This window comes from Actinoplanes sp. NPDC049265 (assembly GCF_043197135.1).
Lineage (GTDB): Bacteria > Actinomycetota > Actinomycetes > Mycobacteriales > Micromonosporaceae > Actinoplanes.
In genome coordinates this window covers 1-57,671 of the sequence record NZ_JBICSP010000028.1, presented here as the reverse complement: position 1 = coordinate 57,671, position 57,671 = coordinate 1, and the positions used below count along the sequence as shown (strand labels likewise).

Sequence of the window (57,671 nt, the reverse complement as noted above, 5' to 3'; positions counted from 1 at the left end):
AACATGCCCGGGGACCGGCCGGATGCGGTCGAGGTCGTGCTCCAGCAGCACCAGGCCGGCCCGGTCGGAGACCTCGCGGAAGCCGTTGAACCGGTAGGTCAGGTACATCACGCGGTTGCGCTCGTTCGGGACGAACTCCGCCCGTACCCGGACGCCGTGCGCCTTGGCCGAGCGCAGGATCTGGCCCACCAGCACCCCGCCGATGCCCCGGGTCAGCACCCGGCAGGACATGACCAGCAGTCTGATCAGCCACGCGCCGGCGGTGCGCTCGATCAGGGCCAGGCCGACGGTGCCACTGTCGCCGTAGCGGTCGGTCAGCTCGGCCACCAGGAGGAGGTGATCGGCCGAGTCCTTGAGAACATCGAGGGTTTCGTACGAGTAGTGCCGTCCCGTCGTGTTGAGCTGGCTCGTCCGGACCGTCAGCTCCTCGGCCCGGCGCAGATCCGGTCCGGTGGCCGGGCGGATCGTCACACGCGTGTCCAGCCCGGCCAGGAACTGCTCGCGGCCCCCGGGAAACTCCTCCTCGGCCCGGTTGCGCCGGATGTCGTCCTGATAGGTCCGTCGCCGCATCCTCGACTCGTCGGTGACGAACCGGGGGCGCAGCCGGGGCCGGTCGAGCAGCCCGCCGAGGTCGGCGGCGTCGACGGCCAGCACCTGGGGCAGCGTGTGCCGGACCTCGTCGCGTTCGTACTGCTGGTCGTCGACGAAGGCGAAGGTGGACAGAGCGAGGTTCAACCGCTCGGCGATCACGCGGATCGCCGACGATTTGTCGCCCCAGCCGATCCGCGGGTGCAGGAAGTAGCCGGCCAGCCCGAACTCGGTGACCTTCGACCAGGCCGGTTCGAAGTCGTTCTTGCTGGCGACGGACTGCAGGATGCCCCGGTGGTCGAGTTCCTCGACGATCCGCCGCACGCCGGGGGTGAGAACGACGTCGTCGCCCTCGATCAGGGTGCCGCGCCACAGCGTTCCGTCGAGGTCCCAGACGACGCACTTGATCGTCGTCATCGCAGGTAGGGCTTCTGCAGCGCGTACCCGGCAAGGGACAGCTGGTGGATCTCCTGGGTGCCTTCGACGATCGCGGCCACGGTGGCGTCGCGCAGGTAGCGGCCGACCGGGTGATCGGGGGTGCAGCCGTTGGCGCCGTGCAGGTGGACGGCGTCGGTCGCGACCCGCACGGCCGCGGTGGCGGCGAAGTACTTGGCCATGGACGTCTCCATGACCGCCCGCGGATCATGCTGCTCCCGCAGGACGGCGCTGCGATGGCACAGGGCCCGCGCCGCGGTGTGGGCGACCAGCATGTCGGCGAGGTGACGCCGGATGAGCTGATGGTCGACGAGGGCCCGGCCGCCCTGCCGGCGATGCTGTGCGTACGAGACGCAGGCGTCCAGGCAGCCCTGGAGGATCCCGGTGCTGCCCCAGGCCACCGAGAACCGCCCGTGGTCGAGGGCGGTGTTGGCCACGAAGGTGAGCCCAGAACCGGTCGGGCCGAGCTGGTCGGCCACGGCGACGGTGACGTCGTCGAACCTGAGCTCGGCGGCCATCGAGCCCCGGACACCGAGCAGGTCGCCGATCGGGTCGATCGACAGACCGTCGCTGCGTGCGTCCACCACCACCGCGATCGGCGCGTCGTCGCACCGGGCGAAGACCAGGAACAGGTCGGCGACCTGACCATAGGTGATCCACTTCTTGGTGCCGTTGAGGACGTACACGTCGCGACGCCGCACCGCCTCGGTCGCGATCTCGTCGGTGGCGCTGCCGCAGGCGGGCTCGCTGAGCGCGAACGCGATGAGCCGCTCGCCGGCGCCGAGGCCGGGCAGCCACCGCTCGTGCTGATCCTCGTCCCCGAACGTCAGCACTGCCTGGGCCGCCATGTTGTGCACGGTCATCAGGCTGCGAACCGACGAGCAGGCCCGGCCGATCTCCTCGGTGGCCAACCCGTAGCTGAGTGGGTCCATCCCGCCGCCGCCCCAACGCGGTGGCAGGGCGGCGCCGAGGTAGCCGTCGGTCCTCATCGCGGCGATGACGGCGGGTGGCGTGACCTGGTCGTGGTCGATCCGCTCGGCCAGCGGGGCGATCCGGTCGGCGGCGAACTGCCGGGCGCGGTCACGCCGTTCGATCTGCCGGTCAGTCAGCCGCATGGTTCTGCTTCCGGCGTACGAAGGCGGTCAGGGCGTTGATCGAGCAGAAGTTGTCGATGTCGAGGTCGTCCCGCTCGGCCCGCAGGGCGAACTCGATCTCGACGAACCGCACCAGCTGGATGGCGAACAGCGAGTTCACCACGCCCAGGGCGAACATGTCGTCGTCGTCGCGGATCTCATGCCCCACCGCGAGGGTGATGTAGTCCCTGATCCTGGCGTCCACGTCCATCGGCGGGTCGGTCTCCTCCGTACTCGAAGAAGCCCCGGCCCGACTTGCGGCCACGCCGACCGGCGTCGACCATCTGCCGCAGCAGCGGGCAGGGGCGGAACTTGTCGTCGGCGTACTCCTGGTGGAGCACGTCGAGCGTCAGCAGGACGGTGTCCAGGCCGATCAGGTCGGCGGTGGCGAGCGGGCCGGTCTTGTGGCCCAGGCACCGGACGAAGATCTCGTCGACCGCCTCGGGCCCGGCCACGCCGTCCTGGACGACCAGGATGGCCTCGTTGATGGCCAGCATGAGCACCCGGTTGGCCACGAAACCGGCCGCGTCGTTCACCACGACGGCCCGTTTGCCCATGCCGGCCAGGAACTCCTCGACGGCGCCGACCGTCTCGTCGCTCGTCTGCCGGCCTCGGACGACCTCGACCGTGGCGATCTTGAACACCGGGTTCATGAAGTGCACGCCGATCACGCGGTCGGGGCGCCGGGTCGTCGCGGCCAGGCGGTGGATCGGAATCGCCGACGTGTTGGCGGCCAGGACGCAGGCGGGCCGGCACACCCGGTCGAGTTCCGGGTACACGGCCTCCTTGACCGTGCGGCTCTCGGTGGCGTTCTCGACCACGAGGTCGGCGTCGGCGAGGCGCCCGAGGTCGGTCGTGAACTCGATGCGGGACAGGATGGCGGAGTGGCTGGAGCCACGGATCGCGCGATCGAACAGCGCCGCGAATCTGATCCCGTCCTCGATCCGGGTCCGCGCCTGGTCCAGGATGTCCGGGGCGAGGTCCACGACGACGGCGGTGTGCCCGGTCTGGGCCAGGCTCTGCGCGACGCCGGCGCCGACGGTTCCGGCGCCGACCACTCCGATCCGCCGGTGCCTCATGACTCGCCCAGCCCCAGGTCCCGCCGCACGATCCGCTCGATGACGGCCGTGCCGGCCAGGTCGAGCTCGGCCCGCCGGTCGGGTGTCCCCCGAGCGCCGATCGCCCGTTCCATCAGCGCCGGCAGCGCGGCCAGGTGCGGCGAGAGCTCGATGTCGACGAACTGCCGGAGCCGGGCGGCGTGCCGATACTGTTCGTCGCGGCGGTCCTTCCGATTGGGGATGCACACGATCTTGGCCGTCCCCTGCAGCGATTCCAGCAGTGAGTTGTATCCGCCGGACGAGACCACGACGTCGGCGGCGGCATGCAACCACGGCATGTGCTGGGACTCCCGGTGCAGGCGGGCGTTTCCGTTGCCGCCGGCGGCGTCGTTCCGGCCGTTCCAGGCGAGTTTCGACCGGGGGCCCTGGACGATGTCGAAGGCGATGTCGCGGCGCTTTCCGGCGAGGTCGACGCAGGCCTCAATCAGTGGTTCGCCCAGCTGCCCGCCGCCGGCCGAGGCCACCACCCAGACATCTCCGTCCGCCAATCCGCGTTCCGTTCTGGTCCGCTCGATCACATTTCGCGGCACCTCTTCGACGACATAACCCGTGTGGATGGTCTTCTGCCTGATCGCGGCGGACACGTTGTACTGGCGGGCGAAGTCGAAGACACGCGGATCGGCGGCGACCAGCAGCCGGTGGTAGTGCTTTTCCAGTGCCGCGCCGGCCGGTCCGCCGAGAATGAGCCGGCGAAGGTTCTCGGTCTCGTTGAGGACGCCCCGGGTCACGAAATACTTGAGGCACGGCGCACCCTCGACGATGTCGGCCAGCTCCTCTCCCAGCCCCAGCGGCAGGTGATCGACGAATATCGCATCGGGCGCGAACGCGTCCACGATCCCGGCCAGAATTGCTTTCCGGAAGCGCGCCGCTTCGTCGAACTCGAGGTTCAGGAATGGCTCGCGGCCCCAATAGCGAGACTTGTTCGCCAACAGGCTGTCCCAGCTCGGCAAATGGACGTATTCGCACTCGGCCGGGACGAACCAGCTCGCCGCGGCCCGGTGACCGGTGACGATGAGGCACGCCACCTGCTCCTGCAGTCTGCCGGCGATGCGTCCGAGCCGCCTCAGATGACCGATGCCGGTCCCTCCGTCGAAGACGAAGAAGATCGCCCTCTTCTGCCTCATACGTTGTGTCCGATCACTGGTGACGCGCACTCGATCGTGTGACACAACATAGACGGTGGGCTACCTCGATCACAATCACCGATCTCTATAAACCAAGATCGGCCCGAGTCGGTACGCCACCGGCGCCGGTGATCTGTCTACATTCCGTCCGCGTCCGGACGAGGGAAAGGCGGCTCCCTTTCGGACTTCCTCGTCTACACTACGTCCAGCACTTCGGCGGGCCCTTGGCATGCCGGTCAAGGTCGTTAAAAACGGTGCGGAGGAAGATATGCAGGAAACGCAGCAAAGGCGCAAATTCGTACTCGAGGTGGCGCAGGAGCACATCGGGACGGTTGACGACGTCCGCGCGGCCCTCGGTCGTCTCGTGGCCGACATCGGCGACGACCGTCTGAAGAACGCCCGGGGCATCCAGGTCCTCATTTTGGCCTGACTTCAGACCATTCATGGAACACGAGCATCTCATAGCGGACGAAAGCAGCGCGGACGATCTCCGCGACAACCTGAGGCTTGCTCTCGAAGCCTATCCGCTGTGGATGCAACGGTTGACCGGTCCAGATCTGAAAGAGTCATTTCTGGCGCATTGCTCCACATCGGTGCCGTTCTACCGACGGCATTTCCACGGCGCCGTGCGCGATCTGGACCGGTTCCCCGTCATCGACCGCACCGAGCACGACGAACGGCGCCCGGACTTCCTCAGCACCTCGTTCGACGACCCCCGACTCGAGGCGTTGAAGATCTCGACGAACGGGACCCACGGCGCCAGCCTCCGGGTCGCGTGGGACCTGCCGAGCTTCTTCGACCTCAACCACGCCAGCTATCTCCGGCTGTCCACGGTGCTGCCCACGTTGTTTCCCTCCGTCGTCGCCGGTGAGCCGACCGTCTTCGTGATCTCGGATTCGCCGCGTGACGTACGCGCCTCGATCGTGATGCCGAGCCTGTCCGGCACCGTGCTGCGCAAGCTCGTCTCCGGGCGCGACGGGGCCACCGACGCCGCCCTCGTCACCCACCTGCGCCGGTCGCGCGTCGCGCTCCTGCACGGCAAGCCGTCCGTGCTGGTGAACCTGGCCGGGCTGGACCAGTCCCACGGCGGTGCCGGCCGGATCGCACCGGCGAACATCGTGTGCAGCGGCGAGAACCTCTATCCGGACGACCGGGCCCGGATCGAGGCCTGGTTCGGCTGCCCGGTCCTGAACGCGTACGTCGCCAGCGAGACCGGGATGATCGGCCTGGAGTGCGAGCAACGCGCCGGCCTGCACGTGGTGACCGACCATCTGACCGTCGAGGTGGCGCCGGACGACGAGCCGCCGCGGGCCACCGGGACGGGTCAGGTGCTGGTCACCAACGCACTCAATTGGCGCCACGTCTTCGTCCGCTACCGCGTCGGCGACCGGGCCACCGTGACGTCGGACCGGTGCGACTGCGGTCACGAGGGGCAGACCGTGGTCGCGCTGCCCGGCCGGGAACGAGCGGCCTACCGCAGCGGGGCCGGCGCCGTCGCGGCCGACGACATCGGCACGGTCATCGCCGCGGTCGAGCCGCCGGTCCGGCAGTACCAGGTGACGCAGGCCGACGACCATCGCATCGCCATCCGCTGGGTGCCCGAGCCCGGCGGGGCGCCCGAACTGACCGCGGGCGCCCTGGCCACGGCGCTGCACCGGCGCTTCCCGGCCGCCACCTTCGATCTCTGTCCCGTCGGCGCCGCCGCCATCAACTCCCCCGGAGGGAAGCTGCGCCGGTTCCTGTGACCGGCGGTCAGCCGGTCAGCAGGACGACGTGGGCCCGGGCCGGATCGAGCCGGTCGGCGAACGCCCGCAGCCCGACCAGCCCCGCCGCACCGGCCGGCGACGTACGGATCATGGTCTCCCGGGACAGTTCGTCGCCCGCCCGGACCAGCTGTTCGTCCGTCGCCTCGCAGAAGTAGCCGCCGGAGCGGCCGACCGCGTCCATCGCCTCGCGGGCGTGCAGCGAGCGCCAGTTCACCAGCGGCTCGTTGACCTCCGTGTCGCGCAGCCGTGCGGCGTCCAGCTCGATCAGCCGACCGGCGGCCAGGCTGGCGGTGACCGCGGTGTTGCCGGCGCTGCCGACGACGCCGATGCGGACCGTCTGCCCGCGGCGTACGCACCGCGCGTGAATCCCGGCCGCGCAGGTGCCGTTGCCCACCGGCACCCAGATCGATCCCAGCGCCGCCGGGCACTGCTCGACGAGTTCGTCGACGATCGCGCCATACCCACGGATCGCGATCCGCCCGGCCCGCCCGACCGGGTTGGCGTCGAAGAGCCGGCTCGCCCGGGCGAAGTCCCGGCTCGCCTCGACCGCGGCCTCGTAACTGTCCCCGCCGGCGCGGACCCGCGCGCCGAGTCCGGTGATCTCGTCGGCCCGGGTGTGCCGGTAGCGTCCCGGCACGAACACCGTGCAGGACAACCCGCGCGCGAGGCTGGCCCGGGTGAGTGCCACACCGAGGTTGCCGCAGCTGCCGACCGTGACACCGGCCGCGCCGGACCGGATGGCCGCCAGCACCAGCCCGTCGGCGACCCGGTCCTTGTGTGTGCCGGTCGGGTTGCGCATCTCGCACTTGGCGTACACCCGGAAGAGCCGGAGGCGGCCTTCGAGGTGTCGCAGCCGCAGGAGGGCCGTGCCGGGCGCACCGCTCACGACCGGGCCCCGGCCAGCCCCTGGCCGAGGAAGGCGAGCAGGTCGGGGTGGCCGCCGTCGCCCCAGGACGGCGTGGTGTTGATGTCGATCAGATAGAACCCGCCGTCGTCGTCGCCGACCACGTCGAAGGCGCCGTAGTCGATCCGCGCGGTGCGGGCGACCCGGGCCGCGATCGCGGCGACCTGGCCGACGTCGGCCGGAACGCCGGCCCGGGAGGCGGCCTCGGCGGTCGGCAGAAACCAACTCTCGCGTTCGATTCCCACGGGCATCTTCTTGAAGACGGACGCGTCGAAGACGCGGGACACGACCAGCGACCGGCCGGCGAGATAGACGCGGTGGAAACGGTCGGCGGCGTTGGTGACGTACCGTTCGACCACCCAGTGCGGCGAGTTCCACACCTCGGGCGCGATCTGATCGCGCCGGGTCACCCGATATTCCGCGGCGGCCCGGTCCGGTGGCATCCGGCTCGGAGACTCGTAACCGAGCATGCTTCGCTGCCGGACCGTCAATTCATTTTCGCGTACGCCGTGATAGTTGCAGTTGGTCTTGACCACCAGCAGTTCACCGGGGTCGCCGTGAACCGGCGCCGACACCGGCGGCACGCCGGCCCGGGCGCAGATTTCCTGTACCGTACGCTTGGACATGTCGTGCATCTCCGCGTTCCACACCGTGATGCCGCGCGAACGCAATTCGACGACCAGCTCCCGGCGCCCCAGCGGAATCCGGGCCGAATAGGTCAGATTGACGTGAAAAAAGAAGTCCGCGCAGTTTTCCGGCAGGCGGGACAGCACATCGCGGGCACTTTCACCGATCTCCACGGTGATCCACCGCGCCTCGGAAAGGATCATCGGCAGCAAAAACCCGCTCCACGCGCGATGCCCGTAGATCGCCGAATGAATGCCGTTCCCCATGAGGCAGTATTAGCACATCGAAGGGACTGGTCAACGTCAATTGATTGCTTGTCCGCCCGAGCCCTTCCGTGGTATTAGTTGGCGTCTGCGGCAATCGAAGCCCACTGCCGGGAGATGTCGTGAGCCTCCGTCAAGATCGCAATTTCGACCTTGCCTACCACGCCGGCCTCGATCACATTCGAGAAGCTGTCATCAGTTCCCACTTCATGCATCGGCTGGCCAACAACTCCGACCTCGATCTCTATGGCGATCAGGAATTCGCGGCGCGGTCGATCGAGATCGACGCCGCCGACGTGGACGATCATCTGATTCCGGCGATGTTCGCGACCTCACGCGCCTTCGCGGCCGAGCGGGCCGGCGCCGCGATGGCCCGAGCCCGGGCCAACCACCGGAAGTACGGCCTGGCCGGCCCGCGGCTGATCGGGAGCACCCACGCGATCACCGAGGTGATGTTCGACCGGCAGTTCCGCGGCGACCCCATCGAGAGCTGTTCCCGCGAGGTCGTCTACGCGCGGGTCGCGGGGCTCGTCGAGGCCGGCGCTCCGATCGAGATGACCCTACCGGCGCTGCCGTTCAAGTTCTCGTCCCCGCTCAAGAACCGCGGCCGCCGGCCCGACCTGGCCGAGCTGAACTTCCTGCTCGGGCTGTACGAGATCGCCCTGACGATCGAACTGATCTATCGCGCGGCCCGGCCCGGCCTGCCCGGGCGCCTGGCCCGGTTCACGGTGGCGTCCGACGGGCACCGCTTCAACCGGTTCGTCAACGAGCCGGACGCCGTCATCGAGGCCTACCGTGCCCGGCTGACCGGCTGGATCCGACGGCTCCGGCTGGACGGCTACATCACCCTGGTCGACTACCGGGCTCTCCTGCGCGAGGCCATGCCACCGGCGCTCCAACGGCGGAAGGCGGCGATCGCCGGGCGGGCCCGCGCCACCTACGCGGCGGCGCTGTGGCCGGTGTTCGACCCCTACCGGTTCGCCGCCACGATGGTCGCCGCGGCCGGGGTCGAACCCGATCCGGAGTCGGCGAACCGGGAGGGCCGGTTCGTCTCGCTGCTCAGGTCGCTGGTCTACACGATCAGGTACGAAGCTCTGCGCACGCTCGAACGACTGCCGGCGGCCCGGTACCGTTCGCTCTATCGCGAGCTCACCGGGCACCTCTTCGAGCCGTACGCCGTGCTGTCCCCGGCCGAACTGGACGCGGGCCGGGCCGAGCTGGAGTCCGGGCCCGAGCGCGCGCCGACCGTCGGGACAAGGGAATACCTGAGGCAGGCGATGCTCCGGGAGGCGTGGGAATGCGCGATCAACTACCTCGCCGAGATCAAGAGTGACCGGGAACTGGCCGACGACCCGATCATGACCTGCCTGCCGCATCACTTCCGGTGGACCATCCACGCGAAGTCGGGACAACTGGCCGTGTCCACACCCATCGCCCTCGGAATCCGGGTGCAGGCGTGGGCCGGCACGGCCGTGTTCCGGTGGGCCCGCGGCCGCCGGATCAAGTTGTGCACCCTGCCGGTCCTGGCCCTGGAGGGCACCGGCGCGACGCCGGTGCGGCTCAGCGGGTTCGGCGGCCAGCCGTTCTTCTACATCGACCCGGACATCGCCTTCGCCGACATGGCCGAGTTCCTGTCGCTGGTGCGCACGTCGCTCGTCCGCAGGCGTACGGGCTGAGCATCGTGACGCCGACGGGTGCGCTGGCGGCCGTCCGGGCCCACCAGCACGAGCAGTTCGCGTCCATCCGGGACGGCGGCGGCGTCCGGAGTTCCACGCTCGACGAGTTCGAGGATCTTCTGCGTACGCCCGGAGCCCTGTCCCGCCCGTCGTTGATCGCCCGCTGCCGGATCACCGGCGGCGACAGCGATGTCCGCGTCGTCGTCGACAAGGCGATCTCCCGGGTGCGCCTGACCCGGGCGTTCCTGCCGTTCCTGCGCCGGACCGCGCATCGGATGAACCGCCCGGCCGACTTCTTCGTGCTGCTGAGCGACGGCCTCTATGTCGCGCCCGAGCATCGGCCCCGGCTCCTCGAGCTCCTCCGGACGGTCCCGCTGCTCCGATGCGACAGGCGGGACGACGACGAGGTCAGCTCGCGCGGCATCCTCATCCCCGACTTCAGCATCCTCGACCCGGCGTACGCGACCGAGCTCGCGTCGGCCACCCGCGCCGGCGACGCCGTTCCCTTCGACGACCGCCTCGACGTCGTCAAGTGGCGTGGAACGCTGTCCGGCCCGGGCTATCCCGACATCGGCAACCGCCTCGACTTCCCGAGGTACCGGCTTCTGATGTTGTCGCTGCGGCGACCGGACGTGCTCGATGCCCGCCTGATCACCTACGACAACATGACCGGCTCCGATGCCGCCGTCGCGCTGCAGCGGCATCTGCGGGAACTGTTCGGCGATCCCTGCGATCGGCTGCCGGTCGAAGCCTTCGCGCGTTACCGGCACCTGCTGTCGCTCGACGGCGCGGTGGCCGCCTGGAAGCGGGTGCCGACGATTCTGGCCACCGGATCGGTTCTGCTGCTGCAACATCGGTGGGAGCAGTTCTTCTACGCCGGCCTGCGGCCCTGGGTGCACTACATACCGATCCGGGACGACCTGTCGGACCTGGTCGACCGCCACGAGTGGCTCGTCGCCGACCGCGCGCGAGCCGAGACCATCGCCCGCAACGGCCGGCTCTTCGCCGCCGAGGTCCTCCAGCCCGCCGTCCTGGATACGTTCCTGCTCGAAGCCATCCGCGGTTGTACTACCCGCTGATCAGGCTGGCGCCGTCCGTCCGGAGCTCGGCCAGGCTGGAGCAGCCGAGGAGTTGCAGCGCGGTGCGGAGCTCCTCGGCGAGCAGGCCGACGGCGTCGACGACCCCCTGGAAGCCGCCCACGGCCAGCGCCCACAGCACGGGCCTTCCCAGCAGCACGCCCTCAGCACCGAGCGCGATCGCCTTGACGATGTCGGTGCCCCGCCGGAAACCGCCGTCCACCAGCACCGGGACGCGACCGGCGACGGCCGCGACGATGTCCGGAAGGGCGCCGATGGCCGACTCGGTGGTGTCCAGCTGGCGGCCGCCGTGGTTGGAGACGATGAGCCCGGCGACCTCCAGATCGAGCGCCGGGGGCACATCGAGCGGGTTCAGCACGCCTTTGAGCACGATCGGCAGGTCGGTGCGGTCGCGCAGCCAGGCGATGTCCGGCCAGGTCGCCGCCGGGTCGAGCTCGGCCCCGGCCACGGAGTGGATGGGGTTGTTGTGCACGGTCGTGCCGGTCCGGCCGAAGTTCGCCGCCGTGACGTCGTCCGGCAGCACGAAGCGGTTGCGGATGTTCTTCTCGCGGCGGCCGACGACCGGGCAGCCCACGGTGACCACGATGCCGGTGTATCCGGCCGCCTCGGCCCGGCGGACCAGGTCCGCGGTGAGCGCCCGGTCCTTGAAGACGTAGGTCTGGAACCAGAGCCGCCGGTTGCCGGACCGGTGCGCGACATCCTCCAGGGCGACGCTGGACATCGAGCTGACCACCATCGGTACGCCGGCGGCACCGGCCGCCCGCGCCGTCGCGACCTCGCCGTCGGCGTGGACCAGGCGTTGCAGGCCGGTCGGGCTGAAGCCGACCGGCAGCGGAGAGTCTTGCCCGAGCAGTCGCGCGCGCATGTCGATCCGGCCGACGTCGCGCAGGCACCATGGACGCAGGCGGATGCGATTCAGATCATGACGATTGGCGCGACAAGTGATTTCATCGCCCGCACCGCCATCGACGTAGTCAAATGTGGATCGGGTCAGCGCCGCTCGGGCCAGGGTCCGGTAATCGTCGATGTTCACGACCTGCGGCGCCATCTGATGATCCACCTTCGGCTCCCTGGTGACGGTATGCTGACGTCGGCCGAAGGGAGCGCGAATGATCTTTTCCGAGCCGCGCGTGTTGTCGGGCCCGGGCGTCGTTCTGGAACCACTGACGCCACAACATCGAGATCAGTTGCGCGAGGCCGCGGGCGACGATAATAGCATCTGGACATATTTCACCACGGTGCGCGGAGCGGATTTCGAGGATTGGTTCTCCTATTCCATCGAACGGTACTCCAGCGGTGATCTCTATCCATTCGCGGTGCGCCGCCGGGCCGACGACCGGATCATCGGGTCGACCCGGTTCGCCGAGATGGTTCCCGAGCACGGCCGGCTGTCGATCGGCTCCACCTGGTATGCGGCGGAGGCGCGGGGAACACTGGTCAACTCCGAGGTCAGGCTCCTGACCTTGACGTACGCCTTCGAGAGGCTGTCGGTCAACCGGGTCGAGATGATCACCGACCCGTTCAACCTGAGTTCACGGGCGGCGATGCGCATCCTCGGCGCGGTCGAGGAGGGCGTCATGCGCCGGCACATGATCTACGACGACGGCCGGGTCCGCGACTCCGTGCTCTTCAGCATCATCCGCGAGGAATGGGCCGGGGTACGCGACCGGCTCCGGGAAAAAATCGGGTGCTCCGACTCGGCGATAACCGTTGCTTAGCGACCGGCAGGAGGCATGGTGGACCCCCTCGACGATTTCCGGGACAAGATTTTCCCGGCCCAGTTCGGCGCGATGGAGGCCCTGTTCTCGGGCGATTCCGTTCCGTACCTGGAAATGTGGTCGGACGACGAACCGGTGAGCCTGTTCGGCGCCTGGGGATCATGCACGACGGGTTCCTCCGAACTGCACCGGGTCTACCGCTGGGTGGCGTCCCGGTTCTCCGGCTGCAGCGATCTCCGGATCGAGGTCGACGTCGTCGGAATCTCCGGCGACACGGCCTACACCGTGGGCCGGGAACGCTTCACCGCGTCGGTCGACGGCGGCCCGCCGACGGCGCTGGCCATCCGGGTCACCCACGTCTACCGCCGAGGCGACGACGGTTGGCGGATCGTGCACCGCCATGGTGACTGGGCCCCGGCCGACGAGATCCCGGCGGGTGAGCCTGGGTAAGACACCCCTGCCGGTCCCGCCGATTCACGCAAACAACAGCCGTGGCGCGCGGCTTTTCCTGGGCTTCTTTGCGTCGTCAGCGCAACTTCGGATCATGTGGTTGCGCCGCTGCCGGCCGCGTTCTTAGCGTTCATGCGACCAGCAGGAGAGGAGCACGCGTGACCGAGACGATCGCCGGCCCGGCCGACTACGACCTCAGGGACCGGTATCGGGCCGGCCACGCACCGGTGGTTCTGACCGGCGTCCAGGCCATCGCCCGGCTCCTCGTCGAGCAGCACGAACGGGAACGCGCCGCCGGCCGCCGGACCGCGACGTTCGTCTCCGGCTACCAGGGCAGCCCGCTGGCCGGACTGGACAAGACCATCGCCGGTACGCCCGAACTCGCCGCCGAGCACGACGTACGCCTCGTCCCGGGGCTCAACGAGGAACTAGGCGTCACCGCCGTCTGGGGCTCGCAGCAGGAACTCCCCGGCGAGACGCGCACCCACGACGGCGTCGTCGGCGTCTGGTACGGCAAGGCACCCGGCGTGGACCGCTCCGCCGACGCGCTGCGCCACGGCAACATGTACGGCGCCCACCCCACCGGCGGCGTCGTCGTGCTGGCCGGCGACGACCCCGGCTGCAAGTCGTCGACCCTGCCCAGTGCGACCGAGCGGACCCTGGCCTCGATGGAGATGCCGGTCCTGTACCCGCGCAACGCCGAAGAGGTCATCACCTTCGGGCTGCACGCGATCGCGCTGTCGCGTACCTCGGGATGCTTTGTCGCTCTCAAGATCGTGGCTGACGTCGCCGACGGGGTGTGGACCGTCGACCGGGACTTCGGCCACCTCGACCTGCGGGTGCCGGCCATCGAGTGGGACGGGCGGCCCTGGACGTACCGCCAGCTCCTGATGAAGGACCCCCGCGACGGGCTGGTGGCCGAGACGCAGCTGCTCGGACCGCGCTGGGCCATGGTCCGGGCCTTCCTCCACCTCAACAGCCTGGACGCGGTCGAGGTCGACCCGCCCGCCGCCACCGTCGGGCTGGTCGCCGCCGGCACCGCCTACGACGCCCTGCGCCAGGCGCTGACCGAGCTCGGGCTCAGCGACGCCGACCTGCACGCGGCCGGCCTCCGCATCCTGCGCCTGGGCAGCATCTACCCGGTCGACGAGGAGCGGATCCGCGACTTCGCCCGGGGCCTCGAGCAGGTCGTCGTGGTCGAGGACAAGGTCGCCTTCGTCGAGACACAGATCCGCGAGGCGCTGTACGGGCTGCCGGCCGCGCCCCGCGTGCTGGGCAAGCGCGACGAACAGGGACGCCCGCTGGTGCCGGCCGACGGCGAGCTGGTCACCGCCCGGCTCGTACCGATTCTGCGCCGCGTCCTGGCCGGACACGCCGAGCTGCGGCCGGAGCGGCCGGCCACCCGCGTCCAGCTGCCGGTCCTGCCGCTGGCCCGGACCGCCTACTTCTGCAGCGGCTGCCCGCACAACCGCTCCACCGTGGTGCCCGACGGATCGCTGGCCTCGGGCGGCATCGGCTGCCACACCATGGTGACGATGGCCGCGCGCCCGAGCAGCGAGGTGACCGGCCTGACCCAGATGGGCGGCGAGGGAGCGCTCTGGATCGGGCAGAGCACGTACACCGACGTGAACCACGTCTTCCAGAACGTCGGCGACGGCACCTTCTACCACTCCGGGCAGCTCGCCCTGCAGGCGTGCGTCGCCGCCGGCGTCAACATCACCTACAAGATCCTCTACAACAGCGGCGCCGCGATGACCGGGGCGCAGGAGGCCCAGGGCGCGCTCGGGGTGCCGGCGCTGACCCACAAGCTGCGGGCCGACGGGGTGGCCCGGGTCATCGTCTGCGCCGACGAGGTCGAGAACTACCGCGGTCGGAAGCTGGCGCCGGGCGTGGTGCTGTGGCACCGCGACCGGCTCGACGAGGCCCAGCGCATCCTGCGCGAGGTTCCGGGAGTCACCGCGCTGATCTACGACTCGCGGTGCGCGGCCGACGCGCGGCGGCTGCGCAAGCGTGGCCGGCTGCCCGAACGGCCGCGCCGCGTCGTCATCAACGAGATGGTCTGCGAGGGCTGCGGCGACTGCGGAGTGCAGAGCAACTGCCTGTCGGTGCAGCCGGTCGACACCGAGTACGGGCGCAAGACCCGCATCGACCAGAACTCGTGCAACACCGACTACAGCTGCCTGAACGGCGACTGCCCGTCGTTCATGACGCTCACCGCCGGCCCGGCGCCGCGGCCTACCGGGCGCAAGCGGGGCACCCCGCCGGCCGTACCCGACGTCGCGCCGGCCGACCTCGACGGAACGTCCTGGAACGTCTTCCTGGCCGGCATCGGTGGCACCGGCATCGTGACCGTGAACCAGATCCTGGCCACCGCGGCGATGCGCGCCGGCCTCGTCGCCAAGGGGCTGGACCAGACCGGGCTGAGCCAGAAGGCCGGCCCGGTCACCTCCCACCTGCGGCTGGCCGCGGCCGGCCTGGAGCCGTCGAACCGCGTCACGCCCGGTGCGACCGACTGCGTCCTCGCCTTCGACCTGCTGGTCGCCGCGGACGGACGCTACCTCGGCTACGGGGACCGCACGCGTACCGTGACGGTCGCCTCGACCAGCGCCACGCCGACCGGTGACATGGTCTACGACCCGGCGATCCGCTACCCGGACGAGGCCGACCTGCTCGGCCGCCTCGAGACCGCCTCCCGCCGGGTCATCGCCTTCGACGCCCTCGACGCGGCCGAGGCGCTGCTGGGCGGCACCGCGGCCGCCAACTTCCTGCTGATCGGGGCCGCGTACCAAGCCTCCGCCCTGCCCATCCCGGCCGCCGCCATCGAAGACGCGATCCGCACCAACGGCGTCGCGGTCGACGCGAACATCGCCGCGTTCCGCTGGGGCCGGGCCGCGGTGGCCGCGCCCGACGCCTTCCAGCGGGCGATCGCCGAGGCCAAGCCACCGGCCGACGCCGCACCGGCCCCGTCCGCCGCCGCGTTGCTGGCCGGCAGCCCGCTCACCGGCGACATCCGCGACCGGGCCGAGCGCCGCGCCGCCCAGCTGGTGCGATATCAGGGCCCCGGGACGGCCCGCCGTTACCTGCGGACACTCCACACGGTCTGGGCGGCCGAACGGCGTCTCGGCCGACGGACCGAGTTCAGCGCGGCGGTCGCGGACGGGCTGCACCGCTTCATCGCCTACAAGGACGAGTACGAGGTCGCCCGCCTGCTGACCGACCCGGCGCTGGTCGCCCGGGCCCGGGCCGAGGTGCCCGGCGGCGAGAACCTGACCTACCATCTGCACCCGCCGATCCTGCGGGCGCTCGGCCTCCGCCGGAAGATCCGGCTGACACCGAAGTCGCACGTCGTGCTCAGGGCGCTCGCGATCGGCCGCAAGCTGCGCGGGACCCCGCTCGACCCGTTCGGGTACGCCCAGGTACGACGGGTGGAGCGGGCCCTGCGCGACCACTACGAGGCCATGGTGGTGGACCTCGCCGCGCAGCTGTCGGCCGGCACCTACGACACCGCGGTCACGGCCGCGGCCGCGGCCGACATCGTCCGGGGGTACGAGCACATCAAGCTGGGCAACGTCCGGCGCTACCGCGAGAAGCTGGCCTCCCTGGCCCTGCCCGCCTCCACACCCGCCCTACCGCCGGTCGTCGACACGATCCTCAGCTGATTTCGGCGGCCCGGCCGGCCTGGCCTTCTGGGGATAGAACGTCTCGTGCCGGGCCAGCATCGCGACGAACTCGACGATCTTCCGCTCCCGGGTCTCGGCCCGTTTGACCGCGTTGACCCGATAGATCAGCGCGAAGCGGTTGGACTTGGTGAGCACGTCGAACATGGCCTGGGCGGCCGGTTCGGCGGCGATCGCGGCGACCAGGTCGGCCGGCACCTCGGCTTCGGAGGGAGGAGCGTAGGCCGCCGCCCACCGCCCGTCCGCCTTCGCGGCCTCGACCACGGCGCGGCCCGCCGCCTGCATCCGTTCCGCCGCCTCGAGCCGGGCGACGTTGGCGACGTTGCGCTGCGACCAGGAACTGCGGGCGGTACGCGGCGTGAACCGGATCCACGAGACGTCCTGATCGCCTTTGCGGGCCTGCCCGTCGATCCAGCCGAAGCACAGCGCCTCGTCGACCGCCTGCTGCCAGGTCAGCGTCGTGACCGTGCCGCCCTTGCGCCCCAGAGCCAGCCAGACCCCCACCGATCGGGCATGGTTGCCCAGCAGCCACGCACGCAGCTCCCCGGCGTCGGCGACGATCAACTCTTCCAGTTCGGCTCCCACACCAGCAGGCTAGTGGTCCCGCGCTCCGCCATCGCGGCCGCGGGCGAGCCCAGCCGCAGGACCGTGTCACGATTTCCGGCGCGGTCCGCGCGCGGTCGAATCATTTGAGAACCGGCCGGCAATGATTCGAAATGCCGCGCCGGGCCAGAGAATCGGTGCATCAAAAAGGAAGCACGTGACAATGCGGATGCCAACAGTCCGGAACTTTACCCATGCGTTGTGTGCCGTCGAATGGCTCGGGAAGCTCGCCCAATGCACAATACCGATGCGGCCGCGGACCTCGAACTGGTGATCGTCGGCGACGGCGGCCCGGCGGACCAGCAATGGATGGACGCGTTCATCATGTCCGCACAGTCCGGGGCGGGCGACTGGCCCCACGGCCATCCCGACATCCCTCGTACGACAGTGACCCGTGACCAGGTCTGGCTGGCGATCGCCGAGAACGTCCAGATCGACGGCGGGCCGTGGTCCGTGGCCGAACTGGGGTACCCGCCGATCACCGGCCCGAGCAGTCCCATGCTGGCCGCGCGGCCCCGCCCGCCGCACGACGACCCGAACCGCGGGTCGGTGAGCCACAACCTGCTGCACAGCATCCTCGGAAACTTCCACTGAGCGTCATGCGACGACCGGCCACGGGCGAGACGGCACCGGCCAGGCTGGCCTGGTCCGCCGCCGGCGTCGCACTCGTCCTGGTGGCCGGCACCGCCGTGACGGCGCTGGCCGGGATCCGCGACGGCCCGCCGGTTGAGGCGCGTGACTGGTTGCTCGCCCTCGTCTGTGCGCCGCTGGGCGCCCGGGTCGCCACCCACGCCGCCCGCAACGCCTGCGGGTGGCTGGTGCTGGCGGTGGGCGTACTGGGCGCGGCGACTGTGGCCACGTCGGTCGACGGCGGGCCGCTGCTGGGCTGGCTGCGCGAGTGGCTCTGGTGGCCCGGCAACGGGCTGCTGATCCTGGTCGCCCTGCTCTTCCCGGACGGGCACCCGGCCGGCCGGGTGGTGCGCTGGGCCGTCGCCGGCACCGCGGCCGCCACCGGGGCCGGCACGATCGCGGTCGCGGCGCTGGCCGTACGGGCCCCGCACGGCTATCTCGCCACCGGCGAGCCGGTCCGCCCGTCCTGGGACACCACGACGATCCTGGTGGCGACCGGCGTGCTGCTGGTCGCCGCCCTGCTCGCGGTGGCCGCCCTGGTGGCACGGGCCGTCCGGGCCACACCCGCCGCCCGGGGCGTCCTGATCGGCGGAGCCGTGAACACGGTTCTGCTGCTGACCGCGTACGTCCTGGACACGATCGAGGGCGTACCCCTGGTCTGGCTGGCCGGCGCCTTGGCGATCCCGCTGGCCACGGCGATCGGCGTGGTCCGCTACGGCCTCTACGACATCGATCTGCTCGTGCACCGCACGCTGGTGTTCGGGTTGTCGACGCTGGGCCTGATCACCTTGTACGCCACCACTGTCGCGGTCGTCGCCGGGCACGTGCCGGTCAGCGTCGGGCCGGTCGCCGCCGCGGTCACGGTCGTGGCACTGGTGCCGATGCGGCAGTGGATCGACTCGGCGCTGCGCCGGGTGCTCTACGGCCTCGGCGCCGACCCGTACGCGCTGACCACCCTGCTCGGCAGCCGGGTCGGCCACGCCCGTACCGCCGAGGAGGTCCTGACCGCGGCCGCGGGCGTCATCGGCGCCGGCCTGAAGTCGCCGTACGTCGCCGTGCACCTGGGCGACCGGCAGCCCGCCGAAGCCGTACACGGCCGGCAACGCGACTGGCCGGTGACCTCGTTGTCCCTGCTTCACCAGGGCCGCCCGGTGGGTCGCCTGCTGGTCCAGCAGCGGGCCCCGGACGAGCCGTGGTCGCGGCGCGAACGGGCGCTCATGCGGCACCTGGTCGCCCAGCTCGCCCCGTCCGCCGCATCGGTCAACCTCACGCGCGACCTGCAGTCGGCCCGGGAACGGCTGGTGCGGGCCCGGGAGGAGGAGCTGCGCCGGCTTCAGCGCGACCTGCACGACGGGGTCGGCCCGCTGCTGTCCGGGAGCCGGATGCTGGCCTGGGGCGCGCACACCGGCGACGAACGGACCTCCCAGGTGCTGAGCCAGATCGACGGCCACCTGGCCGACGCGGCCGCCGAGGTGCGACGAATCGTCGACGGGCTGCGGCCGCCCGCGCTCGACCACGGTCTGGCGCCGGCGCTGACCCGGGTCGTGGACCGGCACCGGACGAGCGGGCTTCCGGTCCGCCTGTCGGTCGAGGGCGAGCTGGCCGACCTGCCGGCGGCGGTGGAGGTGGCGGCGTACCGCGTACTCGACGAGGCACTGACCAATGTGGCCAGACACGCCGCCGCCGGCACCACGGACGTACGCGTGCACCGCGCCGGCGACGACCTGTGCCTCAGCGTGAGCGACGACGGCGCCGGCGGGGTCCGCGACCGCCCCGGCGGAATCGGCCTGGACTCGATGCGCCAGCGTTGCGAGGAACTCGGCGGCAGCTTCACCGTCACCGAGCTCGATCCGGGCACCCGGCTGGCCGCGACGATCCCGGTGGTGTGATCACCGCGCCGCCGGATGCCCGATGGTCAGCCCCTTCTCCCGGGCCAGCAGCACGGCCTGGACGCGGTCGGCCGCGCCGAGCACGGCCAGGATGCGGGTGAACCGGTTGCGCACCGTCTTTTCGGCCAGGCCGAGCTTGCGGGCGATCTGCGCGTTGGTCTGCCCGTCGGCGACCAGGGCGAGCAGGCGTACGTCGCGCGGAAGCAACCGGTTCAGCGGCGCGGGCAACGCTTCCGGCGGGTCGGCGGTCACCTGTGGACCCAGCACCACGCCGTGGTCGGCGACGGCCCGCAGGGCGTTGACCACCGCCGGCGGCGCGGTGTCCTTGAGTACGTAGCCCGAGGCGCCGGCGGCCAGGCAGTCCCGCACCAGGTGGTCGTCGCGGGTCATGGTCAGGACCAGGATCGCGCAGTCCGGTGCGGCCTGGCGGATCCGCCGGATCAGGTCGAGGCCGGTGCCGTCGGGCAGCCCGAGATCGACGACGGCCAGGTCGGGGCGCTCCAGAACGGCGGCGTGCTCACCCTCGCGTACGGTCGCGGCCTCGGCCACCCGGCCCACCCAGGACTCCCGCTCGAGCATCGAGGCCAGTCCCTGGCGGACCAAGGGATGATCGTCGACCAGCAGCACCGTCAGGCCCGGCCGGGCTGATTCCATCGCCTCAGGGTAGGCCGGGCGAGATGCCCGCGGAAGCCGGGACGGCGTCCCGGCCGCCGGGACGGCGGGGCGCGCAGGCTGATGGCCATGACTCAGCCGACGATCCCGGCCGGCCCGCATCGGTCCGCGATCGTCCAGGAGGTCCTCACCGCGGTGACCACCGGCCGGGGCGCGGTGGTGGCCGGCAGCCCCGGCGCCGGCCGCACCACGATGGTCGATCTGGTCGCCCGCCGGCTGCCCGGCAGCCGGTACGCCGTCATCCGGACCACCGCGACCGAGACCGGGCGCCCGATCCCGTTCGGTGTCTTCGGCCGGCTGGTCGGCACCGGCAGTGCCGGTGATCCCGCGCTGGTGGCCGACCGGCTGCGCGGCGAACTGGGGCGCCTCAGCCGAAAGCGGACCCCGATCCTGGTGGTGGAGGACGCGCACTGGGTGGACCGCTGGTCGGCGAACGCGTTGCTGGACCTGGCCCACGACGGTCCGGTCCGGCTGATGGTGACCGTCCGGCCGGGAGCGGCGACGCCCGATGCCGTGGTGGCCCTGTGGAAGGACCGGCATCTGCGCCGGCTCGACCTGCCGCCGCTGCGCCCGGACGAGACGGCGGAGCTGATCCGCGAGGAGCTCGGCCACGAGGTCGCGGCGGGCACGGCCGCGCTGGTGCACGGCTGGACGCGGGGCAATCCGCGGCTGGCCGCCGAGCTGGTCCGGCACGGCGTGGCCACCGGCCGGCTGGTCCTCGATCAGGGCCTGTGGTGGTGGCGCGGGCCGCTCGGTGTCCCGCCCAGGCTGGCCGAACTGCTGCTGCCCGGCCTCGACCGGTTCACCACCGGGCAGCGGGACGCGCTGGCCGCGGTCGGTGTCGCCGAACCGCTGCCGTTCGAGATGCTCGAACGGGTGGCCCCGGGCGCCGTCGAGGATCTGGAGGAACGGGGGCTGCTGCGTACCTGGGACACCGATCGGGGGATCTCGGTCGGCCTCGGTCATCCGCTGCTGCGGGCCGCCCTCGACGCCCGGCTGTCCGCGGCGCGACGCCGGCGGGTGGCGGCGGGCCACTCGCCGGGTGCGGCCGCCGACCCGGTCACGCTGGCGCGATGGCATCTGGCCGCCGGCGCCCCGGACACCCCCGGCGTGCTGCTCGACGGGGCTCGGCGGCTGCGCCCGCACCACCCCCGCGAGGCGGCGCGGCTGGCCGGCCGCGCGGTGGACCTCGACCCGGCCGGCCCGGCACCCGGCGTGCTGGCCGCCGCCCGGGCCGAACTGGGCGAATATCGGGAGGCGCAGGCGGTTCTGCACCGGGCCACGGTCACCGCCGACGACGCCACGCGCCGGGCCGTGCTCTCCGCGTCCCTGGTGATGCTGCAGTGCGTGGCCGACCGGGAGCCGTCCGCCGCGCACGTCGACCTGCTCGCTCTGCGGGCCGTCGCGCCGCCGGCCGCACACCGGGCCGTCGACAGCGCCGGCGCGGTGTCGCTGCTGGCCGGTGGGCGCCCGGCCGACGCGCTGGAGGTTGTCGAGGGACTGCCGCGGCCCACGCTGACCGGGCGGGTCGTCCGCGCGGCGGCGCTGGCGCTGACCGGCCGGACCGCGGAGGCGGGTGGCCTCGCCGATGCGGTGGCGGCCGACGCGACCGGCGCCGGGAGGCCGGAGGTGGCGGGACTCGCCGCGGCGGTGGGCGCGCTGACCGACCTGTGGCGGACCGGCGTCGCGACCCCGGTGGCCACCGATCCCGGGCTGGGCCGCTGGCCGGCTCGGCCGGGAACAATGCCTGGCGACGGGGTGCCGGCGGTCGATTGGCCGCTGCTCGCCGGGTATGGGCTACTGCTTCGCGAGGAGGACCGGGACGCCGCGGTCCACCTGCGGGAGGCGTTGGTGCAGCAGAGCTGTGGGGTACGCCCGTTCCGGTCGGAAGCCGCGGCCTGGCTGGCCACCGCCCGGGCCGGCGCCGGACACCCGGACCAGGCCCAGGCCGTCCTGGACACCGCCGCACCGGACCGGCTGGCCGTGTTTCCCGGCCTGCGACCGGGCGCCCAGGCGGCGATCGCGACCGCGCGCGGCGAGGCCGGGGCGGCCGTCCGGCTCCTGCGCCGGGCGGCCGACGAGGCCGGCGCGGCGGGCGCCTGGAGCGTGCGGCTGTGGTATCTGGCCCGGGCCGCGCGGCTGCTGCCCGCCGACCGGCCGGACGACCTGGCCGGTGAGCTCGAACGGTGCGCCGGACAGGTCGACGCGCCGGTGTTGCTGGCCCTGGCGTACGGGGAACTGGCCCGGTTGCGCGGTGACGGGCCCGGCCTGCTCGACCACGCCGGCCGGTTGGCCGGCGCCGGCCTCGACCGCCCGGCGTTGCGGCTGGCCGAAGCCCGCCCGGTGGCCCGTTCCGCGACCGCGGCGGCCCTCGCCGCCCGGCTGCGGCTCGCGCTCGGCCGGCCCGCGCCGGTGACGGGGGCAGCGGTGCTGACCACCCGCGAGACCGAGATGGCGGCGCTGGCCGCCGGCGGCGGGAGCAATCGCGAGATCGCCGACCGGCTCGTCGTCTCGGTCCGCACCGTGGAGAGCCACCTGGGCCGGGTGTACCGCAAGCTCGGCGTCGCCTCGCGGCAGGAACTGCGGGCATCCTGGTACGCCGGAGGCGCCCCGAGCTGACCGGCCGTCACGCCGACACTCCCCCGTCCTGGTACGCGGCCGCGTGCAGCGCGTACATCGTCGCGTAGCGCCCACCGCGCCCGAGCAGTTCCTCATGGGTGCCGGACTCGGCCAGCCGGCCCTCGTGCAGCACCACGATGAGGTCGGCGTCGCGCACCGTGGTCAGCCGGTGCGACACCACCACGGTGATCGGCGCGGTGGCCGCCGGGCGCTCGGCCAGGTAGCGGCGCAACAGGTCGGCCTCGCTGTCCGGGTCGAGACTGGCGGCCGGTTCGTCCAGCAGGACCAGGGCCGGGGTGACGCGCATCCGGCCGCGGGCGAGGGCGAGCTTCTGCCACTGCCCCGACGACAGGTCGGTCCCGCCGTCGAAGGTGCGTCCCAGCCGGCTGTCCAGGCCCTCCGGCAGCGCCGCCACGAACCCGGCCGCGCCGGCGGAGTCCACGGCCGCGCCGACCGCCGCCCGGTCGTCCAGACCGGCCAGGTCACCGACGCCGACCGACTCCCGGACCAGCAGCTCGAACCGGCAGAAGTCCTGGAAGACGGCGGTGGTCCGGGCGTACCAGCGCTGTGGGTCGATCCGGGCCAGGTCGGTGCCACCGTAGGTGATCCGGCCCTCGGTCGGCGGGTGCAGCCCGGCCAGCAGCGCGACCAGGGTGGACTTGCCGGCGCCGTTGTCGCCGACCACCGCGACCCGCGCACCGGCCGGCAGCCGCAGGTCGATCGGGCCGAGCGCGGGTTCGGTCGCGCCCGGGTAGCGGAAGCCGACGCCGTGCAGGACCAGGTCCCCGGGGCCGGGCAGTTCGGCGAAGGGCCCGGCCGGGGTGTCCGGACCGGACCGCTCGGCCAGCCGCCGGTACAGCGCGACAGTGTGCAGCGACCGCCGCAGCCAGGCGATCAGCCAGCTCAGCCCGGTCGTGGCGCCGACCAGCCGGGTGCCGAGCAGCAGCACCAGCACCGCCTCCCCGGCCGTGGCCCGACCGGCCAGCACCGACTGGGTGACCAGGCCCAGCCCGGCCACCAGGGCGGCGCAGAACAGCAGCCACCCGGCCGTCACCGCGACCGCGCCGCGGGCCCGGGCCGCCTCCCGGCCGTACGCCGCCGCCGTGAAGGCCCGCCGGTGCCGGACGGCGATCTCCGCGCCCAGCCGGTACAGCCGGACCTCCGGCGCCGCGGCCGCGTCGGTGGCCAGTTTGAGCAGCGCGGTGCGGCGGCGGTCGTCCTCGGCGCCGGCCTGCTCCGCGGCGGTCACCAGGTTCGCCTGCCGGCGGATGGCCAGGGCCAGCGGCACCACGCACAGCGGCAGCAGGCCGAGGATCGGGCTGACCGTCGCGATCAGCGCCACCGCGGCGGCGAAGCGGGCGAACAGGCCGGCGTTCTCGACCAGCGCGGCGAACGCGCCGCCGAACTCGGTGCGGCGCTGGCGTACCAGCTCGGCGGTGTCCAGGAACTCCGGGTCCTGGTAGTGGCCGACGTGGGACGGGCCGGAGCAGAGGGCCATCAGCCGGCGGTCGAACTCCAGCCCGACCCGCTGCTGCAGCACCTGGCGCAGATCGGTGGCGACCGCGCTGGCCTGGTGGATGAAGACCGTGACGAGGACCAGGATCAGCCCACCGGCCAGGGCGTCGGTGAACCGGTGGGCCGCCGCGCCGTCGACCATCCGGCGCAGGCCGATCGCCTGGGCCGCGGCGACCACGTTGAACAGCGGGGCGAGGACGAGCACGAGCAGCGCGCGACGCGGATCGACCTTGACCGCGACGCCGACGACCAGACGAGCCGCTTTCAGCCAGCTACCCACGACCTGTGCCTCCCGTGGCGGTGAAGGGTTCGGACTGCACCCGGAACATCCGCGCGTACCGGCCGTCGGCGGCCAGCAGCTCGTCGTGGCTGCCGTACTCGGTGACCCGGCCGTCCCGCACGACCGCGATCCGCTCGGCCAGGCGGACGGTGGCGAACCGGTGCGACACCAGGATCGTGGTGATCCCGGCGGTCATCTCCAGGAAGCGCGCGTACAGCTCGTACTCGGCCTCGATGTCCAGGTGGGCGGTGGGTTCGTCGAGGACGAGGACACCGGCGCCCTGCCGCACGGCGTACAGCGCGCGGCTCAGGGCCAGCCGCTGCCACTGTCCCCCGCTCAGTTCCGCCCCACCGAGGTACTCGCCGGAGAGCACCGTGTCCCACCCGTCCGGCAACGTCTGCTCGACGCCGAGGAAGGCGCCGAGCCGGGCCGCCTCGGTCAGCCGGTCGGCGGTGACCGGTGTCTCGACCGCGCCCAGGGCGATGTTGTCCCGGGCCGAGAACGGATATCGGACGAAGTCCTGGAACACCACCGCGAGGCGGCGGCGCCAGGTGGCCAGGTCGGCCTCGGCCAGGTCCACGCCGTCGACCCGGACGTGCCCGGCGTCCGGGCGGTACAGGCCGGCCAGCAGCTTGGTGATGGTGCTCTTGCCGGCGCCGTTGTCACCGACGATGGCGAGCGAGGAACCGGCCGGGATGACCAGGTCCAGTCCGTCGAGGACCGGCCGGTCGGCACCGGGGTAGCCGAAGCGCACCTGCTCGAAGCGGATCTCCCGGCGGGGCGGCCCGATCGCCGCCCGGGGGCGCGACGCCGCACCGGATGATGTGCCCAGGGCGCCCACCGCGACCGCCGCCGGCACCGCCGCGCTGGCCAGCCGCAGGCGCCGCTGCAGGTCGCCGGTGAATCCGAGCGCGAACAGACCGAGCACGGCCTGCAGGGCCACGGTCAGCCGGCCGGCCGGCGAGCCGCCGGAAGCCAGCGGCACGATCACCACCAGATGCGCGACTAGCAACAGCCCGGTCGCGGCCAGGTGCCGCCGCCCGTCGGTGGTCCGGCGCCGCAACTCGACGATGCCGTCCCACCACTCCCGGGCGAACCGCTCGACCAGCCACTGGTGCAGGCCGAAGACCCGTACCTCCTTGGCCGCCGGCGCGGTCACGCCGAGGTCGCGCAGGTAGGTCGCGTGCCGCAGCAACGCCGTCCGGGCGCTGTTGGCGGCGACCGCGCGCGCGATCTCCTGTTCCTGCCAGCGGCCGGTGACGATCCAGGCGGCTCCGAGGACGACCGGCATCCACCACTGCCCGGCCCAGCCGAGCAGAACCGCGGCGGCCACGCCGGTCAGCCGCATCGGCACCAGGGCGGCCAGCGCGGACACGGCCTGGCCGGGTGCGTGACCGCCGACCCCGACCGCGCGGGCCTGCTCGATCCGGTCGGCGACGCCGGGGTCGTCCAGGTGGTCGATCCGTGCCGGGCGCAGCGCCCCTTCCACGGTGCGCTGGGCCAGGGCGCCGTCGACCGAGGTGGCGAGGCGCGCGGTGACCGCGGCCCGGACCGGTTCCAGGGCGATGTCCAGCACCAGGGCGGCGGCCAGCAGAGTGAGCCCGGTCCAGGCGGCGCCGGCCCGGGCACCGCCGGATCCGGTGAGGGCGGTGACCAGCCGGCCGATCGCCAGGGGCAGCAGCACACCGCCGGCCACCTGGGCGGCGACGAGCGCGGCGAGCGCGGCGGTGCCCGTACGGTCGATCCTCGGAAGTTCCCGCACGAGGGCGAGCACGCTGTCGTTGCGACGGGTCGGCACGTTCCACGCTCCTTCGGCAAAAGGGTGCGGTGGTCACCCGTGTGGGGTGACCACCGCCATCTGGAACCTGTCCCCGATTACTCGGGGTCGACCGGCGGGTAAGCGAACATGTGATTCACCTCCTCGGTGCGACGGCGGCGACCTGACGATTGCGCCGCTGCCGGAAACGCTAGGAGCCGGCCCGGTCCCGCGAATCCGTGCCGCGCTACGCAAACCGCGGGCCGGACCACGCAGACGCGCCGGCGTCATCGGGCGCCGCGCCGGCCCGGTTTCTGCGTGGCCGGGCCGCCGGTTGCGGGTGCCGCCACCGATGTGCGGTGCCGGCCGTCTTCCTAGCGTCGCTGCCATGACCGACGACACGAGCCCGACCGTCCTGATCTGGGACGTGACCTTCGCCTGTCCGCTGCGCTGCTCGCACTGCTACACCGAGTCCGGCCGGCGTCCGCCGCGCAACCTCAGCCACGAGGAGATGCTCAGGGTCGCGGACGCGCTCATCTCCTTCCGGCCGCTGCAGATCACGCTGTGCGGCGGCGAACCGCTGACCGTGCCGCGCATCGTCGAGGTGGTGCGACATTTCGCCGCGGCCGGGATCAAGGTCCTGCTGTACACCAGCGGATGGTCGGTGCCGGCCCGGATCGTGCACGAGCTGGCCCCGGTGATCGGCAAGATCGTGGTCAGCGTGGACGGTTCCACCGCCGAGGTGCACGATCGGATCCGCGGCCGGGCCGGCTCCTTCGACCGGGCGATGAGCGCGCTCGCCCTGCTCGAGGAGGTGAGCGCGCGACGCTCGGCCGAGGGCGAGTCACCGCTGCGGTTCGGTGTCGACTTCGTGGCCGTACGCGGCAACTACCACCAGATCGGGGAGATGTGCGACGTCATCGCGCCGCGCTTCCCGCACCTGACCTCTCTGGCCATCGGCGCGGTGGTGCCGACCGGCCTGGCCAGCCGGGTCTCCTACGGCGAACACGACCTGCTCACCGACGAGCAGGTCGAGGAGCTGGTCGATCCGGCCACGGTGAGCCGGCTGCGGGCCGCGGCACCGTCGTCGGTCAAGGTCACCACCACCGACAACTTCGGCGTGCAGATGCACCCGGACTACATCGCCGCGCACCCGGACTTCCGGCCGCTGGAGATCGAACCGGACGGCTCGGTCCGCGGCATGCCGATCTACGAGGGCACGGTCGGCAACCTGCTCACCGAGGACCCGTACGTGCTGTGGGAGCGGTCCCGCAGCCGGTGGCGGGACCCATGGGTGGTGGAGGTGCTGCGCGGCATCCGGACCCGGAAGGACTGGGCCGATGCGGTGCGGCGCATCGATCAGCGGTTCGGCACCGACGAGGTACGCGCGCGGATCGACCGCCGGCCCGAGTTCGACCCGGCCCAGCCGCTGCGAGGCCTTCCGCTCCGGCCGGTCGCCGGGTGACCCGTGGTCACGGCCGGGCGGCGCCGGCGGCCGAGGCGAGACGGCCGCGACCGTTGTGCTTGGCGTGATAGAGGTTGCGGTCGGCGTCGGTGAGCAGGGTCGGCAGTTCCTGTACGCCGCCGCGGTGCACCCCGACGCTGATCGACACGGCCAGCCCGGGGCCCAGCTCGTCCCACACCTGCCCGCGGACCGCGTCGATGATCTCCTGAGCCCGTCTCTCCGGCTGCTCCGGGCCGACGCCCGCGAGGACCACCACGAACTCGTCGCCGCCGAGCCGGGCGGCCAGGTCCACCGGCCGGACGTGCGCGGCCAGGATCTGCGCGACCCGGGCCAGGACGAGGTCGCCGACGTCGTGGCCGAACCGGTCGTTGACCAGTTTGAAGTGGTCGACGTCGACCATCATGACCGCGTACTCCTGCGGGGTCGTACCGGGTGCCAGCAGCTCGCTGAGGTAGGCACGGTAGCCCCGCCGGTTGGCCAGGCCGGTCAGCTCGTCGACCTGCACCTGCCGGCGCAGCTGCTCGTGGTCGCGGCGCTGCCGCTCGACGTCGATCGCGTCGCGCAGGCCGGTCACCTGGTCGAGCCGGGCGTTCCAGCGCAGCCGGGCCAGTTCCTCGGCGTACGCGGCCACCGCGGGCGGCGTCCCGGGCTGCCGGGCCGCGATGCTCATGCACAGCAGACGCGTGCCCTGCGGCGTGGCCCAGCCCAGCCGGTCGGACAGGCCCACTGCGAGCCGGGCCGCGCCGGCGCCGTCGGCGGACCGGGCGGCGTCGATGGCCGCGCCGAGGGCCACTATCGCGTCGGGTGTGACACCGGTGCTGTACAAGTCCGGCGGCAGGGCGAACTCGGTCAGCCCGGCCGGGGAGCGTCCGGCCACCGCGGCCAGCAGGTGCAGGTGGGCGCGATGCTCGATCTCCCAGCTGGGCGGCCAGTGCTGGTCGATGGCGGCGAGGCCGCCGGGCAGCGCCGCCGCGGCGGTCAGCGCGGCCGCGTCCCAGCCGCCGATCATGGCCTGGGCGCTCGACCAGTCCAGCACCACCTCGGCCCGGTTGTAGCTGAGCACCCGGCGCTGCAGGGCGATCGTCCCGGCCAGGCGCGGGTCGTCGGCGCCGTCCAGCACCTGCTCGGCCTGGTCGTAGTACTCGACGGCCAGCTCCCAGAAGCTGAGCTCCTGCGCGGCCACACCGACCTCGATGAGCGCGGCCGCGCGGTGGACCGCCGGGCCGCTGTCGTCGTCGAGCAGCGCGACCGCGCGAACCAACGGGATGGCCGTCGACTCGGTGACGTCCAGGGCGCGTCCGATGGTGCTGCGCCGGGCGGCCACGGTGGCCAGCGCGAGGGCGAGCATGGTGGTCTCGGCGGTGCTCTCGGCCAGGTCGATCATGGCTTGCAAATAGGCCGAGTTGTCGGCCCCGGACTCGCGCGCGGCCATCGTCCGGGCCCACTTGAGGAGCAACCGGACGTCGGTCCAGCCGTGCTCGGCCGCTTCCTCCTCGGCCACACCGATCTCACGGTCCACGTTCTGCCCCTGGGCCAGACCGACCAGGTCGTACGCCCGTCCGATCGCCGCCGCACGCGCGTCGTCCAGGTGGCCGCCACCGGGCACGGGCCGCCTCCCTTCTGGGTCCGCGTCGCCGCGTGTCGCCACGCTGGCTGCTTCCCCATCGGCCGGCCCGGCCCGTTCTTGAGACTTACGGCTTGCGGCCGACCGCGCAGTAGACGTCGAGGTCGGAGGTGTCCGATCCGGGCTGCGGCCGCCACTGCGAGGTCGGCACCACACCGGGCTCGAGCAGCTCGAGGCCCTCGAAATATCCGGCGATCTGCTCGGGCGTACGCAGGTTGTAGGGGTGGCCGCTGCCCTTGGCGACCCGCTGGCTCTCCACGCTCTCGGCGCTGGTGCTGGTCCCGTCGCTGACCGCGAGGTAGCTGCCGGACGGCACCGCCGCGAGCAGCCGCGCGACGATCGAGCGGGCCTGGTCGTAGTCGGCGACGTTGCCCAGGATGCCGATCATGGTCAGCGCTACCGGCCGGCTGAGGTCGAGGGTCCGGGCGGCCTCGTCCAGGATCCGTTCCGGGTCTTCGACGTTGGAGTCGATGTACGCCGTCACCCCGGCGGGCGAGCTGGTCAGCAGCGCGCGGGCGTGGGCCAGGACGAGCGGGTCGTTGTCGACGTAGACGATCCGTGATTCGGGCGCCACGCGCTGCGCGACCTCGTGCGTGTTGTTCGCCGTGGGCAGGCCGGTGCCGATGTCCAGGAACTGCCGGATGCCGGCCTCGCCGGCGAACAGCGTGACCGCCTCGATCAGGAACCGCCGCTGTGCCTGCGCGACCGCCGCGATCGCCGGGTTGGCCGACCGCAGCGCCTCACCCAGCTCCCGGTCGACGGCGAAGTTGTCCTTGCCGTCGAGGAGGTAGTTCCACACCCGGGCGCTGCTGGGCCGGGTGACGTCGATTTTGGGATCGGTCATGGGAACCCCTCCGATACGGCGGCCGTTGGACAGTGATCCTAGGCAATGCCGCCCGGCCGCCGTACACGACGGGAATTCAGTACAGTATCGGCCACTTTGCACGGGGCCAGGCGAGTACCGCGTAGATCTGGACCAGCGCCGCCTGCTCGATCACCTGGGTGCGGCCGTCGGTGCTGAAGTGCACCAGACCGGTGCGCGGGTCACGCTTGGCCGACCAGACCCAGTCGGCGTACCGGGCCATCGCCTGCCGGTAGCGGTCACCGCCGGTCACCGACTGCAGGAGCAGCAGGTTCTTGAAGAAGATGGAGTTGAAGAAGATCGGCTGGCCGTTGAGCCGGCCCTGGGTGACGTAGTAGTCGTAGGCGGCGTCGGCGATGCGCTCGGCCCGGCGCAGGTAGGTGCGGTCGCGGGTCACCTGGTAGAGCAGGACGTTGACGCCGATCGGCACGCCCTGGTTGTACGACCAGATGGTCTTCTCCAGCGTGCCGTCGAGGTCCAGATGGTCCCAGTACAGACCGCTGGGGCTCTGCAGGTACGTGTTGGTCCAGTCGTAGAAGCGCAGCGCGGATTGGAGGTATCGCCGCTGGCCGGTGATCTGGTAGAGCCGGATCCCGAGCTCGGCCCCCGGCATGTTGGACACCGTGTTCCGGTCGTGGCTCCAGGTCGCCTGGGTCCAGAACACGCCGCCGGGCGCGCTGTGGCTGGTGTCGGTGTCCCAGCCGGACTCGACCAGCGCGAAGATCTCCTTGGCCCGGCGCAGCGCCGCGGCGTCCCGGGTCTGCAGGTAGCGCTGGATCTTGGCTAGGCCGACCCACTCGTTGTCGTCGTAGAACATGTCGCCGCCGGCGCCGTAGGGCGCGACCGGGTACGAGTCGTAGCCGGCCCGGCCGGTGGTGCCGCCGGCGGCGTTCCAGTAGTGCTCCTGGGCCGCGGCCCGGGCCGCGTACTCGCCTTCGCCGCGCGGATGCGCCACGGTGAGGTCGAGCGCGGCGATGTGGACCTGCGAGTACGGCCACTCGTAGGAGTACGGGTTGTCCTCGGCGGCCGCCGGATACTGTTCCCGGTAGAGCCCCGACCCGTCAGCCGTGCCGAAGTATCGGTCCAGGGTCGCGTACGCGGTCAGCGCGCGAGTCTCGTGGCGCTCCGACGCTGCCGCCGCCGGCGAGACCAGCATCGTCAGTGTCACGCTGAGAGCGGTACCGGCGAGCACGAGTCGATTCCAACGTAGCCGCACGTGGATTCCTCACTGTCGGTGGTAGGTGCTTCTCGTGTCCTGACCGCTGGCCGCCCGGTAGGCCCGCAGTCCTCGTTGCTCGACGTCGTTCCAGAGATAGGACTCCTGGCCGGCCGGAACCCGCCCCCGGTAGTCGTTGTCGTTCAGCACCAGGCGGGCGTTCCGGGCGGCGCCACCGGCCGGCGCGACCCGCTGGAGCAGCACGGGCTCGTCCCGGTCGGTCGAGACGACCGTGTTGCGCCGGATCGTCGTGTCGTGCACGTAGTACTGGAGCAGGATGCCGAGGTTGTCGCCGCGCACCAGGTTGTTCGTGACGCTGATGTCGTACGCCTCGCCCCGGTCCTGGTCGTAACCGCCGACGGCCAACCCGGTGTAGCGGCTGCGGGTCACCGTGTTGCCCGTGACAGTGATGCCGTTGGTCCGGCCCTGACGCCATTCCGACGCGACCTCGATGCCGATGTCCGAGTCGTCCACCCGGTTGCCGGTGATGGTGATCGCGGCACCACCGTCCACGTAGATCCCGTCGGCACAGTCGCACCACGAACCGTCGTCCCAGTACGCCGGGTTGCCCTCGCTGATGATGCGCGACACCCGGTTGTGCGCGATGAGCCCGTTGCGGGCCCGGTTGACGTCGGTGAACCGCGCGGCCCCGCCGATGGTCCCCTCGAAGCCGATCGCGTCGATGCCGATGTTGTTGTTGTCGTGGATGTCGTTGCCGACCACCGACCAGCCGTCGACGTTGCCGTTGAGCACCAGGGTCTCGCTGGCGCCGAGCACCAGATGGTCCAGCTCGTTGCCGCTGACGGTGACGCCGGTCAGCGGCCGCTCGGCGTCGGTGCCGAAGACGGCGACGCCGTGGGCGTTCATCTCGAAGCTGCCCAGGGTGCCGTTGTCGTTGCCGAGGTGATGGACGTGGTTGCCGGTGAGCCGGATCGACCGGCCCGAGCCGGTCACCAGGATGCCGATCGGCACCGCGGCCAGCCGGCGAGTGCGGTAGCCGGTCACTGTGAGGCCGTCGACGGTGACGTCCGAACTGTCGCGGATCTCGATCATGCCGCTCTGCCCGTCGGGCGGGGCCAGGCCCGCACCGTCGAGCACCGGAACCGCTCCGGCCGCGGCCCGCACCGCGATGTGCGCGCGCTGCTCGATCACGATCCGCTGGCCGGCGTACCGGCCCCCGAGCAGCCGCACGGTTCCGCCGAGCGGGCCGAGACGATCAACGGCGATCTGCGGGGTACGCAGCGGACGACGCGCCGTCCCGTCGGCGGAGTCGGACCCGCGCGGCGACACGTACAGCGTCGTCCGGCCGTGCGCCCCGGCCCCCGCGCCCGGATGTCCGATGACGACGGCGGCGACCGTGGCCACCGTCAGCATGCGGCGGACAATGCGGGCGAGGCGTCCGGTGGTCGGCATCCTGCGACTATCGTCCTCCATCCTGACCAGCGCAAACGCACAATTCGCGATGCGCGTTTCAGGTGCAGTTGAACGGTGTCACACCGGCCGCCATCCGGATGCCGCCGTAGAGATGGGCCAGCAGCAGCGGGTCCGCGTAGTACTCGCTCTTGTGGCCCATCGCGGTGTAGAAGACGCGGCCACCGTCGTACGGCTGGCACCAGGAGATCGGGTGGTGCGGTCCCATCCCCGGTGAGCCGCCGGGCACGCTGTAGCCGCGCGGGTCGTAGGTCGACTCGTCCACTTCGGCGAGAACCCGCACCGTGTGCCGTGGGTTGGTCCGGAAGTTGTACCACTCGTCCTCCCGCTCCCACCGGCGCGGCAGGGGCCGGGCGGCCGGCGTGTCCCGGGCCAGCACGTTCACGGTGGCCACCTGGAACTGGGCGTTGACCGAGCCCGGATGATCACGGAAGTAGGCACCGACCAGGCGGCCGTACCAGGGCCAGTCGTACTCGGTGTCCGAGGCGGCGTGGATGCCCGCGTACCCGCCGCCGGCCCGGATGTAACGGGTGAACGCGGCCTGCTGCGGTGCGTTCAGCACGTCACCGGTGGTGCTCAGCCAGATGACGACGTCGTACCGGGCGAGGCCGGCGTCGGTGAACACCGAAGCGTCCTCGGTCGCGTCCACGGCGAAGTTGTGCTCGGCCCCGAGCTGCCGGATCGCGGCCACGCCGGCCGGGATCGAGTCGTGCCGGAACGCCGCCGTCTTGGAGAAGACCAGCGCCGTGAACCGCGGGTGCGCCGCCGCCGTCGCCGCGGCCGGGCCCGTCGAGCCGCCCAGCCCCACCGCCACCACGACCGCCACCAGGAACTTGAGCAAACGCTGCATGATCCCTCCCCCGGTGTCCGCGCGTAACCGGACCGTCATCGAAGCCTATGACTTTGATCCGGCCCTGGGAAGCGGTAACCAGGGACGCCCCGGCCTGGGTGCGGCCGGGGCGCCGGTGGGTCAGTTGACGACGTAGAGCAGCCGGTTGGGGGTGCCGGAGCCCGGGTTGGTCACCACGCCGGTGGTGGCGTTCGAGGTCAGCGACGACGCGACCTGGGCCGGGGTGTAGGCCGGGTTGGCCTGCAACACCAGCGCCGCCGCGCCGACGACGTGCGGGGTGGCCATCGACGTGCCGCTGATCGTCTTGGTCGCGGTGGTGCTGGAATACCACGACGACGTGATGTCCACGCCCGGGGCCAGGATGTCGACGCAGGTGCCGTAGTTGGAGAAGCTGGCCGCCGCGTCGTTGTTCTGCGTCGCGCCGACGGTGATCGCCGTGGGCACCCGGGCCGGCGAGTAGTTGCAGGCGTTCTGCCGCAGGCCGAGCGCGTTGCCGTTGCCGGCCGCGACGCCGTAGGTGACGCCCGAGGCGATCGAGCTGGCCACCGCGTTGTCGAGGGTGGTGCTGGCGCCGCCGCCGAGGCTCATGTTGGCCACCGCGGGCTTGATCGCGTTGCTGGTCACCCAGTTGATGCCCGCGACGACGCCGGTCGTGGTGCCGCTGCCCCCGCAGTCCAGCACGCGTACGCCGACCAGCTGCACCGCCTTGGCCACGCCGTACGTGGACCCACCGACCGTACCCGCGACGTGGGTGCCGTGGCCGTTGCAGTCGGTGGCGTTGCTGTCGTTGTCGACGAAGTCGTAGCCGCTGGCGGCCCGGCCGCCGAACTGCGTGTGCGTGGTCAGGATGCCGGTGTCGATGATGTACGCGTGCACGCTCGACGCTGTGTTCGGGTAGGTGTAGGTGGTGCTCAGCGGCAGGTTGCGCTGGTCGATCCGGTCGATGCCCCAGGTGGCGCCGGTCTGGGTCGCGGTGGCCGTGAGGACTTGGTCCTGTTCGACGTAGGCCACGGCCGGGTCGGCGGCGAGGCGTTTGGCCGCGGACTCGCTCATCCGGGCGGCGAACCCGGTGACCGCGGCGCCGTACACCTGACTGACCGCGCCGCCGTAGGAGTGGGTGAGCGTGCTCGCGGCCGAACCGAGCGCCGCGCGTGAGGTTCCCTTCAGGACAACCAGATAGCTTCCGGGTACGGCGTTGGCGATGCCGGCGAGCCGGATCTCACCGGTCGGCGCGGCGGTGGCCGGTGCGGCCCCGGCGGCCGCGACGACCGCGGTGGCGAAGGCGGCGGACAGGGTGGCGCAGACCACCCGGCGGACCGGAAAACGTGGGGGCATCTCGTTCTCCTTCTCAGGATCACGCGCCATGACATCGACTCACGGCGATCGGTCACTGCTCGCATGGTAAGCCGGTTCGCCGCCCCGGCGGAATGGCCAGGGCGAATCTGACGGATCACCCAAGTGCGAGGCGTGGCCCTGGGTGACCCGTCAGATTCGCTTTAGGACCCGGCGATGTCGACCGTGACCTCGGACTGCGGCCGTCCGACACAGGTCAGCACGTAGCCGTCGGCGCGCTGCCGCTCGGTGAGGCAGTTCGGCTCGCTCATCGCGACCACGCCCGACCGCAGCTTGACCACGCACTCGCCGCAGGTGCCGACCGTGCAGGAGTACGGCATCGGCGCACCGGCGGCCAGCCCGGCCGAGAGCATCGTGGCCGAGGGCTCGACGGTGACCGCCGCGACCGGGCTCCCGTCGTTCTCGACGGTCATCCGCTGGGGTCCGCCGGCCGCGATCGCCGGTGCGGCGGCGGCGCTGCGGTAGCTCTCCTGGTGGATCCGGCCGGGGTCGACACCGCGCCGGGCCAGGACCTCCCGGACCGTACGCATCACCTCGTCCGGCCCGCACAGGAAGTACCGGGCCGCCTCGACCGGCTCGACCTGGTCCAGCCACGCCGTCACCGCGGGCTCGTCGAGGCGGCCACGGTCACCGGTCCAGTGCGGACCGGGCCGGGTCAGCCGGTGGGCAACGGTGAGACGCTGCGGATGCGCGGCCCGCAGGCGGCTGAGCTCGGCCGCGAACAGGGTGCCGGCCTCGTCGCGGTTGCCGTACAGCAGCGACAGCCGGGGCCCGGCCGGGCCGGCCAGCAGCGTACGCACGATGCTCATGATCGGTGTGATGCCGCTGCCGGCCGCGACCAGCACGAGTTCCGGTTCGTCCCCGCCGGCCCGGAAGGTGCCGGACGGCCCGTGGACGGCCAGCCGGTGTCCGCGCCGCAGCCGCCGGTTGGCGTACCCGGAGAAGCCGTTCCGGCCGACCCGTTTGACGGTGATCTCCAGCTGCGGCGAGCCGGGCGCCGACGAGGCCGAGTAGGGTCGCCGCACCTCCTCGCCCCGGACCCGGGTGACCAGTGTGAAGAACTGCCCGGGCCGGAAGTCGACCGGCCGGGCGGGGCCGTCCGCGTCGGCCAGCACGACGGTGACGGCGTCCCGGGTCTCGCGCCGCACCTCGACGACCCGCATCTCCCGCCCGCCGGCCGGGCCCGCGGCCGGTGCCGGCGCCGGCCCGTAACCCTCCTTGCGCAGCATTGAGCGGTAGCCCGCGTCGACCAGCCGGCGGAACGGCCGCGACAGGAGGGTCAGCAGGCCGATCGGCAGGCCCTTGCGGTTCGCGCCGAGATGCCGGGTGGCGATGGCCATCATGTCCGGCACGGCCACCGCGCCGGCCGGTCGGGCCGGGTTCCACAGGTCGGCCCGGGCCAGTGCGGCGTTCCGAGCCACGACGGCGTCGGCCACGGTGACGAGCAGCGCGGCCTGTGGCACCACGGCACCGATGGCCATGGTGGCCAGCAGCTCCGGATCGTCGCTGATCACGGCGGTGCCGCTCAGGTGCAGCACCTCGGTGCGGCCGGGGCGCAACGCGGCCAGCGCGATCCGGTCGTCCTGGAGCAGGTTGTGCAGGGTGTCGGCGCGCTGGTTGCCCCGGCGGTCCGGGATGGCGATCGTCGTGGCGCCCAGCACCTTGAGGAAGCCGGGCCGGTCCCCGCGCGGGCTGGTGTCACCGCCGCCGGCCGCGTCCCCGGTCGACAGGACCAGGAACGCTGCGGCGTCGAGGAATTCGCGGACGTCGGCGCCGAGCGGGCCGTCGGTGGCGGCCGGTGACGCGGGGCGGCCCAGTGTCGCCGGCGCCGGTTGCCACAGCTGCGACCGCAGGACGCACCGGGCACAGTGGACGTACGCCTCCTCGACCTCGATCGTGAGCGTGCCGCCGTCGTGCCCGGCCACCGTGCCGTTGAGCCGCAGCGTCTCGCCGACACCGGGCAGCAGGAACACGAACGACACGCCACCGGTCACCGGCTCCTCGTGGGCGAACGAGAACCGGCCGGCCGAGAGCACCCGGGCGAATCCGGGCGTCCCGCCGACGAAGGTGGTCCGGCGGGCCCCGGCGGCGTCCTGATAGCCGAACCCGGCGATCGGCGAGTAGGCCAGCACGCTCCGGCAGCCGTCGTCGAGCCGGTCGACCTGTTTGAGCATGACCGCGGCGGGTGGCCGCCCGATCGTCGCCCCGATCTCGTCCGGACTCGACAGCAGCCGCAAGTTGTCCCAGCTCATGACCTAATTGTGAGCTGGAATTCAGTTCTTTGGCTACTCGCTTTCACCGCGCCCGGGCACACCACCTCAGCGGCCGTGTCCCGCCGCCGCTGCTCACGTTCGCAGCGGCGGCGGACCGCCGTCAGGAGGCGCGCTTGACCTCCGTGGCCGGGTTGCCGTCGAGCGCGGCGGCCAGCTGCGGAACCAGCTTGTCGAGCAGGAACGGCAGGCTCAACGGGGTGATGAAGGAGGTCGCGGCCCCCTCCAGTTCCTCGTTCTCGAGGTAGACGTCGCGGCCCTGGGTCTTGACGTCGAGCTTGGCGTACAGCGGGTCGGCCTGGACCTTGGCCTTGTCCGCGGCGTACGCGTCGACCAGCCAGATCAGGACGTCGGTGTCGAGCAGATCGGTGCGCTCCTTGCTCAGGTTGGCGCCGAACTCCTTGCCGGTCACCTCGGCCAGGCCGGCCGGCAGGGTGAGGCCCAGGTCGGTGAGCAGCCGGCCGCGCGAGTCCTGCGGGCCGTAGACGTAGTAGCCCTCGTACGTGGTGGCCATCAGGCCGCTCTTGCCGGCGAACTCGGGATGGGCCTGCTTGACCGCGGCCAGCTTCGCCTCGGTGTCGGCGACCAGCTTCTCGGCCTGCGCCTTGCGGCCGACCGCGGCGCCGACCGTACGGGTCACGTCCTGCCAGCTCACGCCGTAGTCGACCGAGCCCTGGGGCTGGGCCACGGTCGGCGCGATCTTGGACAGGGTGGCGTAGTCCTCGGCGGTCAGGCCGGAGTAGACGGCCAGGATGAGGTCGGGCCGCAGCGCCGCGACCTTCTCGAACTGGATGCCGTCGGTGTCGGTCAGCACCTGGGGCTTCGGCGCCGAGCCCAGGGCCGCCTCGGCCCACGGCCAGATCGCGCCGGGCTTCTCGCCGAACCATTCGGTCGTGCCGACCGGGACGACCCCCAGCGCGAGCAGCGAGTCCTGCTCGACCAGGCCGACGGTGACGACCCGCTTGGGCTCCGCGGTGATCGTGGCGGTGCCGAACTTGTTCGGCACCGAGACCGGGAAGCCGGTGGCTCCGGACGGTGCGCTCGGCGCCGCGGTGTCGGTCGCGTTGCTGTTCGGGCCGCACGCCGCGACCAGGAACAGGAGGAGCCCGGCGACCGCCATCGCGGTGCGCCGGATCGGGAGTAGCCGCACGGCTGATCCTTTCGCTTGGAGGCCCCGGGGCCGCGACCTCGCCCGCAGTGTAGGTTAGGCTCACCTAATTACACGAGCGGGAGGGGTCACACGTGAGCCGCCGCGTCCTCACCGAGGCACTGGCCGGGCAGCGCGGCGCGATCGCACTGAGCACCCTGCTGGTCGCCGGTCACCAGGCCGGCGAGGTGGCCGTCCCCTTCCTCATCGGCGTCGTCATCGATCGCGCGGTCGACGGCGGCGTCGGCGATCTCGCGCTCTGGCTGGGCGTGCTGGCCGCCGTCTACATCGGACTGAGCTACAGCTACCGCTTCGGCGAACGGTTCGGCCAACGCGCCTCCGAACAGGCCGCGCACGCCCTGCGCCTGCGGCTGACCGGCCGGGTCCTGCACGAGCGGGGCGGCGCCGAACGCGACCGGCTGCCGGGCGCCCTCGTCGCGGTCGCGACCAGCGACGCCGCCCGGGTCGGCGCGGTCGCCATCGCGGTGTCCTCCGGCATCGCCGCGGTCGCCGGCCTGATCTTCGCGGCCGTGCTGCTGCTGTCCATCTCGGTGCCGCTCGGGCTGCTGGTGCTGCTCGGCACACCCCCGCTGATGGGGCTGACCCGGCTGATCGGCAAGCCGCTGGAGGAACGCAGCGAAACCGAGCAGGAACACGCGGCCCAGGCCTCCGGCGTGGCCGCCGACCTGCTGGCCGGCCTGCGCGTGATCAAGGGCCTGCGCGCCGAACCGGCGGCCATCGCCCGCTACCGGGAGCGCAGCCGCGCCGCCTACACCGCCACCGTGCACGCGGCGCGCACCGAGGCCGCCTACCAAGGGCTCGTACTCCTGCTCAGCGGCCTGTTCCTGGCCGTCGTCGCGGTGGCCGGCGGACTCCTCGCGATCAACGGCGACATCACCGTCGGCCAGCTCATCTCCACCCTCGGCCTGGCCCAGTTCCTGGTCGGGCCGATCTCCACGTTCGGCTGGGTCGGCGCCGACCTCGCCCAGGGCCGCGCGTCGGCCCGCCGGGTGGCCGCCGTGCTGGACGCCCCCGACGCGGTGACCGGCGGCGACGCCGACCCGCAGACGCCCGTCCGCGGCGCCGTGCGGGTGCGGCTGCGCGGGATCGACGTCGAGGTCGCGCCGGGCGAACTGGTCGGCGTCGTCGCCACCGACCCGGCCCTGGCCGGCGAGCTGGTCCGGCTGCTGGGCCGATCGCACGACCCGGCCGACGGCGAGCTGGCCCTGGACGGCGTCGCAATGCGTGAGCTGTCACCGGCCGGCGTGCGCGCGGCCGTGCTAGCCACCGAACATAACACCGACCTGTTCGACGGGACGATCCGCGCGGCGGTCTCGCTGGGCGGGCGGGCCCGTCCGGAGACGGTCGACGCGGCGGTCACCGCGGCCGCCGCCGACGAGGTGGCCGGCACCCTGCCGGACGGCCTCGACACGGTGCTGGACGACGGCGCCCGCTCGCTCTCCGGTGGTCAGCGGCAACGGATCGCCCTGGCCCGCGCGCTCGCCGCCGACCCGCCGGTGCTGGTGGTACACGACCCGACCACGGCGGTGGACACGGTCACCGAGGCGCGCATCGCCGGCGCCCTGCGCGGCATCCGGGCCGGTCGCACCACGATCCTGCTGACCACCAGCCCCGCCCTGCTGGCGGCGACCGACCGGGTCGTCGTGGTGCACGAGGACGCCGTCCGGGCCGACGGCACGCACGCCGGCCTGGTCGCCGAGGACGAGCTCTACCGGGAGACGGTGCTGGCATGAACCTGCTTCCGATCGCGACCGGGCGGCGCACCCGGGCCCAGCTCCGCGTGCTGGTGCGGCCGCAGCGGTCCCGGCTGGCCGCGGCGCTGGCCCTGCTCGTCGCCGGCACCGTCGCCGGCCTGGTCACTCCCCCGCTGCTGGGCCGGATCGTCGACCTCGCGTCCGGCGGCGGCAGCACCGGTCAGGTCGTACTCACCGGCGCCGGCCTGGTCGCCGGCGCGCTCGGTGAGGCGCTGCTGGCCGGTTGGGGTGTCGCCCTGCTGGCCCAGTCCGGCGAGGGCATGCTGGCCCGGCTGCGGGAACGCTTCGTCGAGTCGGCCCTGCGGCTGCCCCTGGAACAGGTCGAGCGGGCCGGCGCGGGCGACCTGACCTCACGGGTCACCAACGACGTGTCGGTCATCGCCGAGGCGGCCCGCAGCGCGCTGCCGGAGTTCACCCGGGCCCTGCTCACCATCGGCCTCACGCTGGCCGGCCTGGCCGTGCTGGACTGGCGTTTCCTGATCGCGGCGGTGATCGCGGTGCCGGTCCAGATCCACACCATGCGGTGGTACGCGCGGCGCGCCGTCCCGCTCTACGCCGCCCAGCGCGTAGCCGTCGCCGCGCAGCAGCACCACCTGCTGGCCACCATCGACGGCGCGCCCACCATCCGGGCGTTCCGGGCCGCCGACGACCACGCCGACCGGGTGTCGACCAGGTCGCAGCAGGCCGTCGACCTGCTGCTGCGCGGCATCGCCCTGCAGACCCGCTTCTACGCCCGCCTGCACGTGGCCGAGTTCGCCGGCCTCGCGGCCGTCCTGGCCACGGGCTTCTTCCTGGTCCGCGGCGAGACCGTCAGCATTGGCACGGCGACCGCGGCGGCCCTCTATTTCCACGGCCTCTTCGGCCCCATCAACATCGCGCTGGCCCTGGTCGACGACGCCCAGGCCGCCTTCTCGGGCCTGAACCGCCTGGTCGGCGTGGCCGACCTCAACCCACCGTCCGGGACCCCCGCCGGCGCTCCGCGATCTCCTTCCGGAGCCGCGATCGTCCTGCGCGGGCTGGACTTCTCGTATCGGGCCGACCGCCCGGTGCTGCAGGGGATCGACCTGACCATCGCCCCGGGCGAGCGGGTCGCCGTCGTCGGCGCGAGCGGCGCCGGCAAGACCACACTGGCCAAGCTGATCGCCGGCGTCCACCAGCCCACCGGCGGCAGCGTCACCGTGCCGGCCGGCGAGGTAGCCCTGATCACCCAGGAGGTCCACGTCTTCGCCGGCCCGCTCGTCGACGACCTGCGTCTGGCCCGCCCCGAGGCCACCGACGACGAGGTGCGGGCCGCCCTGGCCGCGGTCGACGCCCTCGGCTGGGTCGAACGGCTCCCCGAGGGCCTGGACACCGAGGTCGGCGAGGGCGGGCACGGGCTCACCGCGGCGCAGGCGCAACAGCTGGCCTTCGCCCGGCTGCTGCTGGCCGACCCGCCGGTGGCCATCCTGGACGAGGCGACCGCCGAGGCCGGCAGCGCGGGCGCGCGACTGCTCGAACGGGTCGCCGACGCCGCGCTGGCCGGCCGGACCGCGGTCATCGTGGCCCACCGCCTCACCCAGGCGGTCGCCGCCGACCGGATCGTGGTGCTCGAACACGGCCGCGTCGTCGAGGCCGGCTCCCACGCCGAGCTGACCGGGCGCGCCGGCCCGTACGCCACCCTGTGGCAGGCGTGGTCGGACCAGCGCGTCCGATAGGTCGTGTCCCGTGGGCCGGCCAGGTGCGAGGCGCGGCCGGCCCACGACCCGACTCAGCGGTCGGCGTCGATCAGGCTCTGGGGCCGCATGTCGGTCCAGTTGGCGTTCACGTAGTCGAGGCAGTCCGGCCGGACGGCCGGGCCGTGCACGCTGCGCCAGCCGGCCGGGATCTCGGCGAAGACCGGCCACAGGCTGTGCTGGTTCTCGTCGTTGACCAGGACCAGGAACGAGCCGTCGGCGTTGTCGAACGGGTTGGTGCTCATCGGTTCTCCTCCAGCGTTGTGCGGTTGCGTACGTGTTCCACCAGGGTCCGCAGGGCGTCGAACCAGGACCGGGCCAGGTCGTGCACGGCCGCCTCGGCGAAGACCGCGGCCGGCCAGGCCCAGGTGGCGGTCATCTGCGGGCCGGCCGCCCGGTCCTCGGTCTGTGCGTTGACGACCAGCTCGTAGGTCTCCGGCATGGCGTCGTCGGCGCCGTTCTCGGCCGCCTCCGCCTCGGGCGCGAACTCCCAGTCGGCGGCCTCGGGGAAACCGAACCGGCCCATGTAGTTGAACTGGATCGGCGGGTGCGGCAGGGCGGACAGGACCGGCGCGGTGTCGGGGTTCAGGTAGCGCAGCAGGCCGTACCCCATGCCGTTGTCGGGCAGGGCGGCGAGATGCTCGCGTACCCGGAACACGGCCTCGGCCACCGCCGCTCCCCCGGCCCGGACGTCGATCCCGGCGGTGTCCAGGACGACCGGGAAGATGTTGGTGAACCAGCCGACCGTGCCGGACAGGTCGGCGCCGGGCACCAGGTGCTCCTCGCGCCCGTGCCCCTCCAGGGCCACCAGCACCGCGTCGCCGCTGCCGCCGAGCGCAGTACGCCACCGGGTGACGGCCACGCCGAGGGCGCCGAGCAGCACGTCGTTGATGGTCGCGCCGAGTGCCGCCGGCACCCGGGTCAGCAACGCCTCGGTGACGTCGACCGGCAGGGCCAGGGTGACGTCGAGCAGGGTGGCCGCGACGTCGACGGCGGGATCGAGCGGGCGGCGTACCGGAAGGGGTGTGCCCTTGGCCACGATCTCCGTCCACATCGGAAGCTCGGCCGCGCGTGCGGGGTCGAGGGCCCGCGCGGTCAATCCGGTCGCCCAGCGGCGGAACGAGGTCGCCGTCGCAGCGGTGTCCGGCGATCGGCCCGCGGCCGCGTCGCGCCAGGCGGCGCCGATCTCGGGCAGCAGGACCCGCCACGAGACGCCGTCCACGACCAGGTGGTGCACGAGCAGCAGTAGCCGTCCGGGCGTGTCGGGGCCGGCGTCCAGCCACACCGCCCGGATCATCGTGCCGTCACCCGGGTCGAGGGCGGCCTGCGCGATCGCCGCCTGTTCGGCGACGGCCGCCCACAGGTCACGTCCGGTCACGTCGACCCGCACGGTCCAGTCGGCCGCCCGCGACGAGCCCACCGGCGCCACGTTCAGCGACCAGTCGCCGGAGCGGTCGAGCCGGGCCCGGAGCAGGTCGTGCCGGTCGGCGACGGCCTGCAGCGCGGCCAGCAGCGGCTCCCAGCCCAGGCCGGCCGGCACCTGCACCACGGCGGACTGGTTGAAACCGTCGGTCGGCCCGTCGATCTCGCTGAGCCAGCGCATGACCGGGGTGAGCGGAACCGGGCCGACGCCGTCGTCGGCCCGGTCCTCGGCCGGTATGGCGGCGGTGGCGACCAGGGCCAGGCGGGCCACCGTACGCTCGGCGAAGATCTGCCGCGGGGTGAGCCGCAGCCCGGCCGCCCGGGCCCGGCCGACCAGTTGCATGGCCACGATGCTGTCCCCGCCGAGCAGGAAGAAGTCGGCTTCCACGTCGACAGTGGGCAGTCCCAGGGCCGCGGCGACGACCTCGGCCAGGGTCCGTTCCCGTTCGGTGCGCGGCTCCCGGCCGGCCGGGCCGGCGCCGAGGTCGGGGACGGGCAGGGCGGCCCGGTCGATCTTGCCGTTGGCCAGCGTCGGCAGCCGGTCCAGCCGCACCAGGACCGACGGCACCATGTAGTCGGGCAGTTCCCGGGCCACCGCCGCGCGCACGGCGGCCAGGTCGGCCTCGGGCGCGGCGACGACGTAGCCGGCCAGCGGACGGTGGGCGACCACGACGGCCTCGGCGACACCGGGCTGCGCGGCCAGGACCGTCTCGATCTCGCCCAGTTCGACCCGGAAGCCGCGGATCTTCACCTGCTCGTCGACCCGGCCGAGGTATTCCACCCGCCCGTCCGGGGTCCAGCGGACCAGGTCGCCGGTGCGGTACATGCGGCTGCCGGCCGGGCCGTACGGGTCGGGCACGAAACGCTCGGCGGTCGGCCCCGGGCGGCCGAGATAGCCGCGAGCCAGCCCGGCTCCGGCGACGTAGAGCTCACCGGCGATGCCGGCCGGGGTGTGCCGCAGGGCGTGGTCGAGCACGTACGCGCGGGCCCCGGCCACGGCCCGCCCGATCACCGGCGTCGGCGCGTCGGCGATCCGGGCGGCGAGCGCGTCCACGGTGGCCTCGGTCGGCCCGTACAGGTTGAACGCCTCGGTGCCGGGCAGGTGGCCGAGCCGTTCCCACAGGGCCGGCGGGATCGCCTCGCCGCCGACACCGACCACGGCGAGCGGGCAGTGCCCGTCGCGGATCAGGCCGGCCTCGGCCACCTGCGCGAAGTGCGAGGGCGTGAGCTCGATGAAGTCGATGCCCTCGGCGCGGATCTGGGCGGCCAGTTGCTCGGGGTCGCGCTGCACCTCCTCGGTGACGATGTGCAGGGCGTGCCCGTCGAGCAGCCACAGCTGCGGTTGCCAGGAGGCGTCGAAGGCGAACGACCAGGCGTGACCGGCGCGCAGGTGGCGGCGGCCGGTGCGGGCCTGCGCGGGCCGGTGCAACTGGTCGCGGTGGCTGCGGAACAGGTTGACCAGGTTGCGGTGGGTGACCACGACTCCCTTGGGCCGGCCGGTGGAGCCGGAGGTGTAGATGACGTAGGCCGGGTGTTGTGGCCGGGCCGGGCGTACCCGCTCGGCGTCGGTCAGGTCGTGGCCGGGTAGGTCGTCCAGAGCCGGGTCGTCGACCAGCAGCCCGTCGACCCCGGTGCCGGCCGCGGTCACGACCAGACTCGGGTTCGCGTCGGCGACCATCGCCTGGCGGCGGGCCTCGGGGTAGGCCGGATCCAGCGGCAGGTACGCCGCGCCGCTCTTGAGCACGGCCAGGATCGCGGTGATCGCGTCGGCGGTGCGCGGCAGGACCAGCGCCACCACGTCCTCGGGGCCGGTGCCGCGGGCCACCAGCAGCCGGGCGAGCCGGTTGGCCCGGGCGTTGAGCTCGGCGAAGGTCCACCGCACAGCGCCGCACACGACCGCGGGCTCGGCCGGTGACGCCGCCGCCTGCCGCTCGAAGACCTGCGCGATCGTCGGGTCGTCGCCGGCCTCCGGTGGCGGCGGGTTCCAGCCGTCCCGGTCGTCGGCCGGCACCAGGTCGAGCCGTCCGACCGGCCGGTCGGGGTCGCCCGCGAACGCGGTCAGGGCCGCGGTCAGCGCGGCGACGAGCTGCCCGGCGACCGGTGCCGGAAACAGGTCGGTGCGGTGTTCGAGCCCGATCCGCAGGCGCTCGCCCGGGTCGACGACCCAGGTCAGCGGATAGTGGGTGGCGTCGCGTCCGCCCGCGTCGGCCGCGCTGAGCAGCGTCTCCGGCCCGCCCTCGGAGCGGTCCGGGTAGTTCTCGACGATCAGCAGCGTGTCGAACAGCTCGCCCGCGCCGGCCAGCCGCTGGATGTCGGCCAGGCCGAGGTACTGGTGGTCGAGCAGCCGGGACTGTTCGTCCTGGACCCGGTCGAGCAGGTCCCCGGCCGGTTCGGCCAGGTCGATCCGGACCCGCACCGGCACGGTGTTGATGAACAGCCCGATCATCGACTCGACCCCGGGCAGCTGGGCCGGGCGCCCGGAGACGGTGGCGCCGAACACCACGTCGTCCCGGCCGGTGAGCCGGCCCAGCACCACGCCCCAGGCCGCCTGCACCAGCGTGTTCAGGGTGAGGCCGCGGGAGCGGGCCAGCGCGGCGAGCGCGGCGGTCACCCCGGCGGGCAGCTCGTGCTCGATCAGTTCGGGCACGGCGGGCTCGCGCCGCGGGTCGGCCGGGGCGAGCCGGGTGGCGTCGGTGATCCCGGCCAGCGCGGTCCGCCACGCGTCCTCGGCGGCACCGCGGTCCTGGGTGGACAGCCAGGCGAGGAAGTCGCGGTACGGCGCCGGCGCGGCCGTGGCCGCCGGATCGGCGTAGAGGACGGCCAGCTGGTCCATCAGCGGGCCACGGGACCAGCCGTCGAGCAGCATGTGCTGGTGGGTGAGGATCAGCCGGTACGCGCCGGCGGTCCGCACCAGCGTCATGCGCAGCAGCGGCGCCACCGCCGGGTCGAACCGGCGCCCCTCCTCGGCCAGGCACCGCTGCCACGCATCCTCGAAGCCCTCGCCGCTCAGCCCGGACAGGTCGGACTCGGTCCAGGGCAGCACGGCGCCACGGGCGACCACCGCGACCGGCCGGCCCGATCCGAGCTGGTGGAACGAGGCCCGCAGGTTGGCGTGCCGCTGCAGCAGCGCCTGCCCGGCCGCCCGCAGCCGGGCCGGGTCGAGCGTGGCCGGCAGGTCGAAGACCATCTGCACGGTGTAGAGGTCGAGCCCACCGTCGTCGAACGCCGCGTGGAACAGCAGCCCGGCCTGCAGTGGCGACAGTGGCAGCACCTCGGCCACGTCGAGGCCGAGCCCGGCGATCTCGGCGGTCTCGGAGCCGGTCAGCTCGACCAGCGCGCCGTGGCCGGCCGGGGCGGTGAACGCGGCCCCGGCGGCAACGGCCAGGGCGGCCGGCGTGCGCAGCTGGAAGATCTGCCGCAGGGTCAGTGCCAGCCCGGCCGCGCGGGCCCGGCCGGCCAGCTGGATCGACACGATGCTGTCCCCACCGAGCCGGAAGAAGTCGTCCTCGGCGCCGACCGTGGCGACCCCGAGCACCTCACCGAACAGGTCGCAGAGCAGCTGCTCGCGCGGGTTGCGGGCGTCCGTCCCGGTGCCGGCGGCGGCGAAGTCGGGTGCGGGCAGCGCGGCCCGGTCGAGCTTGCCGTTGACCGACACCGGCAGCTCGTCGAGCGCGACGAAGGCGGACGGCACCATGTGGCCGGGCAGCACCCGGCGCAGCGCCGCCTCGTCCACAGCGCCGCCGGTCACGTAGGCCACCAGGTGCGCCACCCCGGGCCGGTCCTCGCGCCGGAGCACGACGGCCGCGGTGACGCCGGGCTGCGCCGCGATGGCCGCCTCGATCTCGCCCAGTTCGACCCGCAGGCCCCGGATCTTGACCTGGCCGTCACCGCGGCCGAGGAATTCCAGCACCCCGGACTCGATCCAGCGCACCTGGTCACCGGTGCGGTACATCCGTTCGCCGGGCGCACCGTACGGGTCGGCGACGAACCGGTCGGCGGTCAGGTCCGGCCGCCCCCGGTAGCCGCGGGCCAGCTGGACACCGGAGAGGTAGAGCTCGCCGGGCACACCGACCGGCACCGGCCGCAGGGTGGCGTCGAGCACGCTGACCCGGGTGTTCCACACCGGACCGCCGATCGGGACGCTCGCCCCACCGGTCCCCCGGGCGGCGGGCCAGCTGGTGACGTCGACCGACGCCTCGGTCGGCCCGTACAGGTTGTGCAGCTCGGCCCGCGGCAGCAGCGCGTGGAAGCGGCCGGCCAGGGCGGCCGGCAGCGCCTCGCCGCTGCAGAGGACGCGGCGCAGCGAGGTGCATCCGGCGGCCTGCGGCGCGTCCAGGAACGCGGCCAGCATCGACGGTACGAAGTGGACGGTGGTCACGGCCTCGCGCTGGATCAGCTCGGCCAGATAGCCCGGATCGCGGTGGCCGTCGGGCCGGGCGACGACCAGGGTGGCGCCGGTGATCAGGGGCCAGTGGAACTCCCAGACCGACACGTCGAACCCGGCCGGGGTCTTCTGCAGCACCCGGTCGGCCGGGGTCAGTCCATACTCGTGCTGCATCCAGCGCAGCCGGTTGACGATGCCGGCGTGCTCGACGGCCACGCCCTTGGGTGCGCCGGTCGAGCCCGAGGTGTAGATGAGGTACGCCGGATGGCGGAGGCCGGGCGCCCGGAGCGGCGCGGCGGCGTCCACGACCCGGCCGTCGAGCACGACCAGGGGTACGCCGGTGAGCGACCCGATCCGGTCCGCGCTCGCCGCGACGACCGCCACCGGCCGCGCGTCGGCCAGCATGGTGGCCAGCCGGGCGTCCGGGTGGTCGAGGTCGAGCGGCAGGTACGCGGCACCGGCCCGCGCCGCCGCGTGGACGGCCACCACCAGGTCGGCCGACCGGGGCAGGGCCAGCGCCACCACGGTCTCCGGCCCGGCCCCGGCCGCGGCCAGCACCCGGGCCAGCCGGCCGACCCGCTCGTCCAGGTCCCGGTAGGTCAGCGTGACCCCGTCCGGACCGGACACGGCGACCGCCTCGGGTGTGGCCGCGACCTGGGCCGACAGCAGTTCGGGAAGCGTGGCGGCGGGCAGTTCCCGGAGCTCGCCCTGGCCACCCGCGGGCAGGGCGGGCAGCAGCCCGATCCGGCCCACCGGCCGGTCCAGCCCCGAGGCCAGCCCGGCGACGATCGTGATGAGCGCGTCGGCCAGCCCGCGGGCGGCGTCGGCGGTGAACACGTCGGGCCGGAACTCGACGGCGAGTCTCAGGGTCGGTCCGGGTTCGGCGATCAGGGTCAGCGGATAGTGCGTGGCGTCGTGCCCGTCGGTCCCGGTGACCGGCAGACCGCCGTCGTCGTCGCCGGTCCCGTCCGGGTAGTTCTCGAACACCAGCAGGGTGTCGAACAGTTCGCCGCCGCCGGCGATCCGCTGGATCTCGGTCAGGCTGAGGTACTGGTGCTCCATCAGCGCCGACTGCTCATCCTGGATCCGGTCGAGCAGCGCCGACACCGGTTCGGCCGGGTCGAGCCGGACCCGGACCGGCACCGTGTTGATGAACAGGCCGATCATGTCCTCGACGCCCGGCAGCTGCGACGGCCGCCCGGCCACGGTGGCCCCGAAGACCAGGTCGTCGCGGCCGGTGAGTCGGGCCAGCAGCAACGCCCAGGCGGCCTGCACGACGGTGTTGAGGGTGAGGCCGCGGGCCCGGGCCAGCGCGGCCAGGCCGGCGGTGCGCTCCGGGTCCAGTTCGGCCTCGGCGACCTCGGGGGCCAGCGCGTCGCGGTGGCCGCCGTCCGGGGCGACCAGGGCCGGTTCTTCCCGCCCGCGCAGAGCCGCGGCCCAGGCCTGCTCGGCCGGCCGCCGGTCCTGACCGGCCAGCCAGGCCAGGTAGTCGCGGAACGGGCGGACGGCCGAGGGTGCGGACGCGCCGTCGCGGTAGAGGGCGGACAGCTCGGCCAGCAGCGGGCCGCGGGACCAGCCGTCGAGCAGCAGGTGATGGTGGGTGAGCACGAGGCGGTGGGCGTCCGGTCCGGTACGGGCCAGCGCGAACCGCAGCAGCGGCCCGGCGGCCGGGTCGAACCGGCGGCCCTGCTCGGCCAGCAGCCGGTCCCAGGCGTCGTCGTCGCCGCTGACGTCCACGGTGGTCCACGGGATCGGCGCGGCGCCCGGCACGATGCTCACGGCGGTGCCCGAGGCGAGGTGGTGGAACGAGGCGCGCAGGTTGCCGTGCCGGTCGACCAGTGCCTGGGCCGCCGCCCGGAGCCGGTCGGCGTCGAGCGGCCCGGCCAGCTCGAAGACCATCCGGACGGTGTAGACGTCCGGGCCGCCGTCGTCGAGCAGGGTGTGGAAGAGCAGGCCGCTCTGCAGCGGGGAGAGCGGCAGCACCTCGCGGACGTCGGCGCCGAGGGCGGCCAGCTCACGCCGGTCGGCGTCGGTGAGCGCGATCAGGGCCAGGTCGGCGGGCACGGTGTCGGCGCCGGTGACCGTGCCGGCCACCGCCACCAGCCGGGCCGGGGTGCGGTGCTGGAAGACCTGGCGCGGGGTGAGCAGCAGGCCGGCGGCGCGGGCCCGGCCGACCAGTTGCATCGACATGATGCTGTCCCCGCCGAGCGCGAAGAAGTCGTCGTCGATGCCGAGTTCAGGCCGGCCGAGGACGTCGGCGAAGACGTCACAGAGCACCTTCTCGCGTGGCGTGCGCGGCGGCCGCCCGGCCGCGGCGGCGGCGAAGTCGGGGGCGGGCAGAGCGGCGCGGTCGAGTTTGCCGTTGACCGAGACGGGCAGCTCGGGCAGGGCCACGAACGCGCCGGGGAGCATGTAGTCGGGCAGGATCGCGGCCACGCCGGCCCGCACCGTGGTGAGGTCGGTGACGCCGACGACGTACGCGACGATCCGTTTGACACCGTTGTCCGTACGCAGCACCACCGCCGCCTGCCGCACCCCCGCGTGCCGCGCGATGACCGCCTCGATCTCGCCCAGCTCGACCCGGAAGCCGCGGATCTTCACCTGGTGGTCGGCGCGCCCGACGAACTCCAGGGCGCCCCGGCCGGTCCAGCGCACCAGATCGCCGGTGCGGTACATCCGGGCGCCGGGCGCCGCGAACGGATCGGGCAGGAAGCGTTCGGCGGTCAGCCCGGGCCGGTTCAGGTAGCCCCGGGCCAGGCCGAGGCCGCCGAGGTAGAGCTCACCGACGGTGCCCGGCGGCACCGGGTTGAGGCCGCTGTCGAGCACGTACGCCCGCTGGCCGGGATCCGGGAAGCCGATCGGCACGGTGCCCCCGGTGACCGGGGCGCATTCCCACAGGGTCGCGTTGACGCTGGTCTCGGTCGGCCCGTACGCGTTGTACATGCGCCGCCCGGCGGCGAACCGCTCGGCCAGCCGGGCCGGTACCTCCTCGGTGCCGACCAGCATGCCGACGCCGAGCGGCAGCCGGCTCCCGGCGGGCAGCGCGCCCAGCACCGACGGCGGCAGGGCGAGCTGGGTGACCTCGTGCTTGACGATGTAGTCGACCAGCGGCGGGCCCGGGATCCGCAGCTCGGCCGGTACGACGACCAGGGCACCACCGCACAGCAGGGCCTGGCACAGCTCGAAGTAGGCCAGGTCGAAGCTCGGCGACGCGTACAGCAGGACCCGGCTGTCCTCGGTGACGTGCAGCCGCCGCTCGGCCGTGGCGACCAGTTTGGCCACGCCCTCGTGGGTGACCACCACGCCCTTGGGCCGGCCGGTCGAGCCCGACGTGTAGATGACGTAGGCGGCGTCGAGCACGTCCGGCCGGCGCGGCGTGGATCCGGTCGCCGGCGGCGGCGAGGCGACGTCGAGGACGGGCGTGTCACCGGGGATCTGACCGGCCAGTTCGGCCCGGGTGACGACGCAGGCCGGTGCCGCGTCGTCGAGCATGTAGCGCAGCCGGTCGGCCGGGTAGTCGAGGTCGAGGGCGAGGTAGGCGGCGCCCGAGCGCAGCACGCCGACGAGCGCGGTGACCAGGTCGACCGAGCGCGGCAGGGCGACCGCCACGACGTCGCCGGGCCCGACGCCGCGCTCGGCCAGGGCGGCCGCCAGCCGGCCCGAGCGGGCTTCCAGCTCGGCGTACCCGATCTGCTCGTCCTCGCAGATCACGGCGGTGTTGCCGGGGTACGCGGCGGCCATCTCGGCGAACCGCCGCGGGAACGTGGTCGGCGTGATGCCTTCGACGCTGCCGCTCCACTCGCCGGTCACGGTGGCCCGCTCGGCCGGGTCGAGCAGATCGATCCGGCCGACCGGAATGTCGGGGGTGGCAGCGAAGGCGTCGAGGACGCGGGCGAGCCGGGCGAGCAGGGCGCGGGCCCGGGCGGCGTCGACCACGTCGGCGCGGTGCCGGATCTCCAGGTTGATGCGATCGCCCGGCTCGGCGATCAGGACCAGCGGGTAGTGGGTGGCGTCCTGGTCGTCGACCGTGGTCACGCGCAGGCCCGGCGCCGGGTCGCCGTCCTCGCCCGGGTAGCTCTCGAAGACGGTCAGCGTGTCGAACAGTTCGCCGAGCCCGGCCAGCCGCTGGATGTCGGCCAGGCCGAGGTACTGGTGTTCGATCAGGCCGGCCTGTTCGTCCTGGAGGCGGGTGAGCAGGGCTCGGACCGGTTCGGCGGCGTCGAGGCGGACCCGGACCGGAACGGTGTTGATGAACAGCCCGATCATCGACTCGACCCCGGGCAGCTGCGGCGGCCGGCCGGACACGGTGGCCCCGAACACCACGTCGTCCCGGCCGGTGGTCCGGGCCAGCAGCAGGCCCCAGGCGGCCTGCACGACGGTGTTGAGGGTCAGGCCGCCGGCGCGGGCGAAGCCGGTCAGGCGCGCGCTCAGGGCGGGGTCGAGCGCGACTTCCACCGAGCCGGGTACGACCGGCTCGCTCGCCGTCCCGGCCGGTGCGATCCGGGTCGGCTCGTCCAGCCCGGCCAGCGCCGCCCGCCACGCCTCGGTGGCGGCCGCCTTGTCCCATCGGGCCAGCCAGCTCAGGTACGCCTTGTACGGCGTCACCGGCGGCAGCGAGCCCGGCCCGGCGTACAACCGGAACAGCTCCTTGACCAGCAACGGCGCCGACCAGCCGTCGAGCAGGATGTGATGGTGGGTGATGGTCAGCCGGTGCCGTCCGGCGCCGAGCCGGGCCAGTGCGGCCCGCAGCAGCGGCGGCCGGGCCATGTCGAAGCGGCGCCCGCGGTCGTCGGCGGCCAGCCGCTCCAGCTCGGTCTCCCGGTCGGCCGGGGCGAGCCCACTCAGGTCGTGCTCGGCCCAGGGCAGCCGGACCCGGGTGGGAATCGCGGCGACGGTCGTCCCCTTGGCCGTACGCCGGAACCCGGCCCGCAGGTTGGCGTGCCGGTCGAGCAGCGCCTGCCCGGCCTCGCGCAGGCGGCCGGGGTCGAGCGGCCCGGTCAGGTCGAGCGTCATCGACACGGTGTAGACGTCCGGGGCGTCGCCGTCGTAGGTGGCGTGAAAGAGCAGGCCCTGCTGCAGCGGCGACAGCGGCAGGACGTCTTCGAGAGCGGGTTTCTGGGTGGTCACGGCGTCTCCCACTCGGCGAAGTCGGCTTCCAGGCTGTCGATGTCGTCCTGGCTGAGGTCGACCAGGTCCAGATCGGACGGTGTGTGGCCGCCGGACCGGTGGTCGGCGGCGAGCGCGAGCAGCGCGGCCCGCCAGCGGGCGGCCAGGTCGTGCACCTGTTCGGCGCCGATCAGGTCGCGCGGCCAGGTGAAGGTGGCGTGCAGGCGCGGCCCGTCGGGGTGGTCCTCGGCGGTCGCGTTGATCTCGAGGGCGTGGTCGGCCGGCATGTCGTCGTCGGCGCCGCCGCCCCAGCCCTCGCCGGTGGGCTCCCACGGCCCGGCCGCGGCGTCCCCGGCGGCGAACCGGCCGAGATAGTTGAAACCGATCGACGGCTCGCCGGGTACGCCCAGCGCGGCGCCGGTGTCCGGGTTGAGGTGGCGCAGCAGCCCGTACCCGATGCCGTTGTCCGGCACCGCCCGCAGCCGCTCCTTGACGGTCTTCAGCGCCTCTCCGGCGTCCTCCGGGCCGAGGTCCAGCCGCACCGGGTATTCGGTGGTGAACCAGCCGACCGTGCGGGACAGGTCGGCCCCGGCGACCAGCTGCTCCTCCCGGCCGTGCCCCTCGAGCATGATGAGCCCGCCGCCGGACCAGTCGCGCAGGGCGAGCGCGAGCGCGGTCAGCAGGACGTCGTTGACGGTGGCGTGGAACGCGACCGGGAGCGTGGTGAGCAGCGGCCGGGTCTCCTCCGGGGGCAGCACGAGGGCGAATTCGGCGCAGGCGCCGACGGTGTCGCGGGCCGGGTCGAGCGGGCGGCCGGTGAAGGCGGGCCGCGGGCCGTTCAGGACCTCGGTCCAGTACGGCAGCTGCGCGACGATCCGCTCGTCGCGGGCCAGCCGGTCGAGCTCGCGGGCCCAGCGGCGGAACGAGGTGCCGGCGGGCCGCAGCGGGCCCGGGCCGGCCCACGCGGCGGCGAGGTCGGGCAGCAGGACGCGCCACGAGACCCCGTCGACGGCCAGGTGGTGTACGACCAGCAGGACGTGCCCGGGGTGCAGGAGTACGGCCTGGAGCAGGACGCCGGCGGCCGGGTCGAGCCGGTCCCGGGCGGCGGCGGCGATCGTGGGCAGGGCGGCCTCGTCGTAGCGTTCGGCGTGGACGAGGCCGGCGGGCGTACCCGGCGCAGGAATGTCGATGCCGTCGGCGGTGATCCGGGCGCGCAGCATGTCGTGCCGGTCGACCACGGTCTGGAGCACGCGGGTGAGGCCGGCCGGGGTGAGGCCGTCGGGGGCGCGCAGCAGCATCGACTGGCTGTAGCCGCGGATCGGCCCGTCCACCTCGTGCAGCCAGCGCATGACCGGGGTGAGCGGCGCCGTACCCCAGGCCTCGCGCGGGTCCTCGGTCACCACGGGCTCGACGGTGACCTCGCGGGCGAGCGCCTCCGGGGTCTTGTGCCGGAACACGTCCCGTGGGCTGATCCCGAGGCCGGCGGCGCGGGCCCGGCTGACCAGCTGGATCGAGACGATGCTGTCCCCGCCGAGGGCGAAGAAGTCGTCGTCGGCGCCGACCGAGGGCAGGCCCAGCACCGCGGCGAACAGGTCACACAGCTGCTGTTCGCGCTGGTTGGCGGCGGCGCGGCCGGAGCTGAGAGCCGAGAAGTCGGGATCGGGCAGGGCGGTGACGTCGAGCTTGCCGGCCACGGTCCGGGGCAACGCCTCGACCGGGACGATGACCGGGATCATGTAGTCGGGCAGGACACCCTTGACGTCGTTGGGTTCGCCCACGACGTACGCCACCAGACGCCCGTCTCGCACCACAACCGCAGCCTGACCACCCAGCGCGGCCTCGATCTCCCCCAACTCGACCCGGAACCCACGCACCTTCACCTGACCATCAGCCCGCCCGGCGAACACCAACGCACCCCGCTCGTCCCAACGCGCCAGATCCCCAGTGCGATACATCCGCTCACCGGCCGGCCCGAACGGATCAGCCACGAACCGCTCCGCCGTCAGCCCGGCCCGACGCAAATAGCCGTCCGCCAACCCCGGACCGGCCACATACAACTCGCCCAGCACACCGGGCGGCACCGGCTGCAAACCCGAATCCAACAGATAAGTCCGCACGTTCGCGAGCTCATAAGCCTCACGATCCGGCCCGTGCCAGCCATAGGCATCCACCGACGCCTCAGTCGGCCCATACAGGTCATGACACACCAGACCCGGGACCGCACAGACCCGCGCCCACAACTCAGCATCGATCGCCTCACCACCGACCAACAACACACTCAACCCACCATCGAGCAAACCGGCCGGAACCAACTCACGCAGATAGGTCGGCGTCACGTCGAGCACATCGATGTGCTGCTCGCGCAGGCGCGACACGAGGACAGCCGCGTCACGATATTCGTCGTCGGTCAGAACGTGCAGGGCGTGCCCGCCGAACAACCAAATCAGCGGCTCCCACGAACCGTCGAAGGTGAACGACGCGACGTGGGCGACGTTACGCCGTGGTCCCTTCATCAGGTGCTCGCGGTGCGAGGCGAAGAGGTTGACGATGCCGCGGTGCGGCACCACGACACCCTTGGGACGGCCGGTCGAGCCCGAGGTGTAGATGACGTAGGCCGGGTCCGCGGGGCCAATCGCCCGCGGTGGCAGAGGCTCGGCGGCGGGCCGGTTGGCGTCGACGACCACCCGCGGCCCGGCCCAGGGCACGTCCACATCGTCGGTGTGCACCAGCAGCGCCGGGCGGGCGTCGTCGAGCACGGTCGCGATCCGCGCCGCCGGCTGGTAGGAGTCCAACGGAAGGTACGCCGCCCCGGTCTTCAGCACGCCGAGCAGCGCGGGCACAGTCAGCGGCCGGGCCGTCGCCAGCGCCACCAGGTCACCCCGGCCGATCCCGCGCGCCGCCAGCACCCCAGCGAACCGGGACGACCAGTCATCGAGCTCCACGAACGACCACGTCCGACCACCGGAAACCAACGCCGTCCCGGCCACCCGCGGCAACAGATCCACAATAGACCACTCCGGCACAGACACGACCGGGGCGGACAACAGGCGGGCACGCTCACCAGCGGAGAGGACGTCGACCCGGCCGATCGGGGCCGACGGGTCGGCCGCCACCGCGGCCAGGACGCGCTGGAGACGCCGGACGAGGGTGCGGGCGGTGCCGGGGTCGTACAGGTCGGTGGCGAACTCCAGGACACCCTCGATGCCGCCGGCCGCGGTGTCGCCGAAGTCGAACGACAGGTCGAACATGGCCGCCCGGTGACCGACCGGCTCGGGCCGCCCGTCCAGGTCGCCGAGCCGCCAGGTGTCACCGGTGCCGGGCAGGTAGGAGACCATCGTCTGGAACAGCGGATGCCGGCCCAGCGACCGTTCCGGGTTGAGCGCCTCGACCAGGTGCTCGAACGGCACATCCTGCCGGTCGAAGGCGGCCAGGTCGGTCTCCCGTACCCGCCGCAGCAGGTCCCGGAACGACGGGTCGCCGGACGTGTCGGTCCGCAGCACCAGGGTGTTGACGAAGAAGCCGATCAGGTTGTCCACGGCGGTGTCCGGCCGGCCCGCGACCGGTGAGCCGATCGGGATGTCGGTGCCCGCGCCGAGCCGGGTCAGCAGCACCGCCACCGCGGCCTGCACGACCATGAACAGGCTGGTGCCACTGGTCCGGGCCAGCCGGCGCAGCCCGGCCGCGACGGCGTCCGGAACGGCGAACTCGACGATGTCGCCGCGGTGGCCGGCCTCGGCCGGTCGGGGCCGGTCGGTGGGTAGTTCCAGTTCCTCCGGCAGCCCGTCCAGCGCCGCCCGCCATCCGTCGAGGTCGACCGGTTGGGCGCGCTGCCACAGGGCGAAGTCGGCGTACTGCACCGGCAGCGGCGGAAAGTCCGGGACCCGTCCCGCCACGCGCGCCTCGTAGGCCCGGGTCAGGTCGGCGCGCAGCGGCTCGTCCGACCATTCGTCGCCGGCGATGTGGTGCAGCAGCAGGAGCAGCACGTGCTCGTCCGGCGCGACCCGGAAGACGTCGGCCCGCAGCGGCGCCTCCCGGTCGAGCTCGAACGCGTGGCCGGCGGCGGTGTCGTCGAACGCGCCCTCGTGGAAGGCGACCGGCACCGCGCCCGGGGCGAGCACGTGCTGATAGGGCGTGCCGCCGACCTCGGGGAAGACGGTGCGCAGAGTTTCGTGGCGGGCGGCCACGTCGCGGACGGCGGCTTCGAGGGCGTCGCGGTTCAGCGGGCCGTGGAACCGCCAGGCGATCGGGATGTTGTAGGTCGGGTTCGGTCCTTCGAGGCGATACAGGAACCAGAGGCGTTGCTGGGCGTACGAAAGGGGAATCCGTTCGGGACGCACCTGCGGCACCAGCGGCGCGCGGGTGGCCCCGGTCAGCTTCGGCAGCAGGGTGGCCACGGTCGGGGTGTCGAAGACGGCGCGAACCGGCAGGTCCACACCCAGCACCGCCCGGACCCGGCCGGCCAGCCGCATCACCAGCAGCGAATGCCCGCCCAACACGAAGAAATCATCGTCGAT

The 57,671-nt window shown here is 72.9% G+C and carries 37 protein-coding genes (1 of these 37 running past the window's edge); 12 read left to right on the top strand and 25 right to left on the bottom strand.

Going from position 1 to position 57,671, the window contains the following annotated elements; genetic code table 11:
• From ACGFIO_RS40270 to ACGFIO_RS40245, 6 genes are all read right to left on the bottom strand, one after another.
• Positions 1 to 1,005: the 5' portion of an HAD-IIIC family phosphatase gene (locus ACGFIO_RS40270; RefSeq protein ID WP_392835531.1), read on the bottom strand. The gene continues 27 nt to the left of window position 1, outside the view; 1,005 of the gene's 1,032 nt are visible here — the first part of the coding sequence; the start codon lies at positions 1,003 to 1,005; its stop codon lies beyond the left edge, outside the window.
• On the bottom strand, positions 1,002 to 2,138 hold the full coding sequence (locus tag ACGFIO_RS40265; protein ID WP_392835528.1) for an acyl-CoA dehydrogenase family protein: 1,137 nt from the start codon (positions 2,136 to 2,138) through the stop codon (positions 1,002 to 1,004). Before ACGFIO_RS40265 ends, ACGFIO_RS40270 begins: the two co-directional genes overlap by 4 nt.
• Positions 2,125 to 2,325 (bottom strand): hypothetical protein, encoded by a 201-nt coding sequence (locus ACGFIO_RS40260; protein ID WP_392835525.1) that lies wholly within the window; start codon positions 2,323 to 2,325, stop codon positions 2,125 to 2,127. The genes ACGFIO_RS40265 and ACGFIO_RS40260 overlap by 14 nt, the downstream gene beginning before the upstream one ends.
• Positions 2,315 to 3,235, bottom strand: coding sequence for a 3-hydroxyacyl-CoA dehydrogenase family protein (locus tag ACGFIO_RS40255; protein WP_392835522.1), 921 nt, complete (start codon positions 3,233 to 3,235; stop codon positions 2,315 to 2,317). The genes ACGFIO_RS40260 and ACGFIO_RS40255 overlap by 11 nt, the downstream gene beginning before the upstream one ends.
• Positions 3,232 to 4,398, bottom strand: a complete 1,167-nt coding sequence (locus ACGFIO_RS40250; protein ID WP_392835520.1) for a glycosyltransferase — start codon at positions 4,396 to 4,398, stop codon at positions 3,232 to 3,234. Before ACGFIO_RS40250 ends, ACGFIO_RS40255 begins: the two co-directional genes overlap by 4 nt.
• Positions 4,399 to 4,597: 199 nt before the next feature.
• The gene (locus tag ACGFIO_RS40245; RefSeq protein ID WP_392835517.1) at positions 4,598 to 4,843 is read right to left on the bottom strand and encodes a hypothetical protein; all 246 of its coding nucleotides are present in this window, start codon (positions 4,841 to 4,843) and stop codon (positions 4,598 to 4,600) included.
• 181 nt (positions 4,844 to 5,024) lie between these two features.
• Between ACGFIO_RS40245 and ACGFIO_RS40240 the strand changes: the two genes are divergently transcribed.
• Positions 5,025 to 6,143: a hypothetical protein gene (locus tag ACGFIO_RS40240; protein WP_392835516.1), complete on the top strand. Its 1,119-nt coding sequence runs from the start codon at positions 5,025 to 5,027 to the stop codon at positions 6,141 to 6,143.
• Between the two features lie 7 nt (positions 6,144 to 6,150).
• On the opposite strand, the gene ACGFIO_RS40235 is transcribed toward ACGFIO_RS40240, so the two are convergent.
• The 3 genes from ACGFIO_RS40235 to ACGFIO_RS40225 all read right to left on the bottom strand — a co-directional run bounded on the left by ACGFIO_RS40235 (position 6,151) and on the right by ACGFIO_RS40225 (position 8,266).
• Positions 6,151 to 7,050 (bottom strand): pyridoxal-phosphate dependent enzyme, encoded by a 900-nt coding sequence (locus tag ACGFIO_RS40235; RefSeq protein WP_392835513.1) that lies wholly within the window; start codon positions 7,048 to 7,050, stop codon positions 6,151 to 6,153.
• Positions 7,047 to 7,961 carry a hypothetical protein gene (locus ACGFIO_RS40230; RefSeq protein ID WP_392835510.1) on the bottom strand — a complete coding sequence of 305 codons (915 nt, stop codon included), beginning with the start codon at positions 7,959 to 7,961 and terminating at the stop codon, positions 7,047 to 7,049. Before ACGFIO_RS40230 ends, ACGFIO_RS40235 begins: the two co-directional genes overlap by 4 nt.
• Before the next feature lie 74 nt (positions 7,962 to 8,035).
• Positions 8,036 to 8,266 carry a hypothetical protein gene (locus tag ACGFIO_RS40225; RefSeq protein ID WP_392835509.1) on the bottom strand — a complete coding sequence of 77 codons (231 nt, stop codon included), beginning with the start codon at positions 8,264 to 8,266 and terminating at the stop codon, positions 8,036 to 8,038.
• On the opposite strand from ACGFIO_RS40225, the gene ACGFIO_RS40220 reads away from it, so the two are divergent.
• Together ACGFIO_RS40220 and ACGFIO_RS40215 are read left to right on the top strand one after the other, a co-directional pair.
• A complete protein-coding gene (locus ACGFIO_RS40220; RefSeq protein ID WP_392835506.1) occupies positions 8,255 to 9,634 on the top strand; it encodes an L-tyrosine/L-tryptophan isonitrile synthase family protein in 1,380 nt (459 codons plus the stop codon). The genes ACGFIO_RS40225 and ACGFIO_RS40220 overlap by 12 nt on opposite strands.
• A gap of 5 nt (positions 9,635 to 9,639) precedes the next feature.
• On the top strand, positions 9,640 to 10,713 hold the full coding sequence (locus tag ACGFIO_RS40215) for a glycosyl transferase family 90 (protein ID WP_392835505.1): 1,074 nt from the start codon (positions 9,640 to 9,642) through the stop codon (positions 10,711 to 10,713).
• Here ACGFIO_RS40215 and ACGFIO_RS40210 read toward each other — a convergent pair.
• Positions 10,703 to 11,791: an alpha-hydroxy acid oxidase gene (locus tag ACGFIO_RS40210; protein WP_392835502.1), complete on the bottom strand. Its 1,089-nt coding sequence runs from the start codon at positions 11,789 to 11,791 to the stop codon at positions 10,703 to 10,705. The genes ACGFIO_RS40215 and ACGFIO_RS40210 overlap by 11 nt on opposite strands.
• Positions 11,792 to 11,840: 49 nt before the next feature.
• On the opposite strand from ACGFIO_RS40210, the gene ACGFIO_RS40205 reads away from it, so the two are divergent.
• From ACGFIO_RS40205 to ACGFIO_RS40195, 3 genes are all read left to right on the top strand, one after another.
• Positions 11,841 to 12,449, top strand: a complete 609-nt coding sequence (locus ACGFIO_RS40205) for a GNAT family N-acetyltransferase (RefSeq protein ID WP_392835500.1) — start codon at positions 11,841 to 11,843, stop codon at positions 12,447 to 12,449.
• A 15-nt stretch (positions 12,450 to 12,464) separates the two neighbouring features.
• The gene (locus tag ACGFIO_RS40200) at positions 12,465 to 12,899 is read left to right on the top strand and encodes a YybH family protein (protein ID WP_392835498.1); all 435 of its coding nucleotides are present in this window, start codon (positions 12,465 to 12,467) and stop codon (positions 12,897 to 12,899) included.
• 158 nt (positions 12,900 to 13,057) lie between these two features.
• Complete coding sequence (locus tag ACGFIO_RS40195) at positions 13,058 to 16,558, top strand: indolepyruvate ferredoxin oxidoreductase family protein (protein ID WP_392835496.1); 3,501 nt, start codon at positions 13,058 to 13,060, stop codon at positions 16,556 to 16,558.
• Here the strand turns inward: ACGFIO_RS40195 and ACGFIO_RS40190 are convergent.
• Positions 16,526 to 17,161, bottom strand: a complete 636-nt coding sequence (locus ACGFIO_RS40190) for a YdeI family protein (protein WP_392835493.1) — start codon at positions 17,159 to 17,161, stop codon at positions 16,526 to 16,528. The genes ACGFIO_RS40195 and ACGFIO_RS40190 overlap by 33 nt on opposite strands.
• A 252-nt stretch (positions 17,162 to 17,413) precedes the next feature.
• Here ACGFIO_RS40190 and ACGFIO_RS40185 point away from each other — a divergent pair, with 252 nt between their 5' ends.
• Positions 17,414 to 17,773, top strand: a complete 360-nt coding sequence (locus ACGFIO_RS40185; protein ID WP_392835491.1) for a hypothetical protein — start codon at positions 17,414 to 17,416, stop codon at positions 17,771 to 17,773.
• 5 nt (positions 17,774 to 17,778) lie between these two features.
• Positions 17,779 to 19,698 carry a sensor histidine kinase gene (locus ACGFIO_RS40180; protein WP_392835490.1) on the top strand — a complete coding sequence of 640 codons (1,920 nt, stop codon included), beginning with the start codon at positions 17,779 to 17,781 and terminating at the stop codon, positions 19,696 to 19,698.
• Here the strand turns inward: ACGFIO_RS40180 and ACGFIO_RS40175 are convergent, their stop codons facing one another.
• Positions 19,699 to 20,352, bottom strand: coding sequence for a response regulator (locus ACGFIO_RS40175; protein ID WP_392835488.1), 654 nt, complete (start codon positions 20,350 to 20,352; stop codon positions 19,699 to 19,701).
• Positions 20,353 to 20,439: 87 nt separating this feature from the next.
• Between ACGFIO_RS40175 and ACGFIO_RS40170 the strand changes: the two genes are divergently transcribed.
• Entirely contained in the window at positions 20,440 to 22,989 is a 2,550-nt protein-coding gene (locus ACGFIO_RS40170; protein WP_392835486.1) for a LuxR C-terminal-related transcriptional regulator, read from the top strand.
• Positions 22,990 to 22,996: 7 nt separating this feature from the next.
• On the opposite strand, the gene ACGFIO_RS40165 is transcribed toward ACGFIO_RS40170, so the two are convergent.
• Entirely contained in the window at positions 22,997 to 24,784 is a 1,788-nt protein-coding gene (locus ACGFIO_RS40165; protein ID WP_392835484.1) for an ABC transporter ATP-binding protein, read from the bottom strand.
• Entirely contained in the window at positions 24,777 to 26,582 is a 1,806-nt protein-coding gene (locus ACGFIO_RS40160) for an ABC transporter ATP-binding protein (RefSeq protein WP_392835481.1), read from the bottom strand. The genes ACGFIO_RS40165 and ACGFIO_RS40160 overlap by 8 nt, the downstream gene beginning before the upstream one ends.
• A gap of 346 nt (positions 26,583 to 26,928) precedes the next feature.
• On the opposite strand from ACGFIO_RS40160, the gene ACGFIO_RS40155 reads away from it, so the two are divergent.
• Positions 26,929 to 28,005: a radical SAM protein gene (locus ACGFIO_RS40155; protein ID WP_392835479.1), complete on the top strand. Its 1,077-nt coding sequence runs from the start codon at positions 26,929 to 26,931 to the stop codon at positions 28,003 to 28,005.
• A 7-nt stretch (positions 28,006 to 28,012) separates the two neighbouring features.
• Here ACGFIO_RS40155 and ACGFIO_RS40150 read toward each other — a convergent pair whose 3' ends face one another.
• The 8 genes from ACGFIO_RS40150 to ACGFIO_RS40115 all read right to left on the bottom strand — a co-directional run bounded on the left by ACGFIO_RS40150 (position 28,013) and on the right by ACGFIO_RS40115 (position 38,761).
• On the bottom strand, positions 28,013 to 29,611 hold the full coding sequence (locus ACGFIO_RS40150; protein WP_392835478.1) for a diguanylate cyclase: 1,599 nt from the start codon (positions 29,609 to 29,611) through the stop codon (positions 28,013 to 28,015).
• Between the two features lie 85 nt (positions 29,612 to 29,696).
• Positions 29,697 to 30,473 carry an SAM-dependent methyltransferase gene (locus tag ACGFIO_RS40145; protein WP_392835476.1) on the bottom strand — a complete coding sequence of 259 codons (777 nt, stop codon included), beginning with the start codon at positions 30,471 to 30,473 and terminating at the stop codon, positions 29,697 to 29,699.
• 76 nt (positions 30,474 to 30,549) lie between these two features.
• Positions 30,550 to 31,659, bottom strand: coding sequence for a glycoside hydrolase family 76 protein (locus tag ACGFIO_RS40140; protein ID WP_392835474.1), 1,110 nt, complete (start codon positions 31,657 to 31,659; stop codon positions 30,550 to 30,552).
• 57 nt (positions 31,660 to 31,716) lie between these two features.
• Complete coding sequence (locus tag ACGFIO_RS40135; protein ID WP_392835471.1) at positions 31,717 to 33,120, bottom strand: NosD domain-containing protein; 1,404 nt, start codon at positions 33,118 to 33,120, stop codon at positions 31,717 to 31,719.
• Between the two features lie 58 nt (positions 33,121 to 33,178).
• Positions 33,179 to 33,988: a ThuA domain-containing protein gene (locus ACGFIO_RS40130; protein WP_392835468.1), complete on the bottom strand. Its 810-nt coding sequence runs from the start codon at positions 33,986 to 33,988 to the stop codon at positions 33,179 to 33,181.
• A 120-nt stretch (positions 33,989 to 34,108) separates the two neighbouring features.
• Positions 34,109 to 35,323: a S8 family peptidase gene (locus ACGFIO_RS40125; protein WP_392835466.1), complete on the bottom strand. Its 1,215-nt coding sequence runs from the start codon at positions 35,321 to 35,323 to the stop codon at positions 34,109 to 34,111.
• A gap of 161 nt (positions 35,324 to 35,484) precedes the next feature.
• On the bottom strand, positions 35,485 to 37,593 hold the full coding sequence (locus ACGFIO_RS40120; protein WP_392835464.1) for a 2Fe-2S iron-sulfur cluster-binding protein: 2,109 nt from the start codon (positions 37,591 to 37,593) through the stop codon (positions 35,485 to 35,487).
• 121 nt (positions 37,594 to 37,714) lie between these two features.
• The gene (locus ACGFIO_RS40115) at positions 37,715 to 38,761 is read right to left on the bottom strand and encodes an iron-siderophore ABC transporter substrate-binding protein (protein WP_392835461.1); all 1,047 of its coding nucleotides are present in this window, start codon (positions 38,759 to 38,761) and stop codon (positions 37,715 to 37,717) included.
• Between the two features lie 92 nt (positions 38,762 to 38,853).
• Between ACGFIO_RS40115 and ACGFIO_RS40110 the strand changes: the two genes are divergently transcribed.
• Together ACGFIO_RS40110 and ACGFIO_RS40105 are read left to right on the top strand one after the other, a co-directional pair.
• Positions 38,854 to 40,512, top strand: coding sequence for an ABC transporter ATP-binding protein (locus ACGFIO_RS40110; protein WP_392835459.1), 1,659 nt, complete (start codon positions 38,854 to 38,856; stop codon positions 40,510 to 40,512).
• Entirely contained in the window at positions 40,509 to 42,227 is a 1,719-nt protein-coding gene (locus ACGFIO_RS40105) for an ABC transporter ATP-binding protein (RefSeq protein ID WP_392835456.1), read from the top strand. The genes ACGFIO_RS40110 and ACGFIO_RS40105 overlap by 4 nt, the downstream gene beginning before the upstream one ends.
• A 53-nt stretch (positions 42,228 to 42,280) precedes the next feature.
• On the opposite strand, the gene ACGFIO_RS40100 is transcribed toward ACGFIO_RS40105, so the two are convergent.
• Genes ACGFIO_RS40100 through ACGFIO_RS40090 form a run of 3 tightly spaced genes read right to left on the bottom strand, consistent with a single transcriptional unit; the run spans position 42,281 to position 57,671 of the window.
• Complete coding sequence (locus tag ACGFIO_RS40100; protein ID WP_392835454.1) at positions 42,281 to 42,490, bottom strand: MbtH family protein; 210 nt, start codon at positions 42,488 to 42,490, stop codon at positions 42,281 to 42,283.
• Entirely contained in the window at positions 42,487 to 53,178 is a 10,692-nt protein-coding gene (locus tag ACGFIO_RS40095) for an amino acid adenylation domain-containing protein (RefSeq protein ID WP_392835452.1), read from the bottom strand. The genes ACGFIO_RS40100 and ACGFIO_RS40095 overlap by 4 nt, the downstream gene beginning before the upstream one ends.
• Positions 53,175 to 57,671: an amino acid adenylation domain-containing protein gene (locus ACGFIO_RS40090; protein ID WP_392835449.1), complete on the bottom strand. Its 4,497-nt coding sequence runs from the start codon at positions 57,669 to 57,671 to the stop codon at positions 53,175 to 53,177. Before ACGFIO_RS40090 ends, ACGFIO_RS40095 begins: the two co-directional genes overlap by 4 nt.

What these genes read in the sequence shown, in the direction of transcription:
- ACGFIO_RS40265 (WP_392835528.1), bottom strand. Translation starts at nt 2,138, where the DNA reads ATGCGGCTGACTGACCGGCAGATCGAACGGCGTGACCGCGCCCGGCAG.
- ACGFIO_RS40255 (WP_392835522.1), bottom strand. Translation starts at nt 3,235, where the DNA reads ATGAGGCACCGGCGGATCGGAGTGGTCGGCGCCGGAACCGTCGGCGCC.
- ACGFIO_RS40250 (WP_392835520.1), bottom strand. Translation starts at nt 4,398, where the DNA reads ATGAGGCAGAAGAGGGCGATCTTCTTCGTCTTCGACGGAGGGACCGGC.
- ACGFIO_RS40245 (WP_392835517.1), bottom strand. Translation starts at nt 4,843, where the DNA reads ATGAATGGTCTGAAGTCAGGCCAAAATGAGGACCTGGATGCCCCGGGC.
- ACGFIO_RS40230 (WP_392835510.1), bottom strand. Translation starts at nt 7,961, where the DNA reads ATGGGGAACGGCATTCATTCGGCGATCTACGGGCATCGCGCGTGGAGC.
- ACGFIO_RS40225 (WP_392835509.1), bottom strand. Translation starts at nt 8,266, where the DNA reads ATGATCGTCCACGTCGGCGGCGTCGATCTCGATCGACCGCGCCGCGAA.
- ACGFIO_RS40205 (WP_392835500.1), top strand. Translation starts at nt 11,841, where the DNA reads ATGATCTTTTCCGAGCCGCGCGTGTTGTCGGGCCCGGGCGTCGTTCTG.
- ACGFIO_RS40200 (WP_392835498.1), top strand. Translation starts at nt 12,465, where the DNA reads ATGGTGGACCCCCTCGACGATTTCCGGGACAAGATTTTCCCGGCCCAG.
- ACGFIO_RS40185 (WP_392835491.1), top strand. Translation starts at nt 17,414, where the DNA reads ATGCACAATACCGATGCGGCCGCGGACCTCGAACTGGTGATCGTCGGC.
- ACGFIO_RS40180 (WP_392835490.1), top strand. Translation starts at nt 17,779, where the DNA reads ATGCGACGACCGGCCACGGGCGAGACGGCACCGGCCAGGCTGGCCTGG.
- ACGFIO_RS40175 (WP_392835488.1), bottom strand. Translation starts at nt 20,352, where the DNA reads ATGGAATCAGCCCGGCCGGGCCTGACGGTGCTGCTGGTCGACGATCAT.
- ACGFIO_RS40170 (WP_392835486.1), top strand. Translation starts at nt 20,440, where the DNA reads ATGACTCAGCCGACGATCCCGGCCGGCCCGCATCGGTCCGCGATCGTC.
- ACGFIO_RS40155 (WP_392835479.1), top strand. Translation starts at nt 26,929, where the DNA reads ATGACCGACGACACGAGCCCGACCGTCCTGATCTGGGACGTGACCTTC.
- ACGFIO_RS40145 (WP_392835476.1), bottom strand. Translation starts at nt 30,473, where the DNA reads ATGACCGATCCCAAAATCGACGTCACCCGGCCCAGCAGCGCCCGGGTG.
- ACGFIO_RS40135 (WP_392835471.1), bottom strand. Translation starts at nt 33,120, where the DNA reads ATGCCGACCACCGGACGCCTCGCCCGCATTGTCCGCCGCATGCTGACG.
- ACGFIO_RS40130 (WP_392835468.1), bottom strand. Translation starts at nt 33,988, where the DNA reads ATGCAGCGTTTGCTCAAGTTCCTGGTGGCGGTCGTGGTGGCGGTGGGG.
- ACGFIO_RS40125 (WP_392835466.1), bottom strand. Translation starts at nt 35,323, where the DNA reads ATGCCCCCACGTTTTCCGGTCCGCCGGGTGGTCTGCGCCACCCTGTCC.
- ACGFIO_RS40120 (WP_392835464.1), bottom strand. Translation starts at nt 37,593, where the DNA reads ATGAGCTGGGACAACTTGCGGCTGCTGTCGAGTCCGGACGAGATCGGG.
- ACGFIO_RS40105 (WP_392835456.1), top strand. Translation starts at nt 40,509, where the DNA reads ATGAACCTGCTTCCGATCGCGACCGGGCGGCGCACCCGGGCCCAGCTC.
- ACGFIO_RS40100 (WP_392835454.1), bottom strand. Translation starts at nt 42,490, where the DNA reads ATGAGCACCAACCCGTTCGACAACGCCGACGGCTCGTTCCTGGTCCTG.